This window comes from Microbacterium sp. ZKA21, assembly GCF_050434165.1.
Classification (GTDB): domain Bacteria; phylum Actinomycetota; class Actinomycetes; order Actinomycetales; family Microbacteriaceae; genus Microbacterium.
The window spans coordinates 113,498-168,323 of record NZ_JBNPVV010000009.1; the positions used below are offsets into that span (position 1 = coordinate 113,498).

At 68.4% G+C, this 54,826-nt stretch carries 60 protein-coding genes and 2 tRNA genes (2 of these 62 cut by a window edge); 40 read left to right on the forward strand and 22 right to left on the reverse strand.

Features of this window, described 5'->3' with window-relative positions; all coding sequences use genetic code 11:
• The 3 genes in view from qcrA to ctaE are tightly spaced (at most 36 nt apart) and all read right to left on the reverse strand, a layout consistent with a single transcriptional unit that may run on beyond the window.
• Window positions 1–356, reverse strand: the start of a protein-coding gene (gene qcrA / locus M2317_RS16900; protein ID WP_429462182.1) for a cytochrome bc1 complex Rieske iron-sulfur subunit. 721 nt of this gene lie to the left of the window's left edge; the window shows 356 of its 1,077 coding nt (coding positions 1–356); it begins with the start codon at window positions 354–356; its stop codon lies off the left edge, out of view.
• A 36-nt stretch (window positions 357–392) separates the two neighbouring features.
• Window positions 393–1,223 carry a cytochrome bc1 complex diheme cytochrome c subunit gene (qcrC, locus tag M2317_RS16905; protein ID WP_429462184.1) on the reverse strand — a complete coding sequence of 277 codons (831 nt, stop codon included), beginning with the start codon at window positions 1,221–1,223 and terminating at the stop codon, window positions 393–395.
• Between the two features lie 20 nt (window positions 1,224–1,243).
• Complete coding sequence (gene ctaE / locus M2317_RS16910) at window positions 1,244–1,936, reverse strand: aa3-type cytochrome oxidase subunit III (protein ID WP_429462186.1); 693 nt, start codon at window positions 1,934–1,936, stop codon at window positions 1,244–1,246.
• Window positions 1,937–2,079: 143 nt separating this feature from the next.
• Between ctaE and trpD the strand changes: the two genes are divergently transcribed.
• Together trpD and M2317_RS16920 are read left to right on the forward strand one after the other, a co-directional pair.
• Entirely contained in the window at window positions 2,080–3,144 is a 1,065-nt protein-coding gene (trpD, locus tag M2317_RS16915; RefSeq protein ID WP_429462188.1) for an anthranilate phosphoribosyltransferase, read from the forward strand.
• A 2-nt stretch (window positions 3,145–3,146) separates the two neighbouring features.
• Entirely contained in the window at window positions 3,147–4,133 is a 987-nt protein-coding gene (locus M2317_RS16920) for a PHP domain-containing protein (RefSeq protein ID WP_429462190.1), read from the forward strand.
• Window positions 4,134–4,136: 3 nt separating this feature from the next.
• Here M2317_RS16920 and M2317_RS16925 read toward each other — a convergent pair whose 3' ends face one another.
• Window positions 4,137–5,057 carry a 5'-3' exonuclease gene (locus M2317_RS16925; RefSeq protein ID WP_429462192.1) on the reverse strand — a complete coding sequence of 307 codons (921 nt, stop codon included), beginning with the start codon at window positions 5,055–5,057 and terminating at the stop codon, window positions 4,137–4,139.
• A 60-nt stretch (window positions 5,058–5,117) separates the two neighbouring features.
• On the opposite strand from M2317_RS16925, the gene M2317_RS16930 reads away from it, so the two are divergent.
• Window positions 5,118–6,269: a hypothetical protein gene (locus tag M2317_RS16930; RefSeq protein ID WP_429462194.1), complete on the forward strand. Its 1,152-nt coding sequence runs from the start codon at window positions 5,118–5,120 to the stop codon at window positions 6,267–6,269.
• Window positions 6,270–6,275: 6 nt separating this feature from the next.
• On the opposite strand, the gene M2317_RS16935 is transcribed toward M2317_RS16930, so the two are convergent.
• Together M2317_RS16935 and M2317_RS16940 are read right to left on the reverse strand one after the other, a co-directional pair.
• A complete protein-coding gene (locus M2317_RS16935; protein ID WP_429462196.1) occupies window positions 6,276–7,091 on the reverse strand; it encodes a hypothetical protein in 816 nt (271 codons plus the stop codon).
• A gap of 44 nt (window positions 7,092–7,135) precedes the next feature.
• Window positions 7,136–7,675 carry a hypothetical protein gene (locus tag M2317_RS16940; RefSeq protein ID WP_429462198.1) on the reverse strand — a complete coding sequence of 180 codons (540 nt, stop codon included), beginning with the start codon at window positions 7,673–7,675 and terminating at the stop codon, window positions 7,136–7,138.
• A gap of 212 nt (window positions 7,676–7,887) precedes the next feature.
• On the opposite strand from M2317_RS16940, the gene rpsA reads away from it, so the two are divergent.
• Complete coding sequence (gene rpsA / locus M2317_RS16945) at window positions 7,888–9,342, forward strand: 30S ribosomal protein S1 (protein WP_406245608.1); 1,455 nt, start codon at window positions 7,888–7,890, stop codon at window positions 9,340–9,342.
• Between the two features lie 54 nt (window positions 9,343–9,396).
• On the opposite strand, the gene M2317_RS16950 is transcribed toward rpsA, so the two are convergent.
• From M2317_RS16950 to M2317_RS16965, 4 genes are read right to left on the reverse strand one after another with little or no spacing between them, the layout of a single operon-like run.
• Entirely contained in the window at window positions 9,397–10,482 is a 1,086-nt protein-coding gene (locus tag M2317_RS16950; protein ID WP_429462200.1) for an ABC transporter ATP-binding protein, read from the reverse strand.
• Complete coding sequence (gene modB / locus M2317_RS16955) at window positions 10,479–11,267, reverse strand: molybdate ABC transporter permease subunit (protein ID WP_429462202.1); 789 nt, start codon at window positions 11,265–11,267, stop codon at window positions 10,479–10,481. The genes M2317_RS16950 and modB overlap by 4 nt, the downstream gene beginning before the upstream one ends.
• The gene (gene modA, locus M2317_RS16960; RefSeq protein ID WP_429462204.1) at window positions 11,264–12,043 is read right to left on the reverse strand and encodes a molybdate ABC transporter substrate-binding protein; all 780 of its coding nucleotides are present in this window, start codon (window positions 12,041–12,043) and stop codon (window positions 11,264–11,266) included. The genes modB and modA overlap by 4 nt, the downstream gene beginning before the upstream one ends.
• Window positions 12,040–12,456 carry a TOBE domain-containing protein gene (locus tag M2317_RS16965; RefSeq protein WP_429462206.1) on the reverse strand — a complete coding sequence of 139 codons (417 nt, stop codon included), beginning with the start codon at window positions 12,454–12,456 and terminating at the stop codon, window positions 12,040–12,042. Before M2317_RS16965 ends, modA begins: the two co-directional genes overlap by 4 nt.
• A gap of 152 nt (window positions 12,457–12,608) precedes the next feature.
• Between M2317_RS16965 and M2317_RS16970 the strand changes: the two genes are divergently transcribed.
• Genes M2317_RS16970 through M2317_RS16995 form a run of 6 tightly spaced genes read left to right on the forward strand, consistent with a single transcriptional unit; the run spans window position 12,609 to window position 16,493 of the window.
• Window positions 12,609–13,727: a ThiF family adenylyltransferase gene (locus tag M2317_RS16970; protein ID WP_429462207.1), complete on the forward strand. Its 1,119-nt coding sequence runs from the start codon at window positions 12,609–12,611 to the stop codon at window positions 13,725–13,727.
• Window positions 13,694–14,956: a molybdopterin molybdotransferase MoeA gene (locus M2317_RS16975; RefSeq protein WP_429462210.1), complete on the forward strand. Its 1,263-nt coding sequence runs from the start codon at window positions 13,694–13,696 to the stop codon at window positions 14,954–14,956. The genes M2317_RS16970 and M2317_RS16975 overlap by 34 nt, the downstream gene beginning before the upstream one ends.
• A complete protein-coding gene (gene moaC / locus M2317_RS16980; RefSeq protein ID WP_429462213.1) occupies window positions 14,953–15,417 on the forward strand; it encodes a cyclic pyranopterin monophosphate synthase MoaC in 465 nt (154 codons plus the stop codon). The genes M2317_RS16975 and moaC overlap by 4 nt, the downstream gene beginning before the upstream one ends.
• Window positions 15,405–16,043, forward strand: coding sequence for a molybdenum cofactor guanylyltransferase (gene mobA / locus M2317_RS16985; protein WP_429462215.1), 639 nt, complete (start codon window positions 15,405–15,407; stop codon window positions 16,041–16,043). Before moaC ends, mobA begins: the two co-directional genes overlap by 13 nt.
• Window positions 16,024–16,260 (forward strand): DUF6457 domain-containing protein, encoded by a 237-nt coding sequence (locus M2317_RS16990; protein WP_429462217.1) that lies wholly within the window; start codon window positions 16,024–16,026, stop codon window positions 16,258–16,260. The genes mobA and M2317_RS16990 overlap by 20 nt, the downstream gene beginning before the upstream one ends.
• On the forward strand, window positions 16,257–16,493 hold the full coding sequence (locus tag M2317_RS16995) for a MoaD/ThiS family protein (protein WP_429462219.1): 237 nt from the start codon (window positions 16,257–16,259) through the stop codon (window positions 16,491–16,493). The genes M2317_RS16990 and M2317_RS16995 overlap by 4 nt, the downstream gene beginning before the upstream one ends.
• 54 nt (window positions 16,494–16,547) lie before the next feature.
• On the opposite strand, the gene M2317_RS17000 is transcribed toward M2317_RS16995, so the two are convergent.
• Together M2317_RS17000 and M2317_RS17005 are read right to left on the reverse strand one after the other, a co-directional pair.
• Window positions 16,548–16,961 (reverse strand): molybdenum cofactor biosynthesis protein MoaE, encoded by a 414-nt coding sequence (locus M2317_RS17000; protein WP_429462221.1) that lies wholly within the window; start codon window positions 16,959–16,961, stop codon window positions 16,548–16,550.
• Complete coding sequence (locus tag M2317_RS17005) at window positions 16,958–17,434, reverse strand: MogA/MoaB family molybdenum cofactor biosynthesis protein (protein ID WP_429462224.1); 477 nt, start codon at window positions 17,432–17,434, stop codon at window positions 16,958–16,960. Before M2317_RS17005 ends, M2317_RS17000 begins: the two co-directional genes overlap by 4 nt.
• 151 nt (window positions 17,435–17,585) lie before the next feature.
• On the opposite strand from M2317_RS17005, the gene coaE reads away from it, so the two are divergent.
• On the forward strand, window positions 17,586–18,185 hold the full coding sequence (gene coaE / locus M2317_RS17010; protein WP_429462226.1) for a dephospho-CoA kinase: 600 nt from the start codon (window positions 17,586–17,588) through the stop codon (window positions 18,183–18,185).
• Between the two features lie 3 nt (window positions 18,186–18,188).
• On the opposite strand, the gene M2317_RS17015 is transcribed toward coaE, so the two are convergent.
• Entirely contained in the window at window positions 18,189–18,809 is a 621-nt protein-coding gene (locus M2317_RS17015) for a DUF4126 domain-containing protein (protein WP_429462229.1), read from the reverse strand.
• 89 nt (window positions 18,810–18,898) lie between these two features.
• Here M2317_RS17015 and uvrB point away from each other — a divergent pair, with 89 nt between their 5' ends.
• Window positions 18,899–20,977, forward strand: a complete 2,079-nt coding sequence (gene uvrB, locus M2317_RS17020) for an excinuclease ABC subunit UvrB (RefSeq protein WP_429462231.1) — start codon at window positions 18,899–18,901, stop codon at window positions 20,975–20,977.
• A gap of 40 nt (window positions 20,978–21,017) precedes the next feature.
• Here the strand turns inward: uvrB and M2317_RS17025 are convergent, their stop codons facing one another.
• A complete protein-coding gene (locus M2317_RS17025; RefSeq protein WP_429462233.1) occupies window positions 21,018–21,260 on the reverse strand; it encodes a hypothetical protein in 243 nt (80 codons plus the stop codon).
• 44 nt (window positions 21,261–21,304) lie between these two features.
• Between M2317_RS17025 and M2317_RS17030 the strand changes: the two genes are divergently transcribed.
• From M2317_RS17030 to M2317_RS17105, 16 genes are all read left to right on the forward strand, one after another.
• Entirely contained in the window at window positions 21,305–21,739 is a 435-nt protein-coding gene (locus M2317_RS17030; RefSeq protein WP_429462235.1) for a MarR family winged helix-turn-helix transcriptional regulator, read from the forward strand.
• 108 nt (window positions 21,740–21,847) lie between these two features.
• On the forward strand, window positions 21,848–22,543 hold the full coding sequence (locus M2317_RS17035; protein WP_429462237.1) for a DUF4129 domain-containing protein: 696 nt from the start codon (window positions 21,848–21,850) through the stop codon (window positions 22,541–22,543).
• The gene (locus tag M2317_RS17040; protein ID WP_429462240.1) at window positions 22,540–23,052 is read left to right on the forward strand and encodes a hypothetical protein; all 513 of its coding nucleotides are present in this window, start codon (window positions 22,540–22,542) and stop codon (window positions 23,050–23,052) included. Before M2317_RS17035 ends, M2317_RS17040 begins: the two co-directional genes overlap by 4 nt.
• The gene (locus M2317_RS17045; RefSeq protein ID WP_429462242.1) at window positions 23,049–24,014 is read left to right on the forward strand and encodes an AAA family ATPase; all 966 of its coding nucleotides are present in this window, start codon (window positions 23,049–23,051) and stop codon (window positions 24,012–24,014) included. Before M2317_RS17040 ends, M2317_RS17045 begins: the two co-directional genes overlap by 4 nt.
• Window positions 24,011–25,303, forward strand: a complete 1,293-nt coding sequence (locus M2317_RS17050) for a DUF58 domain-containing protein (protein ID WP_429462244.1) — start codon at window positions 24,011–24,013, stop codon at window positions 25,301–25,303. Before M2317_RS17045 ends, M2317_RS17050 begins: the two co-directional genes overlap by 4 nt.
• On the forward strand, window positions 25,300–25,800 hold the full coding sequence (locus tag M2317_RS17055; protein WP_429462246.1) for a hypothetical protein: 501 nt from the start codon (window positions 25,300–25,302) through the stop codon (window positions 25,798–25,800). The genes M2317_RS17050 and M2317_RS17055 overlap by 4 nt, the downstream gene beginning before the upstream one ends.
• A 70-nt stretch (window positions 25,801–25,870) precedes the next feature.
• Complete coding sequence (gene uvrA / locus M2317_RS17060; RefSeq protein WP_429462248.1) at window positions 25,871–28,759, forward strand: excinuclease ABC subunit UvrA; 2,889 nt, start codon at window positions 25,871–25,873, stop codon at window positions 28,757–28,759.
• On the forward strand, window positions 28,759–30,657 hold the full coding sequence (gene uvrC / locus M2317_RS17065) for an excinuclease ABC subunit UvrC (RefSeq protein WP_429462250.1): 1,899 nt from the start codon (window positions 28,759–28,761) through the stop codon (window positions 30,655–30,657). The genes uvrA and uvrC overlap by 1 nt, the downstream gene beginning before the upstream one ends.
• A gap of 25 nt (window positions 30,658–30,682) precedes the next feature.
• Window positions 30,683–31,555 carry an RNase adapter RapZ gene (rapZ, locus tag M2317_RS17070; protein WP_429462252.1) on the forward strand — a complete coding sequence of 291 codons (873 nt, stop codon included), beginning with the start codon at window positions 30,683–30,685 and terminating at the stop codon, window positions 31,553–31,555.
• Between the two features lie 68 nt (window positions 31,556–31,623).
• A complete protein-coding gene (gene whiA / locus M2317_RS17075) occupies window positions 31,624–32,601 on the forward strand; it encodes a DNA-binding protein WhiA (RefSeq protein WP_264155052.1) in 978 nt (325 codons plus the stop codon).
• A 143-nt stretch (window positions 32,602–32,744) separates the two neighbouring features.
• Window positions 32,745–33,371, forward strand: coding sequence for a superoxide dismutase (locus M2317_RS17080; protein ID WP_429462255.1), 627 nt, complete (start codon window positions 32,745–32,747; stop codon window positions 33,369–33,371).
• 103 nt (window positions 33,372–33,474) lie between these two features.
• On the forward strand, window positions 33,475–34,485 hold the full coding sequence (gene gap, locus M2317_RS17085; protein WP_429462257.1) for a type I glyceraldehyde-3-phosphate dehydrogenase: 1,011 nt from the start codon (window positions 33,475–33,477) through the stop codon (window positions 34,483–34,485).
• A gap of 14 nt (window positions 34,486–34,499) precedes the next feature.
• Window positions 34,500–35,714, forward strand: coding sequence for a phosphoglycerate kinase (locus M2317_RS17090; RefSeq protein ID WP_429462260.1), 1,215 nt, complete (start codon window positions 34,500–34,502; stop codon window positions 35,712–35,714).
• The gene (tpiA, locus tag M2317_RS17095) at window positions 35,705–36,496 is read left to right on the forward strand and encodes a triose-phosphate isomerase (protein ID WP_429462262.1); all 792 of its coding nucleotides are present in this window, start codon (window positions 35,705–35,707) and stop codon (window positions 36,494–36,496) included. The genes M2317_RS17090 and tpiA overlap by 10 nt, the downstream gene beginning before the upstream one ends.
• 82 nt (window positions 36,497–36,578) lie before the next feature.
• Window positions 36,579–36,827 carry a preprotein translocase subunit SecG gene (secG, locus tag M2317_RS17100; RefSeq protein ID WP_429462264.1) on the forward strand — a complete coding sequence of 83 codons (249 nt, stop codon included), beginning with the start codon at window positions 36,579–36,581 and terminating at the stop codon, window positions 36,825–36,827.
• Window positions 36,827–37,180 (forward strand): RNA polymerase-binding protein RbpA, encoded by a 354-nt coding sequence (locus M2317_RS17105; RefSeq protein ID WP_429462267.1) that lies wholly within the window; start codon window positions 36,827–36,829, stop codon window positions 37,178–37,180. Before secG ends, M2317_RS17105 begins: the two co-directional genes overlap by 1 nt.
• A gap of 62 nt (window positions 37,181–37,242) precedes the next feature.
• Here M2317_RS17105 and M2317_RS17110 read toward each other — a convergent pair whose 3' ends face one another.
• The 6 genes from M2317_RS17110 to M2317_RS17135 all read right to left on the reverse strand — a co-directional run bounded on the left by M2317_RS17110 (window position 37,243) and on the right by M2317_RS17135 (window position 41,548).
• A complete protein-coding gene (locus M2317_RS17110; protein WP_429462269.1) occupies window positions 37,243–37,779 on the reverse strand; it encodes a hypothetical protein in 537 nt (178 codons plus the stop codon).
• Window positions 37,776–38,972, reverse strand: coding sequence for a signal peptidase I (locus tag M2317_RS17115; RefSeq protein WP_429462270.1), 1,197 nt, complete (start codon window positions 38,970–38,972; stop codon window positions 37,776–37,778). Before M2317_RS17115 ends, M2317_RS17110 begins: the two co-directional genes overlap by 4 nt.
• Before the next feature lie 5 nt (window positions 38,973–38,977).
• Complete coding sequence (locus tag M2317_RS17120; protein ID WP_429462272.1) at window positions 38,978–39,637, reverse strand: SipW-dependent-type signal peptide-containing protein; 660 nt, start codon at window positions 39,635–39,637, stop codon at window positions 38,978–38,980.
• The gene (locus tag M2317_RS17125; RefSeq protein WP_429462273.1) at window positions 39,616–40,167 is read right to left on the reverse strand and encodes a SipW-dependent-type signal peptide-containing protein; all 552 of its coding nucleotides are present in this window, start codon (window positions 40,165–40,167) and stop codon (window positions 39,616–39,618) included. The genes M2317_RS17120 and M2317_RS17125 overlap by 22 nt, the downstream gene beginning before the upstream one ends.
• A 98-nt stretch (window positions 40,168–40,265) precedes the next feature.
• A complete protein-coding gene (locus tag M2317_RS17130) occupies window positions 40,266–41,447 on the reverse strand; it encodes a hypothetical protein (protein WP_429462275.1) in 1,182 nt (393 codons plus the stop codon).
• A gap of 27 nt (window positions 41,448–41,474) precedes the next feature.
• Window positions 41,475–41,548: transfer RNA gene (locus M2317_RS17135), tRNA-Gly, on the reverse strand.
• Between the two features lie 109 nt (window positions 41,549–41,657).
• On the opposite strand from M2317_RS17135, the gene M2317_RS17140 reads away from it, so the two are divergent.
• From M2317_RS17140 to M2317_RS17195, 12 genes are all read left to right on the forward strand, one after another.
• Window positions 41,658–41,731: transfer RNA gene (locus M2317_RS17140), tRNA-Pro, on the forward strand.
• 61 nt (window positions 41,732–41,792) lie between these two features.
• Entirely contained in the window at window positions 41,793–43,295 is a 1,503-nt protein-coding gene (tig, locus tag M2317_RS17145) for a trigger factor (RefSeq protein ID WP_429462277.1), read from the forward strand.
• Window positions 43,296–43,361: 66 nt separating this feature from the next.
• Window positions 43,362–43,856, forward strand: coding sequence for a tetratricopeptide repeat protein (locus M2317_RS17150; protein ID WP_429462279.1), 495 nt, complete (start codon window positions 43,362–43,364; stop codon window positions 43,854–43,856).
• A gap of 80 nt (window positions 43,857–43,936) precedes the next feature.
• Window positions 43,937–44,533, forward strand: a complete 597-nt coding sequence (locus tag M2317_RS17155) for an ATP-dependent Clp protease proteolytic subunit (RefSeq protein WP_429462281.1) — start codon at window positions 43,937–43,939, stop codon at window positions 44,531–44,533.
• A 21-nt stretch (window positions 44,534–44,554) separates the two neighbouring features.
• Complete coding sequence (locus tag M2317_RS17160; RefSeq protein ID WP_376180456.1) at window positions 44,555–45,196, forward strand: ATP-dependent Clp protease proteolytic subunit; 642 nt, start codon at window positions 44,555–44,557, stop codon at window positions 45,194–45,196.
• Between the two features lie 204 nt (window positions 45,197–45,400).
• Window positions 45,401–46,336, forward strand: coding sequence for a sugar-binding transcriptional regulator (locus M2317_RS17165; RefSeq protein WP_429462282.1), 936 nt, complete (start codon window positions 45,401–45,403; stop codon window positions 46,334–46,336).
• Window positions 46,333–47,334, forward strand: coding sequence for a deoxyribose-phosphate aldolase (gene deoC, locus M2317_RS17170; RefSeq protein WP_429462284.1), 1,002 nt, complete (start codon window positions 46,333–46,335; stop codon window positions 47,332–47,334). Before M2317_RS17165 ends, deoC begins: the two co-directional genes overlap by 4 nt.
• Before the next feature lie 9 nt (window positions 47,335–47,343).
• Complete coding sequence (locus tag M2317_RS17175; protein WP_429462286.1) at window positions 47,344–48,786, forward strand: aldehyde dehydrogenase family protein; 1,443 nt, start codon at window positions 47,344–47,346, stop codon at window positions 48,784–48,786.
• On the forward strand, window positions 48,783–49,634 hold the full coding sequence (locus M2317_RS17180; protein WP_429462288.1) for an aldehyde dehydrogenase family protein: 852 nt from the start codon (window positions 48,783–48,785) through the stop codon (window positions 49,632–49,634). Before M2317_RS17175 ends, M2317_RS17180 begins: the two co-directional genes overlap by 4 nt.
• A gap of 94 nt (window positions 49,635–49,728) precedes the next feature.
• Window positions 49,729–50,997: an ATP-dependent Clp protease ATP-binding subunit ClpX gene (gene clpX, locus M2317_RS17185; protein ID WP_429462290.1), complete on the forward strand. Its 1,269-nt coding sequence runs from the start codon at window positions 49,729–49,731 to the stop codon at window positions 50,995–50,997.
• A gap of 40 nt (window positions 50,998–51,037) precedes the next feature.
• Entirely contained in the window at window positions 51,038–51,841 is an 804-nt protein-coding gene (locus M2317_RS17190; RefSeq protein WP_429462292.1) for a hypothetical protein, read from the forward strand.
• Window positions 51,842–51,893: 52 nt separating this feature from the next.
• Window positions 51,894–53,003, forward strand: a complete 1,110-nt coding sequence (locus tag M2317_RS17195; protein ID WP_429462294.1) for an epoxide hydrolase family protein — start codon at window positions 51,894–51,896, stop codon at window positions 53,001–53,003.
• Window positions 53,004–53,006: 3 nt separating this feature from the next.
• On the opposite strand, the gene M2317_RS17200 is transcribed toward M2317_RS17195, so the two are convergent.
• Window positions 53,007–53,621: a class I SAM-dependent methyltransferase gene (locus M2317_RS17200; RefSeq protein WP_429462295.1), complete on the reverse strand. Its 615-nt coding sequence runs from the start codon at window positions 53,619–53,621 to the stop codon at window positions 53,007–53,009.
• On the reverse strand, window positions 53,618–54,826 hold the 3' portion of the coding sequence (locus M2317_RS17205) for a M3 family metallopeptidase (protein WP_429462298.1). 840 nt of this gene lie beyond the right edge of the window; the window shows 1,209 of its 2,049 coding nt (coding positions 841–2,049); its start codon lies beyond the right edge, outside the window; its stop codon occupies window positions 53,618–53,620. The genes M2317_RS17200 and M2317_RS17205 overlap by 4 nt, the downstream gene beginning before the upstream one ends.

The following is a 54,826-nucleotide window of genomic DNA, read 5'->3' on the forward strand; positions in this document are numbered from 1 at the left end:
TTGTCGCTCATCAGCGCCTTGGACCAGTGGATGGCTCCGAGGCCCAGGGACAGCAGCGCGAGACCGATGCCGAGACCGATGAACAGGTTGTTGTAGCGGATCGAGACCAGCGACTGGTCCTCGATCGGGAACAGCATGTAGGCGGCGACCGCCCAGATGGATCCGGCCAGCGACAGATAGAAGAGCGTGTAGACCGTGCGGACCGCGCGCTTCTCGGCGCGCGGGTCCTTGTCGGTCATCCGCTCGCGATGCGGCGGCAGCCCCGGGTTCTGCACGGGATCGCTGACTGCGACACCCAGCCCCGGAGAGGGCTGGTAGGCCCTGTCAAGAGCCTGCGAGTCGTCGTCGTGTGCCATGGTGCTCCTCGTACGTTCCTCTTCGATGAATATGCGTCAGTTGGACTTCGCCGTGATCCACACGGTGATGGCGACAAGCGCGCCGATGCCGAAGATCCACACGAACAGGCCCTCGGAGACGGGGCCGAGGGATCCGAGCGAGAAGCCTCCCGGCTGCACGGACTCCTGCTGGAAGACCAGTGCCGCGATGATGTCGCGCTTGTCCTCGTCGGACAGGTTCATGTTGCCGAACACGGGCATGTTCTGCGGGCCGGTGACCATGGCCGCGTAGATGTGCAGAGCGCTCGTCTCGGTCAGAGCCGGAGCGTACTTGCCCTCGGTGAGCGCACCACCCGCGGCGGCGACGTTGTGGCACATCGCGCAGTTCACGCGGAACAGCTCGGCTCCGTGCGAGACGCTCGCCTCGTCCTCGGCGTTCTCCGGGTTCGCCTCACCGGACGTGATCCAGTCGGCGGGGTAGGTCGGGCCGGGGGCCACGGACTGCACGTACGAGGCGATCGCCTGGATCTGGTCCTCGGTGAACTGCACCGGCTTCTGCGGTGCCTGCGGGCCCTGCATCTGCAGCGGCATGCGGCCGGTGGACAACTGGAACTCGGTGGCGAGCTCGCCGACGCCGATGAGGCTCGGGCCGTTGTCGGTGCCCTGCATGTCGAGGCCGTGACAGGTGGCGCAGTTGGCCTGGAACAGCTTCTCGCCGTCCTCGGCCGTCAGCGACGCCGATGCGACGGTCGGTGTCTCGGTCGCGGCGATCGCCGCGGAAGCACCGGCATATACGCCGCCGGTGATGAGGAGTCCTGCTCCGATCAGTGCCGCTGCCGCGAAGGGACTGCGACGACCGTTCGAACGGCGCTTCTTCTCTCGTGCCATCTCAGGGATCAGCTCCGCTCTTATTTCAGGAAGTAGATGACGAAGAACAGCACGATCCAGACGACATCGACGAAGTGCCAGTAGTAGGACACCACGATCGAGGAGGTCGCCTCCTTGTGCGTGAAGTTCTTGACGGCGAACGCGCGGCCCATGATTAGCAGGAACGCGATGAGGCCACCGGTGACGTGCAGGGCGTGGAAGCCCGTGGTGATATAGAACGCCGAAGCATACGAGTTCGCCTGGATCGGCAGGCCTTCGGCGACCAGCTGGGCGTACTCCCAGACCTGACCGGAGACGAAGATCGCGCCGAGCGCGAATGTGATCCAGAACCACTCGACCATGCCCCAGCCGAACAGCCGGCGACGGCCGGCCGGGTTCAGCTGCCCCTTCGCGATGCGGTAGGGCTGCAGATCCTCGGCGGCGAAGACACCCATCTGGCACGTCACTGAGGACAGCACCAGGATGGCGGTGTTGATCGCCGCGAACGGAACATTGAGCAGTTCGGTCTCCTGGGCCCACAACTCCGGAGAGGTGCTGCGGAGGGTGAAGTAGATCGCGAACAGTCCCGCGAAGAACATCACCTCGCTGCCGAGCCACACGATGGTGCCGACAGCTACCGGGTTGGGCCGCTTGATGGTTCGGGCAGCCGGGGCATACGTCGCTGAGGTCGTCACCCCTCCATTATGGCCGATCCCGGCGCGCGATTCTTGCATCGCAGGCCCCCGATTCGCTGGTGTGGCACTTAGGGCAACCTAAGAAACGCCTGCGAATCTGCGGTGAATTCAAGGGAAACGACGGATGCCGGGCCGGGCGCCGAGGGCAGGAGGAATTTCTGCGCGCCGCTAGGATCGCACACATGGCTGAATCCCTGACCTGGTCTGATGTGCTCACCACGCTTCTCGAGCGGCGCGATCTCAGCGTGTGGGAATCGACGTGGGCGATGCGCCAGGTCATGAACGGGAACATCTCGGATGCTCAGCTCGCCGGCTTCCTGGTCGCACTGCGCGCCAAGGGGGAGACGATCGACGAGATCGTCGGCTTCCGCGACGCGATCCTCGAAGCAGCCGTCCCGCTGCCGGTCTCTCCTGACGTGCTCGACATCGTCGGGACGGGTGGCGATCGCGTGGGGACCGTCAACATCTCGACCACCGCTGCCGTCATCATCGGCGCCACAGGCATCCCCGTCGTCAAGCATGGGAACAGGGCCGCGAGCTCGGCATCCGGAGCATCCGATGTCCTCGGTGCGCTGGGACTCGAACTCTCCCTCTCCCCGGACCATGTCGCCTCGGTGCTCGATCGCACCGGCATCACGTTCGCGTGGGCCGCGGCGTTCCACCCCGGGTTCAAGCACGCGGGTCCCGCGCGCGCCGAACTCGGCATCCCGACCGTGTTCAACATGCTCGGCCCGCTCTGCAACCCGGCCCGCGCCGAGGCCAACGCGGTCGGGGTCGCGCAGCTCGAGCGCGTCCCGCTCATCACCGGCGTCTTCCGCACCCGCGGGGCGACCGCACTCGTGTTCCGCGGCGACGACGGTCTGGACGAGCTCACGACCACAGGACACAGCCGGATCTGGGAGGTGTCGCGCGGCGACATCCACGAGCACGACCTCGACCCGCGTGATCTCGGCATCCCCCTGGCGGATCTGTCGGACCTCATCGGCGGAACGCCCGAGCACAACGCTGAGATCCTCCGCCGCACGCTGGCCGGCGAGCAGGGGCCGGTGCGCGACATCGTCCTGCTGAACGCGGCCGCGGGAATCGTCGCGTACGAGCTGTCGCAGGATGCGGCGCAGGTGCAGCGTCCGATCCTGGACCGGTTGCGCGACGGCTTCGCGAAGGCGGCAGCGGCGGTGGACGACGGACGCGCTGCGGCGAAGCTCGACGAGTGGGTGTCCGTCTCGCGCGAGCTGGCCACGGTCTGATCATGGATCCGGCAGCCGCGCTCCTCGAGATCGCCGCGCTGCTGGAGCGCGAGCGGGCCTCGCGATATCGCGCCAAGGCGTTTCGTCAGGCTGCCGCGACCTGGGACGCCCTGCCGGACGAGGTGCGGGCCGACCCGACGCGTCTGCGTGCGGCGAAGGGCATCGGCGCCTCGACGTTCGAGGTGATCACGCAGGCACAGGCCGGGGAGGTGCCCCGTTACCTCGTCGAGCTGCGCGGCGAGGTCGAGCCGGAGATCACCTCGGCGCTGCGCGGTCTGCTGCGCGGCGACCTGCACGCCCACACGGAATGGTCGGACGGCACGACTCCGATCCGCACCATGACGGAAGCCGCCCGCGCGCTCGGGCACGCCTACCTGGCGATCACGGATCACTCGCCACGGCTGCGCGTGGCGCGTGGTCTGAGCGCTGAGCGGCTGCGCGAGCAGATCCCGCTGGTGCGAGCGGAGTCGGATGCCGATCTGCGGGTGCTCGCCGGCATCGAGGTGGACATCCTCGAGGACGGCGCCCTCGACCAGGAGCCCGAGCTTCTCGACGACCTGGACATCGTGGTGGCGTCGGTGCATTCCAAACTCCGCATGGATGCCGCGCCCATGACCGCACGCTTGCTCAGGGCGGTGCGCTCGGGACGTGTGAACGTCCTCGGGCACTGCACCGGACGGCTCGTGCAGGGGGAGCGGGGGACGAGGCCGGCGTCGGAGTTCGATGCTCGCGCGGTGTTCGCCGCATGCGCGGAGCACGGGGTCGCGGTCGAGATCAACTCCCGCCCCGAGCGGCAGGACCCGCCGGACGAACTGATCGCGATCGCGCTCGAGGAAGGCTGCCTGTTCTCGATCGACTCGGACGCGCATGCGCCGGGGCAACTGTCGTTGCTGGACCATGGCGCGCTTCGCGCCGAACGCGCGGGCGTCCCGGCACCGCGGATCATCACGACCTGGGGAGTCGACCGCCTGCTCGCGTGGGCGGATTGAGCATCACACGGGCAGAGCAGCCAGTGCGCGTGTCATGGACGTGCCGAGGTTCCAGGCCTCGGCGAGCGTGACGGCGGCATCCTTCGCAGCATCGTCGAGGTGACCGAGCGGGGCGGCGGGAACAGCGATGTCGAGATCGCAGGCGACCCGGACGACGGTCGGTGCGACATCGAGGTAGTCGGATGCGGCCAGGATCTTCGTCTGGAGCCCTGCGGACATCCCTTCGCCGGCGCGTGCGGCGGTACGGATTCCGTCGAGATCGCCGTGCGTCTGGAGCAGTGTCGCCGCGGTCTTCTCGCCGACTCCGGCGACGCCCGGAAGCCCGTCGGAGGCGTCACCGCGCATCGTGGCGAAATCGGCGTACTGCGACGGCAGAACGCCGTACTTGGCGACGACGCTCGCGTCGGTCAGCGTGTCGAGGTTGCTCATTCCACGGGCTGTGTAGATCACACGGATATCGCGGGCATCGTCGATGAGCTGGAAGAGATCGCGGTCGCCGGTGACGATGTCCACCGGCATCGTGGCAAGGGTCGCGAGCGTGCCGATCACATCGTCCGCCTCGTGCGCCGCGACACCGATGATCGGGATGCCGAGGGCTGTGAGCTCCGCCCGGATGAGCGGGATCTGCACCTCGAGCGGGTCAGGAACCTCCTCGACATCCGCGCCGTTCGGCACGACTTCGACGACGCGATGCGCCTTGTAGCTGGGAATGAGGTCGACACGCCACTGCGGGCGCCAGTCGTCGTCCCAGCAGGCGACGAGATGCGTCGGGCGGTACGTCGACACGAGCTTCGCGATCATGTCGAGCAGGCCGCGCGCGGCGTTGACAGGGGAGCCGTCGGGGGCTTTCACCTTGTCCGGCACGCCGTAGAAGGCGCGGAAGTAGAGGCTCGCGGTGTCCAGCAGCATCAGCCTGTCGCTCATGGGTTCAGCATGGCACAGGCGGGTTTCGAGACGGACGCGGTCGTTCGGACACTCATGGGCATGAGGATCGTGACGGGTATCGCCCTCGCAGCGGCGACGATGCTGCTGGCCTTATGCGCGGCTGCCGTGACTGATCCTGCGCCGACAGTCGTCGCGGAGCCGACACCGCGGCCGGCCGGTTGGACGTCGGCGGACGACTTCCCGCTGAAGCCCCGCGAGGGCCCGGTGATGGTGTGGACCGGGGACGAACTGATCGTCGTCGGCGGCGACCTCGCGCCGCCGTGCCCGCCGTTCGCGGATTGCATGATCGGACCATCCGCGCACGACGGTGCGGCGCTCGATCCTGAAACCGGCACGTGGCGAGAGCTTGCCGATGCGTCGGTCGGGATCGCTCCTGGCTCGGGGGCTTTTGTTGCCGGGCAGGTGTTCATGTGGGCCGGGGAGAACAACGTGCGCGGGCAGTTGATGTCCTACTCGGTCGCCGAGGACGAGTGGCGTGAGCTGGACGTCCCGGACGAGCAGCCGAGGCGGCTCGTCGCCGACGGGGATGACCTCGTGCTGCCGCTCGCGTCGCACGAGTCGGGTGCGGGCGCGGATCTGGTGCTGGACGTCGCCTCGGGCGAGTGGTCGGAGCTGCCGGCCGATCCGCTCGGCCCGATGTTCGATCGGCTCCTGGTGCCGACGCCCGACGGGATGCTGCTCACCGGCAAGGCGCTCGTCGAGAGTCCGGGGTCCGAACGTCCGTCGCTGGTGCAGGCCGCGCTGTACGACCGCGAGTCCGGCACCTGGACTCGGCTGCCGGATACCGGTCAGATCGGTGGCTGGTCGGCTGCGTGGACGGGAGAGCGCGTCGTGGATGCCTCGTTGGGTGGAGCCGATGGCGGCGCGGTGAACGGTTGGGGGCGCGAGTATCCGTTCGGCGGGATGCTGAGCATCCCCGATGGCGTCTGGTCGCCGCTGCCCGGCGCACCCGAACCTCTCCGCGATCCGTGGGAGGGCCGGATAGCGGGTGGCGGTCGGTTCCTGGCCGCGGACGGTTACATCTTCGACGACGTCGAGGAGACCTGGACGCCGATGACGAGCCCGCCCGACGCGCCGGACGTGGTCGGCACCCCCGCCTGGGCGGGCGAGCAGCTCGTCGCGGTCGGCGGGACGGACTGGTCGGGGTGGGAAGGGACCAGGAACGCGCGGGTCTGGATCTTCGTGCCGTGACCCGAGTCAACAGCCGGGCGAGTGGGGTGCCTGCTCGCAGGTGTAGGCGACGAGTGCGGTATGCGCCTCGAAGATCCGGACCTGTTGACCCGGACCCTCGCTGGTGAGCTCGCCGTCGATCGGGAACCAACCGATGCCCAGGTCGATCTCGGCGGTGTAGCGGACGTCGACCGTGGCGGTGTACTCGCCGCGCTGCGCGTACACGTGGCTCGTCGCGGTGGGCGTGAACTGCGCCTGGTCCAGGGTCGCCCAGCTCCGGCCGCCGTCCGCCGTCGTCGCCGTGGTTCCGTCTCCGTAGTCGAAATCGAAACCGACCGGCGTGAAGCGCACGGAGATCGGGTAGCCGAACAGCTCTCCGCCGACGGTGTGGGCGGATGCCGAGCCCACGAAGTTCGTCGGAAGACCGACGACCCCGACATTGTCGGGTTCTGCCGTGACGAGCGCACCGGCCGGGGCGAAGCGCGCGATGTCGGTGATGGTGACAGCGGGGATCGCGGGAGTCGCAGGATCTGCCGGGTCCGGCGGATCCTCACGCTGGAAGCAGCCGATGTAGCGGTTCCAATCGTCCAGGCACTGCTCGAATTCCGAGGGGGCATCGGGTTGGGCAGGACCGGCTTCGTAGTCGTGATCGCGGTCGCGGTCGCGTGAACCCTCGTCGCCGTCACGGCCATCGCGACCATCGGAGCCTTCTTCGTTGCCGGTGCCTCCGACGACTACTTCGTTGCCGTCGTTGCCTGAGTTGCAAATGCCGGCGAGTTGGAGCTGCTTCGGGCACGCAATGCCGGACGCGACGGCAGCACCGGCCGATCCGCACGCAAGCATGCCGACGGAACAAATCACTGCGATTGCCAGGATCCCGCGTTTCGTCATGGGCATTCGTCCGACTCGGCCGCCGTTTCGGCTGAGATCTGTAGGCGGGTCATCGAGCCCGTGAAGGTAACGACTTGAGCGATAGTCTCCTCGCGCGAGGCAGGAGTGACATCGACGCCTTCGCTGTCTACGACACGTGTAGCCGATGCGTCGAGGCACACAAGCGCGGTCACGGTCGCATCGGAAGCCAATTCGGCGGAAATGCCGGTGAACGCGAGCATGTCGACGGTGCCTTCGAGCGTTAGGCCTTCGGTATCCAATACCCGCAGAGCCTCGATGTCGCCCTCAAGAGCCGTCCCAATTAGGAAATCTTGCGGGTCCGGGGAGCCATTGCCCGCCAGGCGCTCGTTGCCAGCCTCGTTGTACGCCCGGTAGACCTCTTCAGCAGCGGCGAACGCCTCCTCCTCGGACGCGAATGCGGATGTCGGCGTGGGTGTCGGCTCCGGTTCGGGCGCGCACCCGGCGAGACAGCCTGCAGCCAGGGCGACGATGCCGATGATGGTCAGACCGCGGTGACGGGTGGATGAGGGAATCACCCGCTCACGCTAACGCGAACGGCTCGGCATCCGTGTGAGTTATCCACAGGAGAAATCTGCCGCCGAACCTGATAATCTGAAGTGTCACTTGTGGCGCGCTGGTGCGTGCCTTCGTGGCAGCACTCCAAATCCATTCGCTTTCCCGCCGTCAGACACGTGTGCGCACGTGGGCCGGAAGCCCGAGCACCCATTCAACAAGGACAACCCACTACATGACTACCGCAACGACCGCCCCGGCCACCAAGCAGGTCGCGATCAACGACATCGGATCTGCCGAGGACTTCCTGGCCGCGGTCGAGAAGACCCTGAAGTTCTTCAACGACGGCGACATCATCGAGGGCACGATCGTCAAGATCGACCGCGACGAGGTTCTGCTGGACGTCGGTTACAAGACCGAGGGCGTCATTCCCTCGCGCGAACTTTCCATCAAGCACGACGTCGACCCCAACGAGGTCGTCGCCGTCGGCGACCTGGTCGAGGCCCTCGTTCTCCAGAAGGAGGACAAGGAAGGCCGACTGATCCTCTCCAAGAAGCGTGCGCAGTACGAGCGCGCCTGGGGCGACGTCGAGAAGATCAAGGAGAACGACGGCGTCGTCACCGGCACCGTCATCGAGGTCGTCAAGGGTGGCCTCATCGTCGACATCGGCCTCCGTGGCTTCCTGCCGGCATCGCTGATCGAGCTGCGCCGCGTCCGCGACCTCACGCCGTACCTCGGCCAGGAGATCGAGGCGAAGATCCTCGAGCTCGACAAGAACCGCAACAACGTGGTGCTCTCGCGCCGCGCGCTGCTGGAGCAGACGCAGTCCGAGTCGCGCACGACCTTCCTCAACAACCTGCACAAGGGTCAGGTCCGCAAGGGTGTCGTGTCCTCGATCGTCAACTTCGGTGCGTTCGTCGACCTGGGTGGCGTTGACGGCCTCGTGCACGTCTCCGAGCTGTCCTGGAAGCACATCGAGCACGCTTCCGAGGTCGTCGAGGTCGGCCAGGAGGTCACCGTCGAGATCCTCGAGGTGGACCTCGACCGCGAGCGCGTCTCCCTGTCGCTGAAGGCGACGCAGGAGGACCCGTGGCAGGTGTTCGCCCGTACCCACGCGATCGGCCAGATCGCACCGGGCAAGGTCACCAAGCTCGTTCCGTTCGGTGCGTTCGTCCGCGTCGCAGACGGCATCGAGGGCCTGGTCCACATCTCCGAGCTCTCCAGCAAGCACGTCGAGCTGGCCGAGCAGGTCGTGTCGGTCGGCGAAGAGGTCTTCGTCAAGGTCATCGACATCGACCTCGAGCGTCGCCGCATCTCGCTGTCGCTGAAGCAGGCGAACGAGTCGGTCGACCCGTTCGGCACCGAGTTCGACCCGGCCCTGTATGGCATGCTCGCCGAGTACGACGAGAACGGCGAGTACAAGTACCCGGAGGGCTTCGACCCCGAGACCGGTGCGTGGAAGGAAGGCTTCGACGCCGCTCGCGAGGCCTGGGAGCAGGAGTACGCTGCCGCCCAGACCCGCTGGGAGGCGCACAAGGTCGCGGTTGCCAAGGCAGCCGAGGCCGAGGCCGCCGCAGGCGACGACTTCGCTGCTGCGCAGTCGTTCACCAGCGACTCCGGCGCCGGCACGCTCGCTGACGACGAGGCTCTTGCGGCTCTGCGCGAGAAGCTCTCGGGCGGCAACGCGTAAGCATCGCTTCAACGGAACGGGCCGTCACCTTCGGGTGGCGGCCCGTTCCGCGTTTCAGCGCGGAGATCGACCGTCCGACGCGCGACGCACGATGACGGCATCGATCTCGAACCGCACCGCATCGCCGACCCGGGGGAGCGCGCGCCCGGCGAACTCGGCCACCGGCGCGATGGCGGCGAGTCCTGAGCGGTGCTCCAGCCGCAGCGAGCCGGCCTGCGACGACACCGAGACCAATGGCGCCGTCACGCCCGTCCGGCTCGCGTCGCCGTGTGCCCGCGTGCCGACATCCTGAGGAGCGATCACGGCGAACGCGGCATCCCCCGGCTCCAGTTCGCCCTCTGCTCGCGCCGGAAGCAGGATGCCGTCGCCGATGTCGAGGGCCGCGCCCGTCCAGCATCCCTCGACGACGGCGAAACCGGCCAGACGGGCCGTGAACGTCTGCCGCGGACGGGCGGCGAGTTCGGCGGGCGATCCGCGCTCGATGATGCGGCCCTCATGCAGCACGACGCAGTCGCGGGCCAGCTGCCACGCATCTGCGAGGTCGTGGGTAACGAGCATCGCCGCCGTTCCGGTGCGCGCCAGCTCATCCGACAGCAGTCGCCTGACCTGCGGGGCGCTCTCCGCATCCAGGGCGGCGAACGGCTCGTCCAGCAGCAGCAGTCGCGGTTCCGCAGCGAACGCGCGGGCGATCGCGACTCGCTGCTGCTGCCCGCCCGAGAGCTCATGCGGCGCGACATCCGCGCGATCGGCGAGGCCGAGCCGACTCAGCCACGTGCGAACGACGTCCCGTGTCTCGGCGCGCCCCGCGCCCCGAGCACGAGGGCCGAAGGCGATGTTCTGCCCGACGCTGAGGTGGGGGAAGAGGCGCGGTTTCTGATCCAGCAGTCCGATGCGCCGCTGCTCCGGCCGCAGCCGCATCTCGCCCGCCTGTTCGACGGGCCGACCGTCGAGCACGACGGAGCCGTGCGAGATCGGGATCAGTCCCGCGATGGCTCCGAGGAGGGTGGACTTTCCGGATCCGTTCGGACCGAGGACGGCCAGCCGGCCGCCCGGCTCCACCTCGATGGATGCGACCGCACGGAAGCCGGCGCGATCCACGGTGATGTCGGCGCTCAGAGCCCCGGCCGGAGGAGGCGTCATCGCACGGCATCCTCTCGCCACGAGCGCAGACCGCTCACGATCACGGCGGCGCTGACGAGCAGCAGCAGCGACAAAGCGACGGCGGAATCCTGGGTCACGCCGACGCCGTTGTACGCGGTGTAGATCGCGAGCGGCATCGTGCGGGTGATTCCCTCCGCGTTGCCGGCGAACAGCGCTGTCGCTCCGAACTCGCCAAGCGCACGGGCGAAGCACAGCACCGTCCCTGCGACGAGCCCTGGTAGCACGAGCGGCAGCGTCACCCGCACGAGCACCCGCCAGCGCCCGGCGCCGAGAGTGGCCGCCACCTGCTCATGCCCGACCCCCGACGTGCGCAGCGCTCCCTCCAACGCGATCACGAGGAAAGGCAGCGCGACGAACGCCTGCGACACGACGACCGCCGCGGTCGTGTACGGCAGGCTGAAACCGGTCGCCTCGAACAACGGCTTGCCGACGAGGCCGCTGCGACCGAGCAGCGCGAGCAGCGCGAGACCGCCGACCATCGGCGGCAGCACCAGCGGCACGAGCACGATCGTGCGCAGCACAGCAGCGGTGCGGCGGGGAGCCCGTGCGATGACGATCGCCAGCGGACCTCCCAGCAGCAGGCACAGGACGGTTGCGCACGCGGCCGTGGCCAGCGAGAGGCCGAGCGCGTTGAGCGCCGCGGGGGAGAGCAGGTCCTCGCCGAGTCGCTCCCATCGCACCCGGGACAGCAGTCCGACGATCGGCAGGACGAGGAGCGCGATCGCCGCGATCGCCGGAACGAACAGGCCGCGCGGCAGTGTCATGGCGCTCCGAAGCCGTGCTCCGCGAGGATCTCCTGACCGGCATCCGAGAGCACGAAGTCGACGAAGGCCTGTGCGGCGGCCGGCGACGGCGCGTCCTCCGCGATCGCGATGGGGTAGCGGTTGACGACGGCATCCGCTCCGGTGGGGACGATGCCCTCCAGATCGCCTCCCGCCGCAGCGATGTCGGTGGCGTAGACGAGGCCGGCATCCGCCTCGCCGTTCGCCACTCGCGTCACGACGGAGGTGACGTTCGTCTCCTCGCTGGCCGGGGTCACCGAGACGTCGGCGGCATCGAGCAGAGTGTGCGCTGCGGCCCCGCACGGAACCTCGGGTGCGCACAGCACGACCGCGAGGGACGGATCGTCGAGATCGTCGAGATCGGCGATGGCCTTCGGATTTCCCGGCTGCACCGCGATCTGCAGCGTGTTCGTCGCGAAGATCTCGCCCTCGTCGCTGCGGCCGGCATCCGTGACCGGAACGAGGCTCGACTCGTTCGCGAAGGCGATCACATCGACATCAGCGCCGTCGATGATCTGCGTCGCGAGTGCCGGGGACCCGTCGTACCGGATCGCGTCGACGGGAAACTCGGGATGATCGGCCGCGAACGCGTCCGCGAGTTCGTCGAAGGCGCTCTGGAGGGATGCCGCGGCGAACACGATGACCGGTTCGTTCGGTGTGCCGGTGGTGGCTTCCGGAGCCGCCAGTGCGCCGGTGCATCCGGTGAGCAGGAGAGCAAGTGCGGCGGCAATGGTGCCCATGCCGGTCAGGCGCCTCACTTCGTCACCCCCTCAGTCGAGAGCGGGGTCTCCACGATCACGGTGGTCGCCTTCACGATCGCCGTGGCGAGGCTGCCGACTTCGAGGCCCAGGTCGCTCACTGCCTCGGTGGACATAAGCGAGACGACCCGGTGCGGGCCGCACTGGATCTCCACCTGCGACATGACCCGGTCCGAGATGACCTCCGTGACGATCCCGACGAACCGGTTGCGCGCGCTGGAGCCGCGTTCGAGCGGATCCTCGTGTCCGCCGCGAGCGCGGGTGAGGTGCGCCGCGAGATCGGTGCCTGCCACGACCCTGCGGCCGGAGGCATCCGTCTGCGCCTCGAGCTGGCCGCTGTCGATCCAACGGCGCACTGTGTCGTCGCTGACAGAGAGCAGCCGGGCCGCATCGCGAATCCGAAATGTGGTCATGATTGTCATCATAGGTCCGCAGATGCTCAATGAGTGGGTGAAAACATCCGCAGATGCGTGTCTGGCGCCCTCGCCGTCGACCCTGGCGCTCACTGAACCACCCGCGGACATCGGAACAGCCTGAGAGGCATCGGGGCGGTACCGTGGGAATCATGTCCTTCCCCCCGCTCGTAGCCCCGGCATCCGCTCTGCCGGACGGCGAGGCCGAGCGCGCGGCGCGACAGATCCGACTGCCCGAGATCGGCGCGGACGGCCAGCGACGACTGTTCGCCGCGCGTGTCTGCGTGATCGGCGCCGGCGGACTCGGCTCGCCCGTGCTGCTCTACCTGGCATCGGCCGGCGTCGGAACCATCGGCATCGTCGACGACGACGTCGTGGACGCATCGAACCTGCAGCGCCAGGTGCTGTTCGGCATGACCGATGTCAGCCGCCCGAAGGGACTCGTCGCCGCCGAACGCATCCATGCCCTCTCGCCGCACACGACGGTGATCCGCGTCGACGAACGGCTCACCGCCGAGAATGCGCAGCGGATGCTGACCGGATACGACCTCGTGATCGACGGCAGCGACACGTTCGACACGCGCTACGCGGTCGCCGATGCGTGCGACACGCTGGGCGTCCCGCTCGTCTGGGGCTCTGTGCTCCGGTTCGACGCCCAGGCGACGCTGTTCTGGTCGCGGCCGCCTGCGGGAGCGGCGGTGCGGCTGCGGGACGTCTTCCCGTCCGCCCCGCCGGCGGAGGACGTCCTGTCCTGCGCGGATGCCGGCGTGCTCGGAGCGCTGTGCGGCCAAGTGGGGGCGCTCCTGGCCGCCGAGGCCGTCAAACTCATCTGCGGTCTCGGGGATCCGATCCTCGGGCGGATGCTCGTGATCGACGCGCTCTCGGCACGCACGCGAGAGGTCCCGCTGGTCCCGGCATCCATGCCGGCGTCGACGGATCCCGAGTCTGCCCGCGACTCGCGGCCGACCGCACGGACCATCGCACCGGGGGAGCTCGCAGGGCTCGGCGACGTCCTGCTGCTCGACGTGCGCGAGGACGAGGAGTTCCGTGCGGGAAGCATTCCCGGGGCACGTTCGATTCCGCTCGGGCGTCTCCGGGAGGACCCGTCGCAGGTGGGCGTCGATCGCCCGATGGTGGTGTTCTGCCAGATCGGGCCGCGCGCCAGAGCCGCCGCCGCCGTGATCGCGGCGGCGGCACCGGATGCCGAGATCCTCCTGCTCTACGGCGGCTACCAGGCGTGGTCCGAGCAGATGGCGCCGGCGCACTCATGATCCCGCTCGACGAGCACCGCGATCGCATCCTCGCGGCGGCCGCACCCCTGACTCCGCGCGAGCACGCGCTCGACGACGCCCGGGACCTCGTGCTCGCGTCGCCGGTCTCGACACGATGGCCGGTTCCGCTGTTCGACAACTCGGCGATGGACGGCTATGCCGTGCGGGCGGCCGACGCCGTCGAAGGAGCGGTGCTGCGCATCGTCGGAGACGTGCCGGCGGGCTCGGCAGAGGACCCGCGCTTCGGCGATGGTGAGGCGGTCCGCATCATGACCGGCGCTGCCGTTCCGACGGATGCCGATGCGATCGTCCCCGTCGAGCACACCGATCTCGGCGTCTTCACCGGCGCCGTCCCGCCCGAGCGGATCACGATCACGCGCGCACCAGCACCGGCCGCGCACATCCGTCGCCGGGGGGATGACGCGGCCGCGGGAACGGTCGTCGTGGACGCGGGTGCCCTCCTCGGCCCCTGGCAGCTCGCCTCGATCGCGTCGGCCGGGCACGACAGCGTCATCGCCCATCCGGCACCGCGCGCGGCCGTGATCTCCACCGGGTCCGAACTCGTGACGCCGGGATCCGAACCGCAGCGCGGTCAGATCCCGGAGTCGAACTCGCGCCTGCTCGCGGCAGCGCTGCGGGATGCCGGGGCGGTCGTGGTCCGGGTCGGCAGCGTGCCGGATGACGAAGCAGCGCTCCGCGCAGAACTCGAGGCCGTCGACGCGGATCTCGTGGTGCTCTCGGGAGGGGCGAGCGTCGGCGCGTTCGACGTCGTCAAGGCGGTGCTGGACGTCGCCGGCTCCGGACGCGGGCCGGTGCGCTTCGACGCCGTCGCGATGCAGCCGGGCAAGCCGCAAGGATTCGGCGTCGCCGACGACGGCACGCTGCTGTTCTGCCTGCCGGGCAACCCGGTCAGCGTCGCCGTCTCTTTCGAGATGTTCGTGCGTCCGGCCGTGCGGGCCCTGGCAGGGCGGGCCGACCGGTACCGCCCGCACGTGACGCTCGCGGCGGGGACGAGTTGGCGCTGCCCACCGGGACGCGTCCAGGTGCTGCCCGTCGTGATCGAGGACGGCGTCGTCGTCCCGGCATCCGCAGGTGGAAGCGGCTCGCACCTGGTGGCCTCGCTCGCGCACGCGACCGACCTCGCCATCGTCCCCGCCGACACCGAGCGGGTGGAGACCGGCGACCTCGTCGACGTGATGCTGGTCGCGACAGAGAGGGAGATTCCGTGAGCTTCACGCATCTGGACGAGAACGGGCATGCCCGCATGGTCGATGTCACAGAGAAGCAGCCGACCATCCGCAGTGCCACGGCCACCGGCCTGGTCCGCTGCCCTGAGCACGTCATCGCCGCCCTGCGCGATGGTTCGACGCCCAAGGGCGACGTCCTCGCCGTGGCGCGCATCGCCGGCATCCAGGGCGCCAAGCGGACGGCCGAGCTGATTCCGCTCGCGCACATCATCGGCGTGCACGGCGCGACCGTCGATCTCGAGATCGTCGACGGCGGGGTGGAGATCACCGCAACGGTGCGGACAGCCGACCGTACCGGCGTCGAGATGGAGGCGCTCACGGCCGTCAGCGTCACCGCGCTGACCGTGATCGACATGGTCAAGGGCATGGACAAGACCGTGGAGATCGAGAACGTGCGCCTCGTGCGCAAGACCGGCGGCAAGAGCGGGGAATGGACGCGATGATCCCTGCGCCGCGCCGCGCCGCCATCGTCCTCGCCGGCGGGCGCGCGACGCGGCTGGACGGAGCGGACAAAGCACGGGTCGAGGTCGACGGTCGGATGCTCGTCGACGGCGTCCTGCAGGCGGTCGAGTCCTGCGCTCCGATCATCGTGGTCGGCCCCGATCACCTCGTGCGGCCCGGAGTGCGCGTCGTGCGCGAGGATCCGCCGTTCGGCGGCCCGGTCGCGGCACTTGCAGCGGCGATCGCAGAGCTGGCGGACGACGTGGCGGAGACCTGGGTGCTCGCGTGCGACCTGCCGCGGGCGATCGGGATCATCGCGCTCCTGTCCGACGTAGATCTGCCGGACGGAGTGGATGCCGTGGTGCTGCGTGACGCGGACGGTCGCGCGCAGCCGCTCGCAGGGCGCTATCGCACGGCTGCCCTGCGTCGTGCGATAGCAGCGCTGCCGCGCGCGGACGGTGTCGCGATGCGACGACTCACCGCCGCACTGCGCGTGCGGGAGGTCGATGACCCTGAGGGGTTCTCGGTCGACCTCGACACCTGGGATGATGTCCTCACGTACCGCGCGGCATCCGATCGATCCCGGGCAGGCGAGGAAGGGAGACGGCATGACCGAGTCACCGGATGAACTCACGGACTGGACCGCTGCGCTGGCGGCGGCGCTGGGCGTGCAGGACGATGTGCCGAGCATCGAGTTGCTGGACGTGACGCGCGAGGTCGCGCACGGCGTGACGCGGCCGGCCGGCCCGATCTCCACCTACCTGATCGGCCGCGCGGTCGCCCAGGGACTGCCGTTCGAGCAGGCCATCGCGGTCGTGCGGGCGCGGATCGCGGACCGGGCATGAGAGTCCGATTCTTCGCCGCGGCAGCGGAAGCCGCGGGGCGCGATGAACAGCAGATCGCGGCGGAGTCCACGCTCGGCGAGCTGCTCACGACGCTGCGCACTGAGCACGGCACGGAGTTCGCGCGCGTGCTCGAGCGCTGTGCGATCCGTGTGGACGGCGCGACGGTCGACGACGATCACGTGATCGCCGGCACGGCGACGGTCGACGTGCTGCCGCCGTTCGCGGGCGGGTGAGCATTCGGCCGTGACCGTCGGCCGTGACCGTGAACGGTCAGCCGCGGGACGGGGTCACAACCCGACCCAGTTCGTGGTGCCGTCGACCGTGACCTGGCGCTTCCACACCGGCAGTTCGGCCTTGACCTTCTCGACGAGCGCGCGCGAGATGTCGAACGCCTCGGCGCGGTGGCCGCTGGAGACCGCGCACACGATGGCGATCTCTCCGACGCTGAGCGCGCCGATGCGGTGGCTGATCGCGATGCGCAGATCGTCGGCGTCGACCGACTCCGCGAGGTCGCGCAGGGTCGTCAGAGCATCCGGGTGGGCGCTGTACTCCAGTCGAGTGACTTCGCCTGCAGCACCGGGATCGTGGTCGCGCACGGTGCCGACGAACAGCGCGGTCGCACCGGCCGCGTCGTGGGCGACGGCATCCAGATGGGCGGCGGCGTCGAGATCCTCGTCCGAGATGGCGGTGTGCACGATCATGCGTGGTCACCGCCGGCACGCTGCGAGAGGACGTGGTCGACGAGCCCGAGGACGATGGGGATGCCGTCGCGGACGGCACCGGGCGAACCGGCGAGATTGACCACGAGAGCCGCGCCATGGATGCCGGCGACACCGCGCGACAGCAGCGCGGTAGGCACCTTGGCGGCGCCGACGCGCCGCAGTTCTTCGGCGATGCCGGGGATCGCAGGGCTCAGCAGCGGAAGCGTCGCCTCCGGGGTGGCATCCCTCGGTCCGACGCCGGTCCCGCCGGTCGTGACGATCAGGCGCGCGCCCTCGGCCACAGCGCTGCGGATGGCGGCAGCGATCTGCTCGCGCTCATCGGGGACGATCACGACGCGCGCATCCCATCCGGCGGCGGTCAGCAGGTCGGCACCGGTGGGTCCGGACAGGTCTTCCCGAGCGCCCGCGGCCGAGCGGTCCGAGACGGTGATGACGCGTGCGATTCTGGCCACCTGATCTCCTGTCTTCGCGCGCTTCCTGCGCTGCGGTCAGTCTAGGCCGCCTGGCGCGACGGGCGGATACCGCCGCTCGGGCCCGGCGAGCGGTCGTCGGGCCTGCAGCGGGGACGCCTTCGACCGGCGGCGGCATGTCAGGATGGTTCCCATGCCTCTCATCGCGCTGACCGGCGGCATCGCCTCGGGCAAATCGACGATCGCCGCTCGACTGGCGCAGCGCGGTGCCGTCGTCGTCGACGCGGATCAGATCGTCCGGGACGTGCAGGCCGTCGGGTCTCCGGTGCTGGACGAGATCGCCGAGGCGTTCGGCTCGTCGGTCATCGCCGACGACGGCGCGCTGGACAGAGCCGCTCTCGGAGCGCGCGTCTTCGGCGATGCGGACGCGCTCGCGCGCCTCAACGCGATCGTGCACCCCGCGGTGCGCGCCGAATCGCAGCGCCGATTCGACGCGGCCTTCGCCGCCGACCCGAGTGCGGTCGTCGTGTACGACGTGCCACTGCTCGTCGAGGCCAGGGTCGACGACCCGTGGGATCTGATCGTCGTGGCGCACGCGCCGGAAGAGGTCCGCCTGCGCCGGCTCGTGGAGCTGCGCGGGATGACGGCGGATGCTGCGCAGGCGCGCATCGACGCACAGGTCTCCGACGACCGGCGCCTGGCCATCGCCGATGTCGTCATCGACACCGCGGGGACCAGGGAGCAGACCGATGAACAGGCGGATGGACTCTGGGAGCGGCTGCACCGCCCCTGAGCGTCACGCCGCCGGAGCCGGCGGGACGATCGCTGCGGTCTGCGCCTGCTTGCGTCTCCGGCGTCGCCGGAACAGCATCACGACGAGCACGATCAATCCGATGAGCACGAGCGCCGCGAGGATCGGCGCCACGATCGCGAGCACGGCGAGCGTGAAGGACGCGCCGTCCTCGGCTGTGCTCAGCACCGGAGCCGCGAGACCTCCCGTCATGGTGTTCGCGGCGATTCGAGCCGTCGCCTTGGTGGCGTGCACGATGAGGGCGATCACGACGCCGGCGATGATCGGGATCCAGGTGCGCTCGCTGAAGAACGCCGACGGATCGTCGACCGCGACGGTCTGAGCGCTCGCACCCGCACCGAACACGATGCCTCCGGATGCCGGACGCAGCACGCTCTGGATCACGTCGTTGATCGAATCCAGCGCGGGGATCTTGTCGGCGATGATCTCGAGCACGAGCAGCGCGCCGAGGATCCACAGCGCGATGTCGCTCGACAGCCACGACCACCCGGTGGGCAGCTGGACCGCCGGGAGGAAGCGATCCGCCAGCCCGAGCAGGAACAGCGGCATCCAGGCGTTCAGGCCTGCCGATGCCGCGAGGCTGGAGCCGATCAGGAACTCGATCACGGCTCCACTCTAAGGCGGGGCGACGACATCGGCAGGGGGCGGCTCCCTGTTCGGCCCTCGACGTCGGAGGGGCGTCCTACGCTGGAAGCATGCAACCCACGCGCAGCGTCCGGCCCTTCGAGGTCATCAGCGAATACGTTCCGGCCGGCGACCAGCCGCAGGCGATCGCCGACCTCGCCGCGCGCATCAACGCGGGCGAGACCGACATCGTGCTGCTCGGCGCCACGGGCACCGGCAAGTCGGCGACGACGGCATGGCTCATCGAGCAGGTGCAGCGTCCGACCCTCGTTCTCGCGCACAACAAGACCCTGGCCGCACAGCTCGCCAACGAGTTCCGCGACCTCATGCCGAACAACGCGATCGAGTACTTCGTCTCGTACTACGACTACTACCAGCCCGAGGCGTACGTCCCGCAGACGGACACCTTCATCGAGAAGGACTCATCCATCAACGCCGAGGTCGAGCGGCTGCGGCACTCAACGACCAACTCGCTGCTTTCGCGGCGCGATGTCGTGGTGGTCTCGACGGTCTCGTGCATCTACGGCCTCGGTGCGCCGGAGGAGTATCTGCGTGCCATGGTGGCGCTGCAGGTGGGGGAGCGGTACGACCGCGATGCACTCATCCGCCACTTCATCGCGATGCAGTACAACCGCAACGACGTCGACTTCTCCCGCGGAAACTTCCGCGTCCGCGGCGACACGATCGAGATCATCCCGGTCTACGAGGAGCACGCGATCCGCATCGAGCTCTTCGGCGATGAGATCGAGGCGCTCTACTCCCTGCATCCCCTGACCGGTGACGTGATCGAGCGACTCGACGCCGTGCCGATCTTCCCGGCATCCCACTACGTCGCCGGAACCGATGTGATCCAGCGCTCGATCGGAACCATCGAAGCCGAGCTCGAGGAGCGGCTCGCCGAGTTAGAGCGTCAGGGCAAGCTCCTCGAAGCCCAGCGTCTGCGCATGCGCACCACGTTCGATCTCGAGATGCTCCAGCAGCTCGGGTTCTGCTCGGGTATCGAGAACTACTCACGGCACATGGACGGCCGAGAGGCGGGGGAGCCACCGCACACGCTGCTGGACTTCTTCCCCGACGACTTCCTGATGGTGATCGACGAGTCGCACGTGACGGTGCCGCAGATCGGCGCGATGTACGAGGGGGATGCCTCGCGCAAGCGCACCCTCGTCGAGCACGGCTTCCGACTGCCGAGCGCGATGGACAATCGGCCGCTGCGCTGGGATGAGTTCAAGAACCGCGTCGGTCAGACGGTGTACCTGTCGGCGACGCCGGGCAAGTACGAGATGGGCATCGCCGATGGTGTGGTCGAGCAGATCATCCGTCCGACCGGACTCATCGACCCGGAGATCGTCGTCAAGCCGTCCAAGGGACAGATCGATGACCTGCTCGAGGAGATCCGGCTGCGCGCTGCGCGCGATGAACGCGTGCTCGTCACCACCCTCACCAAGAAGATGGCCGAAGAACTCACGGACTTCCTCGGCGAGCACGGGGTGCGCGTGCGCTATCTGCACTCCGACGTCGACACCCTGCGACGCGTCGAGCTCCTCAGCGAGCTGCGCTCGGGCGTCTACGACGTCCTCGTCGGCATCAACCTGCTCCGTGAAGGTCTCGATCTTCCCGAGGTCTCGCTCGTGGCGATCCTGGATGCCGACAAGGAGGGGTTCCTGCGTTCAGGGACGTCTCTGATCCAGACGATCGGTCGCGCGGCACGCAACGTGTCCGGTCAGGTGCACATGTACGCCGATCGCATCACGGACTCGATGGCCAAGGCGATCGAGGAGACCGATCGGCGACGCGAGAAGCAGATCGCCTACAACACCGCGAACGGCATCGATCCGCAACCGCTGCGCAAACGCATCGCCGACATCACCGAGGTGCTGGCCCGCGAGGCGGCCGACACCGCGGACATGCGCTCGGGACGCACCAAGGCGGGCAAGAGCGGCCGGGGCAAGTCGCCGACGCCGAACCTGCGTCGCGAGGGCATCGCCGCCGAGGGCGCCGAGCAGCTCGAGGCGATGATCGATGATCTGTCGAATCAGATGCTCGCGGCGGCGGAGGAGCTCAAGTTCGAGCTCGCCGGGCGTCTGCGCGACGAGGTTCAGGACCTGAAGAAGGAACTGCGGGCGATGGAGAACGCGGGGCACGCCTGAGGTGGCCCCTCCATCGCCGTCGCAGGCGGGTGAAGCCGCCTCACGGGCAGTGCATCAGCGGTTTCGGCCCTGAGCGGTCGATCTCGTGCTGCGTCATCGGTGCGCCGCAGAGCGGACACCCGCGTTCCGCGCGCTCAGCGGCGCTGGGCGGCGGGGTCGACTCGTACGGACCGACGGAGGCGGGACCGGCGAAGCGGATCAGGTTCGTGTTGAACCACGCATACAGTCCTCCCGCCTCGCGGATTCGGATGCGAAGTGGAGGACGATCGGGGTTCCTGGCCATGTTTCTTAGTGTACTAAGTATTTGTGCACTCGTATACTCAAGACGTGACCGACGCCGATGACCTGCTCCGACTCGACAACCAGCTCTGCTTCGCGCTGGTGACGGCGGCGCGCAACGTCGTGGCGATCTACCGTCCCATCCTCGAGCCGCTCGGACTCACGCATCCGCAGTACCTCGTGATGCTGGCGCTCTGGGAGCGTGCGCCTCGCAGTCTCAACGACCTCGCGGCCGACCTCGCGCTCGACCCGGCGACGGTCTCGCCGCTGGTCAAACGGCTGGAGGCCGACGGGCTCCTCGCTCGCAGGCGGAGCACGGACGACGAGCGCCGCCTGGACATCGTCCTCACAGGCGCCGGGAAGGAGCTGCGCGACAAGGCGCTCGATGTCCCGCCGCAGGTGATGGCAGCGGTGGGGATGGGCGTCTCGGAGATCAGCGCTCTGCGCGACGCGCTGCAGCCCTTCGCCGGGCGGCGTTCCTAGCGATCCGCCGCGCGCCACGGCATCCGATCCGTCCACAGGCCGGTTCTCCGGCGGGTGCGTCTCCTAGGGTGGAACCATGCGCGCTCTCCGTCTCCGTCTCGAGCACGCATGAGACGGCTCCTGGGGATCGGCGCCATCGTCGCACTGCTGCTGGTCGTGATGGCGGCGGCTTCCCTGCAGGGTCCTGCGCGGTTCGACCCGCCGGACTTCGACTCCGGACCTGTCCCGCTGCCCACGATGACCGATGCTCCTGGTCAGACTCCGCTGCCGATGCCCACGCAGACCCCGCTGCCCGAGAACGAGACGGCGGCGACGGTCGTCACGATCATCCTCATGGTGGTCACCGGTGCGGTCGGGGCGCTGCTGCTGTTCCTCGTCATCCGCGCGCTCCTGCGTGCTTGGGCCGCTCGCATTCCGCGACGGGACGTCGATCAGGCGGGCGACGACGAGAGCTTCGCCGTGTCGCCCGAGCCCGATCCCGAGACCGCGGCGCCGACGATCCGTCGCGGCATCGCGGCTGCCCTGCGCATCATCGATGAGCACGCCGCCCCATCGGATGCCATCATCGCGGCGTGGGTGGGCCTGGAGGAGAGCGCCTCCGAAGCGGGCATCATCCGGGGGCGCACCGAGACGCCCGCCGAGTTCGCACTGCGGGTCATCACGCACCGCTCGGACGTGGCGGTCGACGCACAGACGCTGCTGCGCCTCTACGAGCGCGTCCGATTCGCGGGCCGCACGGCGGACGAAGCGGATCGCGCCCAGGCGCGGCAGACGCTCGCCGCGATCCAGGAGGGCTGGCGATGACGCTGCGACGATGGATCACCGCCGGTGTCGTCATGGTGGGCGCCACTGTCGCGCTGATGCTGTTCGGTCTGGAACCCCTCTTCGCCTTGAGCGGCGGTGTGCTCGCCGGTGCGGTCGTCCTGCTGGCGGTGCTGCGCGGAGCGGAGGCCGTCATCGAGGACGGGCCGCGCCACGAGCAGTCGCCCGCGACGCGCGGATCAGAGATCTCGCGCCTCGCCTGGGCCTTCAATCCCCGCACCGGCGTCGCGGGCGAGATCGTCAGCCGGCGCGTGCGCGCCCTGCTGCGCCGTCGGCTCGCACGGCGCGGTCTCGACGTGGATGATCCAGCCCAGGCTGCGCGCATCGATGGGCTGCTCGGCGTCGGCCTCTGGCAGCGGCTGAGCAGTCGCCAGGTGCAGAACGCCGATATCAGGAGCGCTCTGGATGCCGCGGACCGGCTGGTCACGGCATCCGAGGCGCCGCACGAACCGACAACCCAGCCGCCGACCAGGAAGCAGGAGCGCGCATGACGAATACCACCGAGATCGCGGACACCGGGCGTCGCGTCCTCGACGCCGTCCGCACGGTCGTCGTCGGAATGGACGACACTCTCGAGATCGCACTCGCGACGATCCTCGCGGGCGGGCACGTGCTCTTCGAAGACGTGCCGGGGCTCGGCAAGACGCTGGCGGCGCGCAGCCTGGCCTCGGCCCTCGGACTGGACTTCCGGCGGCTGCAGTGCACGCCGGATATGCTCCCAGGTGATGTCACCGGTTCGTACGTCTATGCACCGGATACCGGCGAGTTCGTCTTCCGTCCCGGCCCCATCTTCACCGGTCTGCTCCTGGCCGACGAGATCAACCGGACGACGCCGAAGACGCAATCGGCGATGCTCGAGGCCATGGCCGAACGGCAGGTCACGGTCGAGGGCAACAGCTATCAGCTGGCGCGTCCGTTCCACGTGATCGCGACCGCCAACCCGATCGAGTACGAGGGTACCTACGCGCTGCCGGAAGCGCAGCTCGACCGCTTCATGGTGCGCCTGTCGGTCGGCTACCCGGATCCTGAGGGCGAGACCGAGATCCTGCTCGGCCGGGTCCGGCGTCAGCGTGAGGAGACCAGCGTCGATGCCGTGATCGATGCGGCCCGGCTGCGCGAGGTGCAGGCCGCGGTCGAGGCGATCCACGTCGATCCGGATGTCGCGCGGTACTGCGTCGATCTCGCCCGCGCGACGCGCGCGGCTCAGAACGTCGCGGTCGGAGCGTCGCCGCGCGGTTCGCAGTCGCTGCTGCTGCTCGGACGCGCCCTGGCGGCGCTGGACGGGCGCGACTACGTCCGCCCGGACGACATCAAGCGCATCGCCGTTCCGGTGCTCGCGCACCGGCTCACGCTCACGCCGCAGGCGTGGGCGCAGGGCATCGAGCCGGCGCGCATCGTGATGGGGGTGCTCTCCGAGGTGGCCGTTCCGCCGACGGTGGGCGCCGCGCCGTGAACTGGGAGCGCACGCCTTCCCGGCGCTGGCTGCGGACGCCGGCGCTCCTGATCGGGGTCGGCGCCGCGGTCGCCCTCGCCGGAACCGGTCTCGCGCTGTCGCGCCCGGACGTGATCGCCCTCGCCGCACCGCTGGCCATCTGGTCGCTGCTCGTGGTGGATGCCGAACGCCGCCGACCCGCAGCACGGGAGGACGCACCGGTCAGCGTTCGCGCAGCGGCGGACACGAGGGCCGGCGCCCTGAACGATGTGATCACGCTCGACACGGATGCCGAGCTCGCCGAACTGCTCATCGTGCAGTCCGCACGGCGCAGGCGCCGCGTGTTCGTGCCCGGTCGGGCGACGATCCGAGCGCACAGTCGGAGCCGGCACTCCGGTCCGATCGACGCCGTCCGCGTCAGCGGCCGGAGCCTCGGCGGCGACGGCGCTCTCGCCGGCGGCGACTGGGGGATCGTCGTTCATCGACGCGCAGTGGCCCCGGCATCCCGAGACCTGCCGGCGCTTCCGCTGGCTCCGCGACTGACGGGGCTGCACGGTGCGCACGAGGGGTCCCGCGCAGGTCAGGGCGGCGACTTCCGCGACATCCATCCGTTCGCGCCGGGCGACGAGCTGCGGCGCGTGGACTGGCGCGCAACGGCACGCGCGGCACGCCGGCCGGGCGAGTTGTTCGTCCGCCGGACGAATTCGCTCAGCGATGCGTCTGTCGTGATCGCCGTCGATGCGGCCGATGACCTGGGCGAGGTCGTCGCCACATGGGGGAGCGGCGACCTCGAGCGCAGCGGCACCACATCGCTCGACAACGCGCGTGAGGCTGCACGCGCGCTGGCCACGGCTGCGATCTCGGTGGGGGATCGTGTCGCCTACCACGTGCTCGTGCAGGGCGGGCGGTCGCTGCGCAGCGGGACCGGTGCCAGGCATCTCGCGCGCGTCGTCGCAGAGATCGCAGGCACGGGGCAGGCCGGCGACGACAGCCGCTACCGGCGCACGCCGCCAGTGCCGCACGGCTCGGTGATCGCCGTGCTGTCGACCTTCTTCGACGGCGCCGCAGCCGAGCTCGCCTTGATGTGGCGGGCATCCGGACACCGCGTCCTCGCCGTCGACACTCTGCCGGCGCTGGACCGTGCACGGCTGTCCACCGAGCAGAGCCTCGCTCTGCGCATCGTCCTCGCGGAGCGCGACGACATGTTCCACGATCTCGGTGCCGCCGGGGTCGAGATCGTACGGTGGGATGCCGCAGCGGCGGGTACGATCGGGGCACTCGCTCTGGCCAGGGCCGGGGGTGTGCGATGAGCGACGACGTCCTCGACATCGGCGCGGCGGTCTCCGGGGTGCTCATCCGCATCACCCTCGTCGTCGTGGTCGCCGGCGGCGCTTGGCTGCTGGCGCCGGGCATCGTGTGGCAGATCATCGCCCTGATCCTGGTCGGCGTCGGAGCCGTCCTGCCGCAGACCGGCGGGGCGTGGTTCGCCTTGATCGTCGTGCCGTTTGCCCTCATCACACAACCCGTGGATCCCGGTCGCGCGTGCCTCGCCGTGCTGATCGTGCACCTCGGCCACGTTCTCGCGACGATGAGCCTGACGATGCCTGCCCGCTCGCGGATCGCACTGCGGGCGCTGCGACCGACCGCGGTGCGCTTCGTCGGCGTCCAGGTGATCGCGCAGGCCCTCGCGATCGTCGCCGTGCTGCTGCCGTCCGCTGCGGGGGCGGGCGTTCCCTGGCTCGCGCCCGTCGGAGCGGTGGCCGTCGTCGCCGCGGCGGCGCTGCTGCTGCGGCACGTGCGGCGCTGAACCACCTCGTGGAGCCGAGCCTGAGAGCGCTATCGGCGCCGATGTCCGTGGCCCCTCTTAGACTTGTCCGGTGCCCATCGTCCCCGTCTCCACTCCAGGAAAACTCAGTGTTCGCGGTGCCCGCGTCCACAATCTCAAGAACGTCGACATCGACATCCCGCGCGACTCGCTCGTGGTCTTCACCGGGCTGTCCGGTTCCGGCAAGTCCAGCCTCGCGTTCGACACGATCTTCGCCGAAGGCCAGCGCCGCTACGTCGAGTCGCTGAGCGCCTATGCGCGCCAGTTCCTCGGTCAGGTCGACCGTCCGGATGTGGACTTCATCGAGGGTCTGAGCCCTGCGGTCTCGATCGACCAGAAGTCGACCAACCGCAATCCCCGCTCGACGGTGGGAACCATCACCGAGATCTACGACTACATGCGTCTGCTCTGGGCGCGCATCGGCATCCCGCACTGCCCGGAATGCGGTGAGCGCATCCAGCGCCAGACCGTGCAGCAGATCGCCGACCAGCTCATGGAGCTCCCCGAGCGCACCCGCTACCAGATCGTGGCTCCGGTGGTGTCGCAGAAGAAGGGCGAGTTCGTCGATCTCTTCCGCGAGCTCGGCGCCAAGGGCTACTCCCGCGCCATCGTGGACGGCGACCTGATCCAGCTCGCCGAGCCGCCGACGCTCAAGAAGAGCTACAAGCACGACATCGCCGTGGTCGTCGACCGCCTCGTCGCCTCCGACGACATCCTCGGACGTGTGACGGACTCGGTCGAGACCGCGCTGGGGCTCGCCGGCGGCGTGCTGCAGATCAACTTCGTCGACGAGGAGGGGGATGCCGCGTGGCAGTCGTTCTCCGAGAAGCTGGCATGCCCCAACGGGCACGCGATCACGCTCACCGAGATCGAGCCCCGCACGTTCTCGTTCAACGCGCCGTTCGGAGCCTGCCCGTCGTGTTCCGGCCTCGGCACGCGCATGTCGGTGGACGTCGAGCTCATGCTCGGCGACGAGCAGCTGTCGATCCGCGAGGGCGCGATCATCCCCTGGACGACGCAGGGCAAGGGGCTGTTCCAGTACTACGAGCGGCTGCTCGAAGGGCTCGCGCGCGACCTCAACTTCGACCTCGACACGCCCTGGCGCGACCTGCGCGTCGACGTGCAGGATGCGATCCTGCGCGGCGACAACTACAAGGTCACCGTCAAGTGGAAGAACCGGTACGGTCGCGAGATGCGGTACGCATCCGGCTTCGAAGGCGTCGTGCCGTACATCGAGCGCCAGTACGCGCAGGCCGAGAGCGACACGCAGCGCGCACGGTGGGGCGAGTACCTGCGCGAGGTGCCGTGCCCGGTGTGCGACGGCAATCGGCTCAAGCCCGAGGTGCTCGCGGTGAAGGTGCACGGTCATTCGATCGCCGAGGTCTCGCACCTCAGCCTCGCCGAGGCGCGGTCGTTCATGGAGCAGCTCACGCTCACCGATCGCGAGGCGAAGATCGCGGCCCAGGTGCTGCGCGAGATCCGCCTGCGACTCGACTTCCTGCTGCAGGTGGGCCTGTCGTATCTCAATCTGAGCCGCTCGGCCGGCTCGCTGTCCGGTGGCGAGGCGCAGCGCATCCGCCTGGCCACGCAGATCGGTTCCGGGCTCACCGGAGTGCTGTACGTCCTCGACGAGCCGTCGATCGGCCTGCACCAGCGTGACAACCGGCGCCTCATCGAGACGCTGCTCACGCTGCGCGACCTCGGCAACACGCTGATCGTCGTCGAGCACGACGAAGAGACCATCGAAGCGGCCGACTGGGTCGTCGACATCGGCCCCGGTGCAGGCGTCAACGGCGGTGACGTCGTGCACTCCGGTCCGTACACGGCGCTGCTCGGCGAGAAGGACTCGATGACGGGCGACTACCTCGCGGGCCGCCGCGAGATCCCGACTCCGCACAAGCGGCGCAAGCTCGACAAGCGACGCATGCTCAAGGTCGTCGGTGCGCGCGAGAACAACCTCAAGAACGTCGACGCGGAGTTCCCTCTCGGTGTGCTCACGGCCGTGACCGGTGTGAGCGGCTCCGGCAAGTCGTCGCTGGTCAACGACATCCTCTACCGAGTGCTCGCCTCCAAGCTCAACGGTGCGCGGTCGCTGGCGGGCAAGCACACCCGCGTGACCGGCCTCGACAATCTCGACAAGGTCATCCACGTGGACCAGGCGCCAATCGGCCGCACGCCGCGGTCGAACCCGGCCACCTACACGGGCGTCTTCGACCGCATCCGCACGCTGTTCAGCGAGACACCGGAGGCGAAGGTCCGCGGGTATCAGCCAGGACGATTCAGCTTCAACGTCAAGGGCGGACGCTGCGAGGCGTGCTCGGGCGACGGCACGATCAAGATCGAGATGAACTTCCTCCCCGACGTGTACGTCGACTGCGAGGTGTGCCACGGCAAGCGGTACAACCGCGACACGCTCGCCGTGCATTACAAGGGCAAGAACATCGCCGAGGTGCTCGAGATGCCGATCGAGGAGGCCGCCGAGTTCTTCGAGCCGATCCAGGCGATCCATCGCTACATGAAGACGCTCGTCGATGTCGGCCTCGGGTACGTGCGCCTCGGGCAGTCGGCGACCACGCTGTCCGGCGGTGAGGCCCAGCGCGTCAAGCTCGCTACCGAACTCCAGCGCCGCAGCAACGGGCGCAGCATCTACGTCCTCGACGAGCCGACCACCGGCCTGCACTTCGAAGACGTCCGCAAACTGCTCGAAGTGCTGAACGGCCTGGTCGACAAGGGCAACACGGTGATCGTGATCGAGCACAATCTCGATGTGATCAAGTCGGCGGACTGGGTCATCGATCTCGGTCCGGAGGGCGGCTCGGGCGGCGGCGAGATCCTGGCGACGGGGACGCCGGAGCACATCGCGGCGATCGAGGGCAGCCACACCGGGCAGTTCCTCGCCGAGATCCTCGGTGGAGGGCGCCAGGCGCGGAAGGCCGGCTGATGGCGGACGTCCTGCCGTACAAGCCCAAGCAGGGCGAGATCCCGACCGATCCCGGGGTGTACCGCTTCCGCGACGCGCAGGGTCGGGTGCTGTACGTCGGCAAGGCGAAGAATCTTCGCCAGCGCCTGTCGAACTACTTCGCGCCGCTGCGGACACTACATGAGCGCACGCGCCGCATGGTGACGACTGCGGCATCCGTCGAGTGGACGGTCGTCCCGACCGATGTGGACTCCCTTCAGCTGGAGTACATGTGGATCAAGGAGTTCGATCCGCCGTTCAATGTCCGCTACAAGGACGACAAGTCCTATCCGTTCATGGCGATCACGCTGGCCGACGAAGCGCCGCGCGTCATCGTGACCCGCAACCGCAGGATCCCCGGCGCGCGCTACTTCGGACCGTTCCCGAAGGTGTGGGCTGTGCACGAGACCATCGACCTGATGGTCAAGGCGTTCCCCATCCGCACGTGCAGCGACGCCAGTTACAAACGGGCGATGCAGACCGGGCGACCGTGCTTCCCCGGCCAGATCGGCAAGTGCGGCGGTCCGTGCTCGATGACCTGCACGATCGAGGAGCACCGTGCGATGGTCGACGACTTCGTCGCCTTCATGGCGGGCGGCGACGAGCGGTTCACGCGGGAGCTGACCAGGCGCATGCGCGAGGCATCGGCGGCGATGGACTACGAATCGGCGGCGAAGTACCGGGACAAGCTCTCCGCGATCGAGGCGGTCCTCGGCAAGAGCGCGCTCGTGCTCCCGGCTGATGAGGACGCCGATCTCTTCGGCATCGCCGAGGATGAGCTCTCCGCCGCCGTGCAGCAGTTCGTGATCCGCGGCGGCCGCGTCCGCGGTGTGCGGGCATCGACGATCGAGAAGGAGATCGACGTCTCCTCAGGCGAGCTCGTCGATCAGGTGCTGCAGCGCGTGTACGGCGAAGCGGCCGACGGTGAGATCCCACGGCGCATCCTGGTTCCGACGCTGCCCGACGACACGGCCGAGCTCGAGGAATGGCTGCGCGGGCGGCGTGGACGCAGGCTCGAGATCGCCGTCGCGCAGCGCGGGCAGCGCGCCGAGCTCATGCGCACGGCGACGCTCAACGCGCAGCAGGCGCTGATCCGTCACAAGACCAAGCGCACGAGCGACTATGTCGCTCGCACCCAGGCGCTCACTGATCTGCAGAATGCGCTGGGCCTCGAGGAGGCGCCGCTGCGCATCGAATGCTACGACATCTCGCATCTGCAGGGCACGAACGTCGTCGCCTCGATGGTCGTCTTCGAAGACGGTCTGCCCCGCAAGGACCAGTACCGCTCGTTCAACATCGCCGAGACGACCGACGACACCGATTCGATGTACCAGGTGCTGCGCCGCCGGCTCGCCCATCTCGACGCACCCGAAGAGGACGAGGAGGCACCGGCGGACCCGCTCGCGGACGGCGAGGTCACCACCACCCGTCGTCGCCCGCGCTTCGCCTATCCGCCTCAGCTGCTGCTCGTCGACGGCGGTCAGCCGCAGGTCGCGGCGGCGGCACGTGCACTGAAGGATGCCGGACACACCGAGATCGCACTGTGCGGGATCGCCAAGCGGCTGGAGGAGATCTGGCTGCCCGGTGACGATTTCCCCGTGATCCTGCCGCGCACGAGCGAGGCGCTGTACCTGCTGCAGCGCCTGCGCGACGAGGCGCACCGCTTCGCCATCACGCATCAGCGCAAGCGGCGCAAGCGCGACATCTCGAGCACACTCGCCGAGGTCCCCGGTCTCGGCGCGGCGCGCATCAAGGTGCTGCTCAAGCACTTCGGATCGGTGGCACGGTTGCGTGCGGCGACGACCGCAGAGATCGAAGAGGTCCAGGGGATCGGGCCCGCCCTCGCGCAGGGCATCCATGCGCACCTCTCCAGTCGATAGGGTTGATCCACGGGAAGGAGAACCGATGACAGGCGAGGACCAGAGTCAGTTCCTGATCGTGACCGGCATGTCCGGCGCGGGACGCACCACGGTCGGCAACGCGCTCGAGGATCTCGGCTGGTACGTCGTCGACAACCTCCCCCCGCAGATGCTGCGCCCGCTGCTCGATCTGACCGACCTCGGCGGGGGAGCCCTGCCCAAGGTCGCCGCCGTCGTCGACGTGCGAGGGCGCAACCTCCTCGACGATCTGCCGGACGTGGCCAGGACGCTGCGCTCGCGCGGTTCGGTGCAGGTGCTGTTCCTCGACGCATCGGACGATGTGCTGGTGCGCCGCTTCGAGGCCGTCCGCCGACCGCACCCCCTGCAGGAGGACGGGACGCTGCTCGACGGCATCCGTCTGGAGCGCTCCCGGCTCATGCTGGTGCGCGAGGCCGCCGACATCGTCATCGACACCTCCAGCCTCAACATCCACCAGCTCGCCACGAAGACCAACGAGCTGTTCTCGGAGGAGGGAGCGGCGCGGCACCGGCTCACGCTGCTGAGCTTCGGGTTCAAGTACGGGCTGCCGACCGACGTCGACCTCGTCGCGGACATGCGCTTCCTGCCGAACCCGTTCTGGAACGACGAGCTGCGCGGTCTCACCGGTCAGGACGAGGCGGTGCGCGACTACGTGCTCTCGCGCGAGGGCGCCCAGGAGTTCCTCGATGCGTACGCGAAGGCGCTCGTACCGGTCCTGGAGGGCTACCAGCGCGAGAACAAGAGCCATTCCACGGTCGCGATCGGCTGCACCGGGGGCAAGCACCGTTCGGTGGCGATGTCCGAGGAGCTCGCCAGACGCCTCGCGCAGGTGCCGGGCGTGGCCGTGAACGTGCGCCACCGCGACCTCGGTCGCGAATAGAGAGCGACGGAGCCGAGTAGGCTAGTCCTTCGCGCCGCGATCCGGCGCGAAGAGCGAGAAGGAGTGTCGTGGCACTAACCACCGACGTCAAGGCTGAGCTGGTCAGCATCCGGAACGCGCCGCCTACGGTGCGCGTCGCGGAAGTCACTGCGATCCTCCGGTTCGCCGGTGGTCTGCATTCGATCGCGGGCCGTGTGGCCGTCGAAGCAGAGGTGGATGCCGAGCTGCTCGCGCGTCGTGTCGCCAGGGACCTCGCCGAGATCTACGGCGTGCGCCCCGAGATCGCCCAGGTGCAGTCCTCGAGTTCGAGTGACGGAGCGCGCTGGGCCGTTCGCGTCATCGGCGCGGGGGAGACCCTGGCGCGTCAGACCGGACTCCTCGACCAGCGTCGTCGCCCCGTCCGCGGGCTGCCCAACCGCCTGACCACCGGGTCGCGCGAAGAGATCGCCGGCTTGTGGCGCGGAGCGTTCCTCGCCGCCGGTTCGCTTTCGGAGCCCGGCCGCTCCGCCATGCTCGAGGTCGCCTGCCCGTCGTCAGAGGCCGCCATGGCGCTCGTCGGCGCTGCGCATCGTCTCGGCGTCGCGGCCAAGGCGCGTGAGGTCCGCGGGATGCCGCGGGTCGTCGTCCGCGAGGGCGAGGCGATCCGATCCGTCCTCACGCAGATGGGTGCCGCGGGCACTGCGGCCGCGTGGGAGGAGATGCGCCAGCGCCGCGAGGTGCGCGCCGGCGTCAACCGTCTCGTCAACTTCGACGACGCCAACCTCCGCCGATCCGCGCAGGCCGCCGTCGCCGCCTGTGCACGGGTCGAGCGTGCTCTGGAGATCCTCGGGGAGGACGTCCCCGACCACCTCAAAGTCGCTGGAGAACTGCGCCTGTCGCACCGCGACGCCAGCCTGGACGAGCTCGGCCATCACGCCGACCCGCCACTGACCAAGGACGCCGTCGCCGGACGCATCCGCAGGCTCCTGGCGATGGCCGACAAGCGTGCGCAGGTGGAGGGCATCCCCGGGACCGAGGCCGCGGTTCCGGCCGGTCTCGACGTTTAGGGAAATCTTCGCCGCTCGGGGAAGGTTCCCCTGCCGGGACGCGTTGCCGTCACTAGGATGGAAACCGTCTGCTCCGTGCTGCATCTCGGCATCGCGGAGGACCGGAAAGCGCCGCGGCGCGGCGCGGATTGGATGAAATCGACATGGCGACCTACACGCTTCCCGACCTTCCGTACGACTTTGCGGCCCTCGAGCCGCACATCAGCGGCAAGATCATGGAACTGCACCATGACAAGCACCACGCGGCATATGTCGCCGGCGCGAACGCAGCGCTCGAGGGGCTGGCCGAGGCTCGCGAGACCGGCAACTTCGCCAACGTGAACCGTCTCGAGAAGGACCTGGCCTTCCACCTCGGCGGCCACGTCAACCACTCGATCTTCTGGACCAACCTGTCCCCGAACGGCGGCGGACAGCCGGAGGGCGAGCTGAAGGCGGCCATCGAGGAGTTCTTCGGATCGTTCGAGAAGTTCCAGGCTCATTTCGCTGCCGCCGCCATGGGCATCCAGGGCTCCGGCTGGGCCGTCCTCAGCTGGGACCCGATCGCGGAGCGACTGATCATCCAGCAGCTCTTCGACCAGCAGGGCAACACCGCCCAGGGCACCATCCCGCTGTTCCAGCTGGACATGTGGGAGCACGCGTTCTACCTCGACTACCTCAACGTCAAGGCGGACTACGTCAAGGCTGCGTGGAACATCGCCAACTGGGAGAACGTGGCTCAGCGCCTCGACGTCGCCCGCAAGCAGACGAACGGCCTGCTGGTACTGTCGTAATCAAGACGGGCGTCCCGACGGACGTTGAGCCCGTCGGGACGCCGCCGTCCACGCATTCTCTATCAACACAGCGCGCGAGCGCACGAGAAACAGGGAGACCTGAGTGTCTGTCAAGATCGGCATCAACGGCTTCGGCCGTATCGGACGAAACTACTTCCGCGCGGCTCTCGCGCAGGGCGCAGACATCGAGATCGTCGCTGTCAACGACCTCACCGACAACAAGACGCTGGCGCATCTGCTGAAGTACGACTCCGTGGGCGGTGTCCTCGACGCCGAGATCAGCCACGACGAGGAGAGCATCACGGTCAACGGCAAGGCCATCAAGGCCTTCGCCGAGCGCGACCCCGCCAACCTCCCCTGGGGCGAGCTGGGCGTCGACATCGTCATCGAGTCGACCGGCTTCTTCACCAAGGCGGAACTCGCCAAGAAGCACATCGAGGCAGGCGCCAAGAAGGTCCTCATCTCGGCTCCGGGCACCGGCGTCGACGCCACGTTCGTCATGGGCGTGAACGAGGACAGCTACGACCCGGCCGCGCACAACATCATCTCCAACGCGTCCTGCACCACCAACTGCCTCGCGCCGCTGGCTCAGGTCTTCAACGAGGCGTTCGGGATCGAGCGCGGCTTCATGATGACCGCGCACGCCTACACGGCCGACCAGAACCTGCAGGACGGCCCGCACGGCGACCTGCGTCGCGCGCGTGCTGCGGCGATCAACATCACCCCGGCGTCGACCGGTGCCGCCAAGGCCATCGGCGAGGTCCTGCCGGAGCTCAACGGCAAGCTCTCCGGCTCGTCGTACCGCGTTCCGGTTCCCACCGGCTCGATCGTCGACCTCACGCTCATCACGACGCGTGAGGACCTCACGGTCGACGAGGTCAACGCCGCGTACCAGAAGGCTGCGGCCGACGGCCGCCTCAAGGGCTTCCTGCAGTACAACGCCGACCAGATCGTCTCGAGCGACATCGTGCACAACGCGCACTCGTCGATCTTCGACTCCACGCTGACCAACGTCAGCGGCAACCTGGTCAAGGTATCGAGCTGGTACGACAACGAGTGGGGCTACTCCAACCGTCTCGTCGACCTGACCGAGTACGTCGCAGAGCGTCTCTGAGATCTGAACTGAACATGTCTCTGCGCACCCTGGATTCCCTGGGGTCGCTCGAGGGCAAGCGCGTCATCGTCCGTTGTGACCTCAACGTCCCCCTTCGGGACGGCGTCATAACGGACGATGGCCGTGTTCGCGCCTCGTTGCCGACTCTCAACGCGCTGCTCAACGCCGGCGCCCGCGTGATCGTCTGCTCGCACCTGGGCCGCCCTGAGGGCGCTCCGGACGCGAAGTACAGCCTGGCGCCGGTCGCTCAGCGCCTCTCCGAACTGCTCGGCAAGCCGGTCGCGTTCGCCCGCGACACGGTCGGCGAGTCGGCTTCAGAGGCGGTCGCCGCCCTCGAGGACGGCGGCATCGCCGTGATCGAGAACCTGCGGTTCAACCCGGGGGAGACCTCGAAGGACGACTCCGAGCGTCAGGCGTTCGCCCAGCAGCTCGCCGGTCTCGGCGACGTGCTGGTGTCCGACGGCTTCGGCGTCGTGCACCGCAAACAGGCCAGCGTGTACGAACTGGCCCAGATCCTGCCCTCGGCGGCAGGGCTGCTGATCGCCACCGAGCTCGGTGTTCTCGACCGCCTCACCGAGACTCCGGAGCGGCCGTACACGGTCGTCCTCGGCGGCTCCAAGGTCAGCGACAAGCTCGGCGTGATCTCTCACCTGCTTCCGCGGGTCGATCGCCTGCTCATCGGCGGCGGCATGCTCTTCACCTTCCTCAAGGCGCAGGGCTACGCGGTCGGATCGAGCCTCCTGGAAGAGGACCAGCTCGACACGGTCCGCGGCTACATCGCCGAGGCCGCAGAGCGCGGCGTGGAGATCGTCCTGCCCACGGATGTCGTGGTCGCGGCGTCGTTCGCCGCGGATGCTGCGCACGAGACGGTTGCCGTCGACGCGATCGAGAGCACGCCCGCCGGTGCGTCCGGCCTCGGTCTCGACATCGGTCCGGACACGGCCGTCGTTTTCGCGGAGGCGATCCGCGGGTCGAAGACGGTGTTCTGGAACGGCCCGATGGGCGTGTTCGAGTTCCCGGCGTTCGCGAACGGCACGAAGGCCGTCGCGCAGGCGCTCACCGAGGTCGACGGCCTCGGCGTCGTCGGCGGTGGTGACTCCGCTGCCGCGGTGCGTCAGCTCGGTTTCGCGGACGACCAGTTCGGTCATATCTCCACCGGTGGTGGAGCCAGCCTCGAGTTCCTCGAGGGCAAGAAGCTCCCCGGCTTGGAGGTACTCGGATGGGCGTAAGCGCGCGCACCCCGCTGATCGCGGGCAACTGGAAGATGAACCTGGACCACCTGCAGGCGGTCGCGACGGTGCAGAAGCTGCACTGGACCCTGAAGGATGCCGGGCACGAAGGCGATTCGGTCGAGGTGGCCGTGTTCCCGCCGTTCACCGACATCCGCAGCGTGCAGACCCTGATCGACGCGGACAAGATCCCGTTCGCGCTCGGTGCACAGGATGTCTCGGCTCACGACTCCGGTGCCTACACGGGTGAGGTGTCGGGCGCCTTCCTGGCGAAGCTGGACGCGAAGTACGTCATCATCGGCCACTCGGAGCGACGTGAATACCACGCCGAATCCGACGAGGTCGTCGCGGGGAAGGTCAAGGCCGCGCTCAAGCACGGTCTCGTCCCGGTGATCTGCATCGGCGAGACGGCCGAGGACCTGGAGAAGTTCGGGGCGAGCGCGGTTCCGGCCGGTCAGCTCAAGGCAGCGCTCGATGGTGTGCCGGCATCCGCCGACATCGTCGTGGCGTACGAGCCGGTCTGGGCCATCGGCTCCGGCCAGGCCGCGACTCCGCAGCAGGCTCAGGACGTCTGCGCCGCGCTGCGCGGTGTGCTGGCCGAGGTGCTCGATGCGGATGCCGCGGCGCGCACGCGGATCCTGTACGGCGGTTCGGTGAAGTCCTCGAACATCGCGAGCTTCATGCGGGAGCCCGATGTCGACGGTGCTCTCGTCGGAGGGGCGAGCCTCGTCGTCGACGAGTTCGCGGCGATCATCCGCTTCCAGAAGCACGTCGGCGTGTGAGTGTGCGGCGGGGTTCCGGCCCCGCCGCACCGTATACTTGACCGTTACGCGGGCATTTCGGCCCGAGCGAAAGGCATTTCACGTGCAAGTTCTCGAGTTCGTCCTGCAGGTCGTGCTGGGTATCACCAGCGTCCTGCTGACTCTCCTCATCCTTCTTCACAAGGGTCGTGGCGGCGGCCTGTCCGACATGTTCGGGGGCGGGATGTCGACGGCTGTCGGCTCCTCCGGTCTCGCCGAGCGCAACCTCAACCGGTTCACGGTTGTTCTGGCTCTGACCTGGTTCGTCGCGATCGTCGCACTGGGTCTCATCACGAAGTTCGAGGCACTCTGATGGCTACCGGCGGCAATGCGATCCGCGGAACCCGCGTCGGTTCCGGCCCGATGGGCGAGCAGGACCACGGCTACCACGCCGACCGCATCGCGGTGTCGTACTGGGACGGGCTCGGCAACGAGACTGTGAGGTACTTCGCGGCCGGGCTCCCCGAAGAGGAGATCCCGGACACCATCGATCACCCGCACTCCGGTCTCCCCGCCGGACGCGACAAGGAGAACCCGCCTGCGCTGTCGAAGACGGAGCCCTACAAGACGCATCTCGCGTACGTGAAGGAGCGCCGCACGGACGACGAGGCCGAGCAGCTTCTGGAGGATGCGCTCACGCAGCTGCGCGAGCGCCGCGGGCAGTAGAGGCCCGAGTCCGACTCAGGACGAGAAGCCGTCGCGACTTCGGGCGCGGCGGCTTCGTCGTTTCACGGGACAAGCGCGCAGGTCGAGCCGAGACCGAGCAGCACGACGTTCAGGTTGTACCGAACCGGCGCCGACACCCAGGAGCTCCCGGCGTAACCGTTGTAGATGCGGATCTCGTAGGAGCCGCCGAGAAGGTCCGCCAAGTTGAGCAGCCCGAGCAGCTTCGCCTGCGTGAACGTCGCGCGGTACTGATAGGCGCCACCAGTGCTCCCGGTCTGCGTGATGACGCTGCCAGTTGCGCCCTGGACGTCCGTCCCCGTTGTGGCGCCCCGGGTGATCTGGACTCTCTGCGCGCCGGGTTGATTCGAGGTCCAGGTCAACGTGAAATCTTGTAGCCCTACCACCAACACGCTGCGTGGGGTGCAGGTCGTAGCGGTCGGTGCAGCGAGTGTCGCCGCCGTCACGGCCGCGCTGCTGCCTATCTCCGCGTCGGTCCAGGCGGCTTCGGTGGGGTCTGGATGCAACGCCCCCGAGGCCAGCAGGGCGCCGACACCCAAAGCCGCGACGGCGAGACGGATGCTTCGGCGCGGCCGGGTCATGAGGCCCTCCGGCGATGAGCGCGGGCGATCGTGGCGACTCCGAGACCGATGAGCACCGCACCAGGGGCAGCGTAGACCGCCCACGAGGTGCCGCCGGTGGCCGCCAGGGCGTCCTCGCCGTTCACCGTCTCCTCGGCCGTCTGCCCCGCAGCGTTCGCACGGATGGTGAGCGATGCCGAAGCGGAGTCTGAATGTGCCTCGGGTGCCGTGAGCACGATGCGCAGGTGGACGTCGATCGGAGTCGGTCCGTGATGCACCTGCTCCCAGGTGCCGTCCAACTTGACACGAGATGCCGGACGCAACAGCTTCTCGCCGCTCGCGCAGCCGTTCGTCGTCCATGCCGAGGCGCACGAGCGGACTTCAGCGACGATCTGGAGTCCATCCGGCGCTTCTGCGCCGGACAACGCGATCGTCAGGACTCCGTCGCCGGGCAGACTCGACCCGTCCACGTCGAGGTGCCAGTTGAGCGGATCGACGGCATCCAGCGTCTGCGTACCGGCTAGATCGGACGACAGGCGGAGGGAGCCGGCTGCGTGCGCCGGGCCCGGCGCAACGAGGGGCGCGGCGGTTGCAGCGAAGAGCGCGATCACACCGAGGATTCCGGCGGCGCGGCGCTCACGACGGGTCGATGGTGCACCATCGGCCTTCGTGTCCGCGGCAGTATCCTCGGCGATCGCCACCACATCCTGCTGCCGTCGATCCCTGGGCCAGAACGCCCACGTGACGAGCGCGGCCGTGCCTACCGTGAGCCCACCAAGGACGATCGGATTGCCGAACCACACGATGACATTCGCGAGGTGGGGCAGAGACGCGCGCACGATCCTCACCTCCGACACGGTGTACGGCGCGGGATCCTCGCTCTCATTCGCGTCGCCCTTCAGCGTGATGACCCGGTCATCGCGGGAGCCATTCTCCAGCACGGCGGTGACGCGGTGGGTGACGGGAAGCGCATTCGGCCGGTCGACGGTCACGACGTCCCCGACGACGAGATCGGACGCGGGGACGCGTTGCACCAGTGCGACGGAGCCGGCCGGGATGGTCGGCGACATCGACCCGGTCTTGAACATGATCAGCGTGTATCCGCCGCTGAAAGCGAGCACGGCGAGGACGATGCACACGACGCCGCCGAGAGCGGCGAGTGTGAGGGCTGCCTCTCGCAGGACCCTGCCCAGTCGTGCTGCGACGGAACTCATCCGCGTCACCCCGTGGTTCCGGTGAACGTCCAGGTGGGGACAGCGGAGCCGCCCTGGGCGCCGGTCGGCGTCGTCGTCGGAAGCGTCAGCACGATGCAGTAACCGACCGTCGCCCCGGGCGCGATGGGCAGGGGCGTCAGATTCGGGATGCTCGCGAGGCCCGTGACCAGCGTTCCGCCTGTGGTGCTCGTGGTGCACGAAGCGATGTCTCCTGGTGCCGCGATCGGGACGTATCGCACCTGCATGTTGTCTCGCAGTGTGGTGCTCGCCGTTCCGGACGCCGTGACATCCACCGTCGTGAGGGTGATGGAGCCCGGGATCGAGCCTGTGTTCTGGACCTGGATCCAGGCGGAGCGGACCTGACCGGGATACAGTCCGGTCGCGTTGAAGCTCATGACCGCCGTACCCTCGGCGCCTCCGCCGTGCGAGACGAACGGATCGCTCGTCGAAGTCCGTGACGCCAGGGAGAAGGTGCCGGCGGTCACGGTCGTCGAGGCGAGTTCCTGATCGGTCCACGCGGCAAGGGTCGCCGAACCGCCGACGCCGAGGACCAGCGCGCCGGCGAGCACCGCGCGCACTCGCAGAGAGCGCAGGCGGCGTTGCCGGGCGGTGCGGGCTCGGCGACGGCTCGCGCGGATCGGATCTACTGAGAGACGGCGTTCCACTGCCACACCGCGGTGCCGGTTTCACCCTGCTCGATGCTGGATGCAGCCGTCACCTGGAGGCAGAGGTTGATGATCTCACCATCAGCGATCGTGGTCGGCACGGCGGTACCGGAGCCGAAGGCGTCGGCGTCGCAACCGAAGTCAGTGGTCTCGACTGCAGCGAAGGTCAGGTCGCCGTTCAGGGAACCGGTGACCACGGGGGCGACCGACGTGAGGTCCGCTGCGACCGATGCGTCGAGCTGCAGCGCATAGGGGGCGTAGACGACAGCGTCCGGGCTCAGATTGTCGAACGGTGCGGTGAACGTGAGCTGTGCGGCCCCTTCTTCCGATTCGTGATCTGCGAAGGTGGTCCCGTCAGTCGACCCCTGGAAGACGAACGTGCCCGCGGCGAAGTCGACGCTGGCGAATTCCGAGTCGTTCCAGGCGGCAAGCGTCACCGCGGTCCCGACGCCGAGGACGAGTCCGCCCGCCAGGATCGCGTAGACCTTGGTGCGACGCGAATGCGCTGGTCGCATGGTGGTGTCGTGCATGAGTGCCCCTCTCCATCGGGCGCTTGGGGTGCGCCCGTCCTCTTTCGCGCAAGCGTAATGCGCTCCACGCGGTTTGGATACCGGAATATCGGGCGAGGTCAGCGGCAGGCGGACGCCGCGTCGATCATCGGCTGCCCTGGCGAGCCGTACACGTCCGTGCCGTTGCCGCGGTCGGTGAAGCCCATGCTGATCGCCCAGGCCGTCGCCCACGCCTCGATGGTGTCCTGGTCCGATGAGTCGTACATCGACTCGCACTTGACGCTGATGGCATGCCCGACCTCGTGGGCGACCAGTGCCTTCGTCCACTCGGCTGGCCAGGATTCCGCGATGTAGTCGGACAGGGCGATGGTCGCATAGCCGGGGTCGCCGTACCACCAGCTCGTCCATCCGCCGTAGGACGGCTCGTCGTATCCCGGCACGGTCGGGGCCCAGTCGAAATCGATCAGTACGCCCGGGGCGAGCGAGCGCGCGAAGGCCTCGATCTCGATGCGGGGCCCGTACAGGTCGCCGTCCTTCTCGGCCAGTTCCGCCTGCTCGCTCGTCAGCACACCGGATGCCGTCGCCTCCAGCGCCGTGTAGCGCTGCACAGTCGCCGCATCCAGCTCGGAGACCGAACTCGCCGACTCGGCCGCCGTCCGCAGCGCGATGATCTCGGGATTGCGAGCATTCACATGCGCGGCTTCGAAATCGGATGCCGACGCCGCTGCCGCCCGCACGGCGTCGAGCGCGCTCTCCGCGATCTCCGACGCGGCATCGGCGACGTCGTCGCTGAGCGACACGAACTCGTCCTTCCGATCCTCGAGCTCTCGCGTGTCGTCCGCGAGTCGTGCGCTCTCCGCGAACAGCTCCCAGGTCCAGGTCGGCTTCGGGCCCGCTTCAGGGAAGGATGCCGCGGTGGCGGCATCCGCTTCCGATGCGGTCGGCTCGACGGCGGCGATCGCGGCATCCAGGTCCGCGCGGGCTTCCAGCGGCATCAGCACAGCCGAGTCGGCGGCGGCGATATCGCTCGCTGCTGCGGCATCGGCGTCGAGCTGCTGCGCATCCGCCGCGAGATCGGCCTGCCGGTTCTCGGCGATGATCTCGGCATCCTGGAACGAAGCGCGCGAAGCGTCGTAGCCCAGGTTCGCGGCGAGGTGGATTCCCCCACCGGCGGCCAGAACGAGTGCGCAGGCGACGATGATCCAGAGGCCGCGTCGTCGACGGGAGAAGGGAGCGGGCGGCACCGGGCCGGAGAATACCGTGGGCAGTTCGTGATCGCCATCGAGGTGCTGCCAGGTCACGGCGCCTCCTCTTGACGACTCCAGGAGTGGAGGGGCTGACGAGAATCGAACTCGCGTCATCTGTTTGGAAGACAGAGGCTTTACCATTAAGCTACAGCCCCGGATCCGGCCCGCTCAGCGGGTCGGGAACCGACTGGTCAAGCATAGCGGACAGTTCAGGGCGCTCACGTCCGTTAGACTTCCTAGGGCTGAATCTGCGTGCGGATTCCCCGGGGCGTAGCTCAGCTTGGTAGAGCGCCCGCTTTGGGAGCGGGAGGTCGCAGGTTCAAATCCTGTCGCCCCGACTCTGTCCCACACGCTTCACGCCGCGCTTCCGCGCGGGAACCACAAGGAGAACGAACCAGCATGGCGAACAGCACCGTCGAGAAGCTGACCCCGACCCGGGTCAAGCTCAGCATCACGGTCACCCCCGAGGACCTCAAGCCCAGCATCAAGCACGCCTACGAGCACATCGCTCAGGACGTCCAGATCCCCGGCTTCCGCAAGGGCAAGGTCCCCGCGCCGATCATCGACCAGCGCATCGGCCGCGGCGCCGTCATCGAGCACGCCGTGAACGAGGGCCTGGACGGCTTCTTCCGCGCCGCCGCCACCGAGCACAAGCTCCGCATCGTCGGCCGTCCCGCGGCCGAGATCATCGAGTGGCCGAACGAGAAGGACTTCGGGGGTGACCTGCTCGTCGACATCGAGGTCGACGTCCGTCCCGAGATCGAGGTTCCCTCGTTCGACGGGATCACGCTGACCGTCGACGCCATCGAGACCGATGAGGCAGCCGTCGACGAGGAGCTCGACCGCCTTCGTGCCCGTTTCGGCACGCTGATCCCCGTCGACCGCCCCGCCGCGAAGGGTGACTTCGTCGAGCTCGACCTGGTCGCCACGATCGATGACGCCGAGATCGACCGTGCCGAGGGCGTCTCCTACGAGGTCGGCTCGGGCGAGCTGCTCGAGGGCATCGACGACGCGATCGAGTCGCTCACCGCCGGTGAGGACACGACGTTCCGCTCCAAGCTCGTCGGTGGCGACCACGCCGGCAGCGAGGCCGAGGTCTCGGTGACCGTCAAGGCCGTCAAGGAGCGCGAGCTTCCCGAGGCGGATGACGACTTCGCGCAGATCGCCAGTGAGTTCGACACGATCGCCGAGCTCCGCGACAGCGTCGCCGAGCGCGTCAACCAGCAGGGCCTGTTCACGCAGGGCTCCGCGGCACGCGACAAGCTCGTCGAGGCGCTGCTCGAGAAGATCGAGATCCCCGTCCCGCCGCAGCTCATCGAGGACGAGGTGCACAACCACCTCGAGTCCGAGAACCGCCTCGAGGACGACGAGCACCGCGCCGAGGTCACCGAGGCCAGCGAGAAGCAGTTCCGCACCCAGGTGCTCCTCGACACGATCGCGGAGCAGGCCGACGTGCAGGTCTCGCAGGACGAGCTCACCCAGTACCTGATCCAGTCGGCCGCACAGTACGGCATGGCTCCGCAGGAGTTCGTCGAGGCTCTGCAGTCCTCGAACCAGATCCCCGCGCTCGTCGGCGAGGTCGCCCGTAACAAGGCTCTCGCCATCGCGCTCGGCAAGGTCTCTGTCGTCGACACGAACGGCAAGGCTGTCGACCTGAGCGACTTCATCGCGGTCGACGACGAGGACGTGACCGAGGCCGAGGCCGAGGCCGAGGCTCCCGCCGAGGAGAAGCCCGCGAAGAAGGCTCCCGCGAAGAAGCCGGCCGCGAAGAAGGCTCCGGCCAAGAAGGCCGACGAGGCCGAGGCGGAGGCTGAGAAGCCGGCTGCCAAGAAGCCCGCCGCGAAGAAGGCTCCGGCCAAGAAGCCGGCCGCCAAGAAGGACGAGGCCGCCAAGGCCGAGTGATCGCGACGCGATACTGACGAGAAGGCGGATGCTTCGGCATCCGCCTTCTTGCGCGAAAGGGAGACGATGGACGCCTGGGAAGAGCGCATCGAGGCGGTCTGGACCGCGACGAGCGGCGAGCTGGTCGGCGATGAGGTCATCGCGCGCATCGACGCTCTCGCCGCCGAGCGGGGCCCGGACGACGCGCGAGCGGAGTTCGAGCGCGCTGGAGCGCGGGACTCGGCCGGCCGCGAGGCGGAGGCCGTGGAGCTGTACCGGCGTGCCCTGGCGCTGGGCTTGGATGACGAGCATCGCCCGCAGGCGGTGATCCAGCTCGCGAGTTCGCTGCGGAACATCGGCGAGTTCGATCAGGCGCTGGCGCTGCTCGACGAGGAGGGGCGCGCGCATCCCGACTCCCCGTACCGGGAGGCGGTCGCCGTCGTGAAGGCGCTGGTGCTGGCCAGTTCCGGGGCACCGGCGCGCGGACTGTCGGTCGCTCTGCTGGCGTTGATCCCGCATCTGCCGAGATATCACCGATCCATGACCGCCTATGCGCACGAGATCGCCGAACGCGACACCTGATATGCCGACGGCGAACACGACCTGAGCGTCGTGTCGTCGCCGGTAGATTCGAATCATCGAACACGGAAACAGGAGCTGAAATGGCTGCAGAACCCCTTGTCGCGACGAGCGTCTTCGACAGGCTGCTGAAGGACCGCATCATCTGGCTCGGCTCAGAGGTGCGCGACGAGAACGCCAACGAGATCTGCGCGAAGATCCTTCTTCTCGCCGCGGAGGACTCTGAGAAGGACATCTACCTCTACATCAACTCACCCGGTGGCTCGATCACGGCAGGCATGGCGATCTACGACACCATGCAGTTCGTGCCGAACGACATCGTCACGGTGGGAATCGGCATGGCTGCGTCGATGGGTCAGCTCCTGCTGACCGCCGGCACCAAGGGCAAGCGGTACATCACGCCCAACGCCCGCGTGCTGCTGCACCAGCCGCACGGCGGCTTCGGCGGCACCGCCAGCGACATCCAGACGCAGGCGCAGCTCATCCTGTCGATGAAGAAGCGTCTTGCCGAGATCACTGCTTCGCAGACCGGCAAGTCCGTCGAGCAGATCAACGAAGACGGTGACCGCGACCGCTGGTTCACGGCGGACGAGGCACTCGAGTACGGCTTCGTGGACCACATCCGCGAGTCCGCCAGCGACGTCATCGGCGGCGGCGGCACCGAGCCGGGCAACAAGTAAGCGGAAAGCGAAAGGATTCCCATGCACACTCCCACTTTCCGCGCTGCAGGCAACCTGCCCTCCAGCCGCTACGTCCTCCCGCAGTTCGAGGAGCGCACCGCCTACGGCTTCAAGCGCCAGGACCCGTACAACAAGCTCTTCGAAGATCGCGTGATCTTCCTCGGCGTGCAGGTCGACGACGCGTCCGCCGACGACGTCATGGCGCAGCTGCTCGTGCTCGAGAGCCAGGACGCCGAGCGCGACATCACGATGTACATCAACTCGCCCGGTGGCTCGTTCACCGCGATGACGGCGATCTACGACACGATGCAGTACGTCGCACCGCAGATCCAGACCGTCGTGCTCGGCCAGGCCGCCTCGGCCGCTTCCGTCCTGCTCGCCGCCGGTGCGCCGGGCAAGCGTCTCGCGCTGCCCAACGCCCGTGTGCTCATGCACCAGCCGGCGATGGGCGAGGCGGGGCAGGGCCAGGCATCCGACATCGAGATCCAGGCGGCAGAGATCCTCCGCATGCGCACCTGGCTCGAGGAGACCATGGCGCACCATACCGGCCAGCCCGTCGAGAAGGTGAACCGCGACATCGATCGCGACAACATCCTCTCGGCCGCGCAGGCCAAGGACTACGGCATCGTCGACCAGGTGCTCACGACGCGCAAGCGCGCCTGAGCGACCGTTCTCGAAGGGGCGATCCGGTACACGCCGGGTCGCCCCTTTCGTGTGTCCGGGCTTCCGCCGGTGGCCTCGGCATCCGCTCGCCGGCCCGGCAGCAGTGCCGCGGATGCGCATCCGCACGTCGTGCGTCTGCTCATATGAGCACCGCGGTGCGCATGCGTCGTATTCTCGGTAATCTGGATGCGAAGGGAGGATGCCGTGGACGACGATCTGCTGACCGTGCGCGTGGCCGAGCTGTACTACGACGAGAACAGGACGCAGGACGAGATCGGCGGCATCCTGAAGATCTCGCGCTGGAAGGTCGGGCGTCTGCTGACGCAGGCGCGCGAACGCGGGATCGTCCGCATCGAGATCGTGCATCCTCGCGCCAGACGTCTCGGCCTCGAACGTCTGCTCACCGAGCGCTTCGGGCTCGTCGACGCCGTCGTGGTCCCCGCGGCGGACGACGATGCGGCGACTCTCGACCGCGTCGCGCAGGGCGCCGCCGATCATCTCGGCGCCATGCGCCCCGTTCCGCGGGTTCTCGGCGTCAGTTGGGGCCGCACGCTCACGGCCGTTGCGGAGGCGCTCGTCGACGGCTGGGCGCACGGCGTCACCGTCGTTCAGCTCAACGGAGGAGTGAGCCTGAGTCGTCGTTCCGGGGGAGCAGCGCAGCTGGCTGCCACGATCGCCCAGCGCGCCGGGGGCCAGGTCGCACTGCTGCCGAGCCCCGCGATCCTCGAGCGCATCGAGACCAAGCGGGCGATCGAATCCGACCGGACCGTCGCGGGCGTCCTCGAACAGGCCGCGAACGCGCACGCATTCCTCTTCAGCGCCGGTCCGTGCGATCGCACGTCCGCGCACGTGGAGAACGGATATCTCGACGTCGATGACGTCGCCGAGCTCGCCAGACGCGGTGCCGTCGGCGACGTGCTCGGTCGATACGTGGACGCGGACGGCAACGTCGTCGATCCCGAACTCGACGCCCGCACCGTCGGCGTCTCGCTCGACCGCATACGTTCGGCGGAGCACACCGTCTTCGTCGTCTCCGGTGCCGCCAAGCACGACATCGCGCGTACAGTCGTGACCAGCGGCCTGTGCCGCGTGCTGGTGACCGACGAGCCCACAGCCAGAGCATTGTTGGAGGAACAGTGACCACGAAGGAACTCACCCGCAGGACGGCGGTGGACGTCCTGGGCGGCGAGCCCGATGACGCCACGCTGCGCCGATTCCTGCACGGGCTGCCGGGGGTCGACGCCGTCGGGCTGGAGCAGCGTGCCGCGGGCCTGGGCTCGCGCTCGATCAAGACCACGTCCAAGGCCTGGGCGCTCGACAAGATCATCTCGCTCATCGACCTGACGACGCTCGAGGGCGCCGACACGCCGGGCAAGGTGCGCTCCCTGGTCGCGAAGGCGAAGACTCCGGATGCCGCGGATGCATCGACCCCGCTCGTCGCCGCGGTCTGCGTGTACGGCGACATGGTTGCGTACGCCGTCGAGGCGCTCGGTCGCGTGCACGGCGACCCCGACGACGGTCGGATCTCGGTCGCCGCGGTCGCGACGGCGTTCCCGAGCGGTCGCGCGTCGCTGGACATCAAACTCGCCGACACGGCCGAGGCGGTCGCTGCGGGTGCCGACGAGATCGACATGGTCATCGATCGCGGCGCGTTCCTCTCCGGTCGGTACGGTCTGGTCTTCGAGCAGATCGCCCGCGTGAAGGAGGCCTGCCGACGCGCGGACGGCACCTACTCCTCCCTCAAGGTGATCCTCGAGACCGGTGAACTGAACACGTACGACAACATCAAGCGGGCGTCATGGCTCGGCATCCTGGCCGGCGGCGACTTCATCAAGACCTCGACGGGCAAGGTCCAGCCGGCGGCGACGCTGCCGACGACGCTCCTGATGCTCGAGACCGTGCGCGACTGGCATCGGGTCACCGGCGAGCGGATCGGGGTCAAGCCTGCTGGCGGCATCCGCTCGTCGAAGGATGCCGTGAAGTACCTCGTCACGGTCGCCGAGACCGCGGGGGAGGAGTGGCTCCAGCCGCATCTGTTCCGCTTCGGCGCCTCGAGCCTGCTGAACGACGTGCTTCTGCAGCGCCAGAAGCTCGCTACCGGCCACTACTCCGGCCCCGACTACGTCACGATCGACTGAGGACGAGATATGTCATTCCTGGAATACGCTCCGGCACCCGAGTCGAAGGCGATCCTGAACCTCAAGGACAGCTACGGGCTGTTCATCGACGGAGAGTTCGTCGATGGTTCGGGCGCGAGCTTCACGACGATCTCACCGGCGGACGAATCGCGCATCGCCGAGATCGCCGGCGCCGCTGATGAGGACGTCGATCGCGCTGTCGCCGCCGCACGCCGTGCCTACGAGAAGACCTGGTCGAGGATGAGCGGGCGGGATCGCGGCAAGTACCTGTTCCGCATCGCCCGTCTCGTGCAGGAGCGCGCTCGCGAGCTCGCGGTCGCCGAGAGCCTCGACAACGGCAAGCCGATCAAGGAGAGCCGAGACGTCGACGTTCCGCTGGTCGCGGCATGGTTCTTCTACTACGCCGGTTGGGCGGACAAGCTCGACTACGCCGGCCTCGGAGCGGACCCGAAGGCCCTCGGCGTCGCCGGCCAGGTCATCCCGTGGAATTTCCCCCTGCTGATGCTGGCGTGGAAGATCGCACCCGCGCTGGCCGCCGGAAACACCGTCGTGCTCAAGCCCGCCGAGACGACGCCGCTGACGGCGCTCATCTTCGCCGAGATCCTCCAGCAGGCCGACCTCCCGGCCGGCGTCGTGAACATCATCACGGGTGCGGGTTCGACCGGGGCGCATCTCGTCCGGCATCCGGATGTCGATAAGGTGGCCTTCACCGGATCGACCGGTGTCGGACGCGACATCGCCCGCGCCGTCGCCGGCAGCGGGAAGAAGCTCACGCTCGAACTCGGCGGCAAGGCCGCCAACATCGTCTTCGACGACGCGCCGATCGACCAGGCCGTCGAGGGCATCGTCAACGGCATCTTCTTCAACCAGGGACATGTCTGCTGCGCCGGCAGCCGCCTCCTCGTGCAGGAGTCGATCCACGACGAGGTCATCGATCGCCTCAAGACCCGGCTTTCCACGTTGCGTCTCGGCGACCCGCTGGACAAGAACACCGACATCGGGGCCATCAACTCCGCGGCCCAGCTGGCCCGCATCCGCGAGCTCAGCGACATCGGCGAGGCCGAGGGCGCACAGCGCTGGACGGCGGACTGCGCGATCCCGGAGAAGGGCTTCTGGTTCGCACCGACCATCTTCACCGGCGTCGAGGCTTCGCATCGGATCGCCAGGGACGAGGTCTTCGGGCCGGTTCTGTCCGTCCTCACGTTCCGCACCCCGGCTGAGGCGATCGCGAAGGCGAACAACACGCCGTACGGCCTGTCCGCCGGCATCTGGAGCGACAAGGGCTCCCGCATCCTGGCCGTCGCCGATCGCCTGCGCGCCGGTGTCGTCTGGGCCAACACCTTCAACCGCTTCGACCCGTCCAGCCCGTTCGGCGGCTACAAGGAGTCCGGCTACGGTCGCGAGGGCGGCCGCCACGGTCTCACCGCCTACCTGAAGGGAGCGTCCGCATGAGCAAGCGGCTTTCCGTCCCCAAGACCTACAAGCTCGCCATCGGCGGGGCATTCCCGCGGAGCGAATCCGGTCGCACCTACGAGGTCGTCTCGGCGAAGGGCGCCTTCCTCGCGAACGCCGCCAAGGCGTCGCGCAAGGACGCTCGGGATGCCGTCGTCGCCGCCCGCGCGGCCGTGAAGGGCTGGTCCGGTGCCACGGCCTACAACCGCGGCCAGGTCCTGTACCGTGTCGCCGAGGTCCTCGAAGGCCGCCGCGCGCAGTTCATCGACGAGATCGCTGCGCAGGAGGGCGTGTCCGTCGCTGCGGCGGGCGCCCAGGTCGACGATGCGATCGATCTGTGGGTCTGGTACGCCGGCTGGTGCGACAAGTACGCGCAGGTCGCGGGCAACGCCAATCCGGTCGCCGGACCGTATTTCAACATCACCGTGCCCGAGCCCACCGGCGTCGTCGCGGTCGTCGCGCCGCAGGATTCGGCGCTGCTGAGTCTGGTCTCCGTCGTCGCCCCGGCGCTGGTCGCCGGCAACGCCGTCGTCGTGCTCGCGAGCGAGCGCTTCCCGCTCTCGGCGATCAGCCTCGCCGAGGTGCTCGCGACCAGCGACGTGCCCGGCGGAGTGGTGAACGTCCTCACCGGCTCGTCCGCCGAGGTGGCTCCGTGGTTGGCATCCCACGCCGACGTCAACGCTCTCGATCTCGCCGGTGCCGGCGAGCTGGACTGGGTCGATCTCGAGATCGCCGCGGCCGAGACGCTCAAGCGGGTCCTGCCTCCGGGATCGGTCGATGCGTCGCCCGCGCGCATCGCCGCGTTCACGGAGACGAAAACCGTGTGGCACACGAAGAGCCTGGTGTGACGTCGACGGACACCGGATCGTGGCAATGCGGCTCGGTGTCCGATGCACGGGTTAGGCTCGTCAGGAAGATCTCCGGATCCTGAGGAGGATGCGCATGGCTCGTATCGGTGAGAGCGCCGACCTGTTCAAATGCTCGTTCTGCGGAAAGAGCCAGAAGCAGGTCCAGCAGCTCATCGCTGGTCCCGGGGTGTACATCTGCGACGAGTGCGTCGAGCTGTGCAACGAGATCATCGAAGAGCGCATGGCCGAGTCCGAGGCCTCCGGCGTCGCCGAGTTCGATCTGCCGAAGCCGCGCGAGATCTTCTCCTTCCTCGAGGAGTACGTCGTCGGCCAGGAGCCGGCGAAGAAGGCGCTCTCGGTCGCCGTCTACAACCACTACAAGCGCGTCCGCGCACGCGCGACGCTCCAGCCGGCCGAGCAGCGCGCCGAGGACATCGAGATCGCCAAGAGCAACATCCTGATGATCGGCCCGACGGGGTGCGGCAAGACCTATCTCGCTCAGACGCTCGCCAAGCGCCTCAACGTTCCTTTCGCCGTGGCCGATGCCACCGCTCTCACCGAAGCAGGTTACGTCGGTGAAGACGTCGAGAACATCCTGCTGAAGCTCATTCAGGCGGCTGACTACGACGTCAAGCGCGCCGAGCAGGGCATCATCTACATCGACGAGATCGACAAGATCGCTCGCAAGGCCGAGAATCCGTCGATCACGCGCGACGTGTCCGGTGAGGGCGTCCAGCAGGCGCTGCTGAAGATTCTCGAGGGGACAGTCGCATCCGTGCCGCCGCAGGGCGGCCGCAAGCACCCGCATCAGGAGTTCCTGCAGATCGACACGACGAACGTGCTGTTCATCGTGGCCGGAGCCTTCGCCGGTCTCGAGGACATCGTGTCGTCGCGCGTCGGAAAGCACGGCGTGGGTTTCGGCGCGCCGCTGCACGACAAGACCAAGGATCTCGACCTCTTCAGCGAGGTGCTTCCGGAAGATCTGCACAAATTCGGATTGATCCCCGAGTTCATCGGACGTCTGCCCGTCGTGGCCTCGGTGTCGCCGCTCGATCAGAGTGCGCTCATCGACATCCTGACGGGTCCGCGCAACGCACTGGTGAAGCAGTACCAGCGCATGTTCGAGCTCGACGGTGTCCAGCTCGAGTTCGAGGAGGACGCACTGCGTTCGATCGCTGATCTGGCAGTGGAACGGAAGACGGGTGCCCGCGGGCTCCGTGCGATCCTCGAGGACGTCCTCGGCCCGATCATGTTCGAGATCCCGTCCGCCGAGGACGTCGCGAAGGTGATCGTCACCCGCGCCGCCGTCGACGAAGGGGCGCCGCCCACCGTGATCATGGAGCGCAAGCGCAAGAGCGCCTGAATCAACTGAGACGATCACGCCGCCGGCGACACTCGAGGGTATGACGACGACGCAGAAGCAGTGGTTCTCAGTCGGTGCGGCGATCCTGTCGGCGGTGCTCCTGGCGGGGTGCTCGGCGGCCACGACTCCGACGTCGACGGCGGAACCGGTCGGGGACACGGCATCCGACAGTGCCTCGGCCGCCGACACGGGCCCCTACGAGTGCAACGGCCGGTTCGTCGATCCGGCGACGTTCGACGAAGGCCTGCCCGCCGATCAGCTGCCGGAACAGGATGCCACTGGTATCGCCGCCGCCGTCGATGACGCCGGGGGCGACGCTCTCGACGGCGACCTGTCCGAATGGATCGTCGGTGCCCGTGCAGACGGCAGCATCACGCTTCTCCGTCCGCTCGAAGGCGAGGGCCAGTATGACGTCGTCATCTACGACAGGATGGCCGAGCTGCCCGCCACCGGGGAAGCGGGCTGGATGCTGACCAGCAGCTCCTCGTGCGCGCTCACGCTGGATGCCTCCCCGTTCGGCCCCGGCAACGTCGCGCTGGATTCGTCCGCGGTTCCGGCCGCCGACAGCACGACCCTCGCGTTGCGGGTGACGGAAAGGGCGTGCAACAGCGGAGAGGATGCCGAGGGGCGGGTGGAGCTCGTGTCGCTCGAAGAGACAGAGGATGCTGTCATCATCCGCGTGGCCGTCCGACCTCGCGAAGGGGACGGCGCGTACACCTGCCAGAGCAACCCTCCGACGCCGTTCACCGTCGAGCTCGCAGAGCCGCTCGGCGATCGTGAAGTGCTGGACGGCTCGCTGGTCGTTCCTCAGCCGATCCCCGTGCAGCAGGAGATCTCGTTCTGACGACCGATCGAAGTGGCGGAGCGATGTCCTACGCCCGGTCTACGGTGCGGACATGCGCCCCTTCCAGATCTCCGTACCAGATGTCGTCCTCGACGATCTGACCGATCGTCTCGCGCACTCCCGCCTGCTCGGCGATTCCCCGCGTCGACCCGAGACCGGGCTCTCGGCGGCATATCTCGCCGAACTCGTGGACGCCTGGCGAAGGTTCGATTGGCGCGGGCGCGAGCGCTGGCTCAACCAGGATCCGCAGTACCTCGCCGATGTCCACGGCACTCGGCTGCACTTCGTGCATCGCCAGGCGGAGAATGCCGGTGCGCCGGCGGCGCTGCTCATGCACGGCTGGCCGCATACGTTCGCTCTGCAGCTCGATCTCGCCCGGCTCCTGCCGGAGTTCCACGTCGTCATGCCCAGTTTCCCCGGGTTCGCGTTCTCGGATCCCTTTGACGGCACGATGACCGAGAAGGTCATGGCCGACATGATGCACAGCCTGATGACCGACCATCTCGGCTACGAGCGGTATCTGGTGTACGGCGAGGACATCTCGGCCAACGTCAGCGATCTCATCGCGGCGGAGCATCCGCAGCAAGTCGCGGGGATCCTCGTGACGCACGCGCACTTCGGGACCGACGAGGAGCGCGCGACGCTGGATGACCCGCAGGCCCGAGCGTTCTTCGACCGGCTGTCGGCTTCCGGCGGCCCCGATGGTGCGTATGCGCATCTCCAGGCGACCCGGCCGGATACCTTGGCCGCCGCGCTCAACGACTCTCCCGCCGGGCTGCTCGCGTGGATCGTCGAGAAGCTCGTCGAATGGAGCGATACGCCGAACGATGATCCCGCGGCTCTTGAGCGGCGCATAGCCCGCGATCGCATCCTGACCGAGGCCACCATCTACTGGGCGACCCAGACGATCGCCTCATCCTTCCGACCCTACTTCGATCGCGGCGCCGATGTGAGCATCCCACCCGTCGAGGTGCCGGCCGTCGTCGCGATCCAACGCCATGAGCACGACTACCCGGAGGTGCTGGCGCGCTCCTTCTATCGTGACCTGCGCTCGTTCGAACGACTCGAGCAGGGCGGCCATTTCGCAGCGGCGGAGGTTCCTGACGTCATGGCCGAACGTCTGCGTCAGCTCGCCAGGGAGTGCGGGCTGGGGCAGGCGTAGCGCTCACTGCGCAGGAGCCCACTCCGCCACGAGCAGCGCATCGTCCGTATCCGCCCACGTCATCGTCCTCGTGACACGGAAACCCGTGGCAGCGGCGACCTCAGTCAACCGCTGCGCCGAGCCGAACGGCTCGTGGTCGCTGGGATACGGATTCCGATGAACCCGCGCGACGCGCGGGCGTTCCTCCGCGAACGTCGCGGTCACGGCGCGTCCATCCGCTCGCAGCACGCGCCGCCACTCGGTAAGCGCCGCACGAGTGTCCGGGATCGCATGGAGCGCCGTCACGCAGGTGATCAGGTCCGCTGAGCAGTCGGGCACCGGCAGCGCAGCCACGTCGGCTTCGACCCAGGTGGCACGCGGAAGATGCTGACGGGCGACATCGAGCATGCCGGGAGAGATGTCGACGCCGGTCAGTCGAAGGTCCGCGGCTCGGGCTCGCAGAGCACGCAGCACCAGTCCTGTACCCGTCGCGATGTCGAGCACGTCGCGCACACCGACCAGCTCGGCGAAGTCGGCGACGCACGCCGCCAGCTCGCGATGCATCACGCTTTCGTCGTACGTGGCCGCGCGACGATCGAACGCGTCACGGACGACGCCGAGGCGGTCGGTATCGCTCACCCCTCGAGCCCGCGTCGCTTGAGCAGCGGCGCGATCTCGGCATCCCGACCGCGGAAGTCGCGGTAGGCCTCGAGCGGATCCTTCGAACCGCCGACCCCCAGCAGCCGATCACGGAACCGGTCGCCGTTCGCGCGGGTCAGTCCGCCGTTGTCGCGGAACCACTCGACGGTGTCGGCGTCCAGCACCTCGCTCCAGATGTACGAGTAGTAGCCGGCGCTGTATCCGCCGGCGAACACGTGAGCGAAGTACGTCGACGAGTAGCGTGTGGGGACGACCGGGTTATCGAGCCCGATCGACGCGAGCGCCGCCGCTTCGAACTCCGCCACGTCGCCGACGACATCCGAGGCGCGGAGTCGATGCCAGGCCTGGTCGAGCCACGCGGCGGCGAGGTACTCGCTCGTGGCGTGCCCCTGATCGAACGTCTCGGTCGCCTTCAGCCGTTCGACGATTCCCGCATCCAGGGGCTCGCCCGTCTCGACGTGGCGAGCGTAGTTGTCCAGGACCTCGGTCCACAGGATCCACATCTCGTTGACCTGGCTGGGGAACTCGACGAAGTCGCGGAACACGTTCGTCCCGGCGAAATGCGGGTAGGTGACCGTGGCGAACAGTCCGTGCAGGGCGTGCCCGAACTCATGGAACAGGGTCGTCACCTCGTCGAGCGTGAGCAGGGTCGGCTGCCCATCGGCCGGCTGGGCGACGTTGAGATTGTTCACGACGACGGGTGCCGTGCCCCGCAGGAGCGACTGACTGACGATCGGATTCATCCACGCACCGCCGCGCTTGGAGTCGCGGGTGTAGAGGTCGAGGATGTACAGCCCGAGCGCGCTGCCGTCGGCGTTCGAGACCTCGAAGACGCGCGCGCCTGGGTGGTAGGCCACGAGGTCGGGGCGCTCCGCAAACGTGATCCCGTACAGCTGCGTCGCCGCGAAGAACACGCCGTCCTGCAGAACCCGCTCCGCCTCGAACCAGGGTCGAAGCGCGGCGGTGTCGATGTCGTATTCCGCCGCGCGCACCTTCTCGGTGTAGAACGCCCAGTCGTGCGCCTCGAGGGCGAATGGCTCGGCCTCGGTCTCGTCGATGATCCGCTGCAGTGCAGCCTGCTCCCGGCGCGCGTTCGCCGCGGCCGGTACCGCTAGGCGATGCAGCAGATCGGACACGGCCTCCGGGTTCCCTGCCGTCTCATCCGAGGTCACGTAGGCGGCATG

What these genes read in the sequence shown, in the direction of transcription:
- qcrC (WP_429462184.1), bottom strand. Translation starts at nt 1,223, where the DNA reads ATGGCACGAGAGAAGAAGCGCCGTTCGAACGGTCGTCGCAGTCCCTTC.
- ctaE (WP_429462186.1), bottom strand. Translation starts at nt 1,936, where the DNA reads ATGCAAGAATCGCGCGCCGGGATCGGCCATAATGGAGGGGTGACGACC.
- trpD (WP_429462188.1), top strand. Translation starts at nt 2,080, where the DNA reads ATGGCTGAATCCCTGACCTGGTCTGATGTGCTCACCACGCTTCTCGAG.
- M2317_RS16920 (WP_429462190.1), top strand. Translation starts at nt 3,147, where the DNA reads ATGGATCCGGCAGCCGCGCTCCTCGAGATCGCCGCGCTGCTGGAGCGC.
- M2317_RS16925 (WP_429462192.1), bottom strand. Translation starts at nt 5,057, where the DNA reads ATGAGCGACAGGCTGATGCTGCTGGACACCGCGAGCCTCTACTTCCGC.
- M2317_RS16930 (WP_429462194.1), top strand. Translation starts at nt 5,118, where the DNA reads ATGAGGATCGTGACGGGTATCGCCCTCGCAGCGGCGACGATGCTGCTG.
- M2317_RS16935 (WP_429462196.1), bottom strand. Translation starts at nt 7,091, where the DNA reads ATGCTTGCGTGCGGATCGGCCGGTGCTGCCGTCGCGTCCGGCATTGCG.
- rpsA (WP_406245608.1), top strand. Translation starts at nt 7,888, where the DNA reads ATGACTACCGCAACGACCGCCCCGGCCACCAAGCAGGTCGCGATCAAC.
- M2317_RS16950 (WP_429462200.1), bottom strand. Translation starts at nt 10,482, where the DNA reads ATGACGCCTCCTCCGGCCGGGGCTCTGAGCGCCGACATCACCGTGGAT.
- modB (WP_429462202.1), bottom strand. Translation starts at nt 11,267, where the DNA reads ATGACACTGCCGCGCGGCCTGTTCGTTCCGGCGATCGCGGCGATCGCG.
- M2317_RS16965 (WP_429462206.1), bottom strand. Translation starts at nt 12,456, where the DNA reads ATGACCACATTTCGGATTCGCGATGCGGCCCGGCTGCTCTCTGTCAGC.
- M2317_RS16970 (WP_429462207.1), top strand. Translation starts at nt 12,609, where the DNA reads ATGTCCTTCCCCCCGCTCGTAGCCCCGGCATCCGCTCTGCCGGACGGC.
- mobA (WP_429462215.1), top strand. Translation starts at nt 15,405, where the DNA reads ATGGACGCGATGATCCCTGCGCCGCGCCGCGCCGCCATCGTCCTCGCC.
- M2317_RS16990 (WP_429462217.1), top strand. Translation starts at nt 16,024, where the DNA reads ATGACCGAGTCACCGGATGAACTCACGGACTGGACCGCTGCGCTGGCG.
- M2317_RS16995 (WP_429462219.1), top strand. Translation starts at nt 16,257, where the DNA reads ATGAGAGTCCGATTCTTCGCCGCGGCAGCGGAAGCCGCGGGGCGCGAT.
- M2317_RS17000 (WP_429462221.1), bottom strand. Translation starts at nt 16,961, where the DNA reads ATGATCGTGCACACCGCCATCTCGGACGAGGATCTCGACGCCGCCGCC.
- coaE (WP_429462226.1), top strand. Translation starts at nt 17,586, where the DNA reads ATGCCTCTCATCGCGCTGACCGGCGGCATCGCCTCGGGCAAATCGACG.
- uvrB (WP_429462231.1), top strand. Translation starts at nt 18,899, where the DNA reads ATGCAACCCACGCGCAGCGTCCGGCCCTTCGAGGTCATCAGCGAATAC.
- M2317_RS17025 (WP_429462233.1), bottom strand. Translation starts at nt 21,260, where the DNA reads ATGGCCAGGAACCCCGATCGTCCTCCACTTCGCATCCGAATCCGCGAG.
- M2317_RS17035 (WP_429462237.1), top strand. Translation starts at nt 21,848, where the DNA reads ATGAGACGGCTCCTGGGGATCGGCGCCATCGTCGCACTGCTGCTGGTC.
- M2317_RS17040 (WP_429462240.1), top strand. Translation starts at nt 22,540, where the DNA reads ATGACGCTGCGACGATGGATCACCGCCGGTGTCGTCATGGTGGGCGCC.
- M2317_RS17045 (WP_429462242.1), top strand. Translation starts at nt 23,049, where the DNA reads ATGACGAATACCACCGAGATCGCGGACACCGGGCGTCGCGTCCTCGAC.
- M2317_RS17055 (WP_429462246.1), top strand. Translation starts at nt 25,300, where the DNA reads ATGAGCGACGACGTCCTCGACATCGGCGCGGCGGTCTCCGGGGTGCTC.
- uvrC (WP_429462250.1), top strand. Translation starts at nt 28,759, where the DNA reads ATGGCGGACGTCCTGCCGTACAAGCCCAAGCAGGGCGAGATCCCGACC.
- rapZ (WP_429462252.1), top strand. Translation starts at nt 30,683, where the DNA reads ATGACAGGCGAGGACCAGAGTCAGTTCCTGATCGTGACCGGCATGTCC.
- M2317_RS17080 (WP_429462255.1), top strand. Translation starts at nt 32,745, where the DNA reads ATGGCGACCTACACGCTTCCCGACCTTCCGTACGACTTTGCGGCCCTC.
- M2317_RS17090 (WP_429462260.1), top strand. Translation starts at nt 34,500, where the DNA reads ATGTCTCTGCGCACCCTGGATTCCCTGGGGTCGCTCGAGGGCAAGCGC.
- tpiA (WP_429462262.1), top strand. Translation starts at nt 35,705, where the DNA reads ATGGGCGTAAGCGCGCGCACCCCGCTGATCGCGGGCAACTGGAAGATG.
- M2317_RS17105 (WP_429462267.1), top strand. Translation starts at nt 36,827, where the DNA reads ATGGCTACCGGCGGCAATGCGATCCGCGGAACCCGCGTCGGTTCCGGC.
- M2317_RS17110 (WP_429462269.1), bottom strand. Translation starts at nt 37,779, where the DNA reads ATGACCCGGCCGCGCCGAAGCATCCGTCTCGCCGTCGCGGCTTTGGGT.
- M2317_RS17115 (WP_429462270.1), bottom strand. Translation starts at nt 38,972, where the DNA reads ATGAGTTCCGTCGCAGCACGACTGGGCAGGGTCCTGCGAGAGGCAGCC.
- M2317_RS17125 (WP_429462273.1), bottom strand. Translation starts at nt 40,167, where the DNA reads ATGCACGACACCACCATGCGACCAGCGCATTCGCGTCGCACCAAGGTC.
- tig (WP_429462277.1), top strand. Translation starts at nt 41,793, where the DNA reads ATGGCGAACAGCACCGTCGAGAAGCTGACCCCGACCCGGGTCAAGCTC.
- M2317_RS17150 (WP_429462279.1), top strand. Translation starts at nt 43,362, where the DNA reads ATGGACGCCTGGGAAGAGCGCATCGAGGCGGTCTGGACCGCGACGAGC.
- M2317_RS17155 (WP_429462281.1), top strand. Translation starts at nt 43,937, where the DNA reads ATGGCTGCAGAACCCCTTGTCGCGACGAGCGTCTTCGACAGGCTGCTG.
- M2317_RS17160 (WP_376180456.1), top strand. Translation starts at nt 44,555, where the DNA reads ATGCACACTCCCACTTTCCGCGCTGCAGGCAACCTGCCCTCCAGCCGC.
- M2317_RS17175 (WP_429462286.1), top strand. Translation starts at nt 47,344, where the DNA reads ATGTCATTCCTGGAATACGCTCCGGCACCCGAGTCGAAGGCGATCCTG.
- M2317_RS17180 (WP_429462288.1), top strand. Translation starts at nt 48,783, where the DNA reads ATGAGCAAGCGGCTTTCCGTCCCCAAGACCTACAAGCTCGCCATCGGC.
- clpX (WP_429462290.1), top strand. Translation starts at nt 49,729, where the DNA reads ATGGCTCGTATCGGTGAGAGCGCCGACCTGTTCAAATGCTCGTTCTGC.
- M2317_RS17190 (WP_429462292.1), top strand. Translation starts at nt 51,038, where the DNA reads ATGACGACGACGCAGAAGCAGTGGTTCTCAGTCGGTGCGGCGATCCTG.
- M2317_RS17195 (WP_429462294.1), top strand. Translation starts at nt 51,894, where the DNA reads ATGCGCCCCTTCCAGATCTCCGTACCAGATGTCGTCCTCGACGATCTG.